We start from the raw sequence: 57,671 nt of genomic DNA, 5'->3' as shown, positions 1-57,671 counted from the left end.
CCTGGGCGACGGGCACTTCCGCGGCGGGGCGTGCCCTGATCAGTGAGGGGGACACGGCCGACGCCCTGTACCGGGAGGCGATCGCCCGGCTGGAGAGCACCCCGGTGCGAACGGCGCTCGCACGCACCCGGCTGCTGTACGGCGAGTGGCTGAGCCGCGAGAACCGCCGCGCCGAGGCCCGGGATCAGCTGGCCCGCGCCCACGAGATCCTCGACCGGGCTGGCGCGGAGGCCTTCGCCGAGCGCGCCCGCCGGGAGCTGGAGGCCGCCGGGCAGACGGTGCGCAGGCGCGACACCGGCACCGACGAGGCGCTCACGCCCCAGGAGGCCCAGATCGCCCGGCTGGCCGGCGAAGGGCTGACCAACCTCGAGATCGGCGCGCAGCTGTTCCTCAGCCCGCACACCATCGAGTGGCATTTGCGGAAGGTGTTCACGAAGCTCGGGATCCGGTCCCGCAAACAGCTGGGCGCCGTGCTGCCGGGCGGGGCGGCGGCCCCCGCCTGACCCCCGGGGGCGGCGCCGTCGGCGGGGGTGCGATCCGCGTGCCGCGCCGCGCCCAGTCGGGAGCCCGCGCGGGCCGCACAGGCGGCCTCCCCGCCTCGCGGTGCGCCCACGAACTCCTCTCTCCTCTGACCATGGCCCGTGGCTCCGGGCCGTCCGGGGCCGGTCCTGTCGAGGTCCGGTCCCGGCCAGGAGCCGAGGCGTGGGGGCCGAGGGGCGGGCCCCGGGGGCGTCCGGGGCCAGGGGGTGGCGGGCCCCGGGGGCCTGCGCGCCAGGGGGTGGGAGGCCCTGGCCACGTGGCGGCCACGGTACGACCACGGGGTGCCCCACGGTCTATCAGGGGCGCGGCAGTGCCCTTGTCGGCGCGAAGTTGGTGTCGGTGGCGAGGGAAGCCGCCGATCCCCAGCCAACAGAGGAGCCGATCGTGGACACTTCTGTGATCGCAACCCGGCAGAGTCCGCAGTCGGTGATGGTGACCACCACTGCCGCGCCCGTGGAACTCAACGACGCAGTCTTCGTGTTCGGCCGCGTCCGGCCAGGACTGCTCAAGATCGCCAACCGGATCCTCCGAGATCCCGGCGAAGCCGAGGACGTCATCCAGGAGGCGTGGCTGCGCTGGCAGGGCACGGACCGCACCGTCGTCGCCGACCCCGGTGCGCTGCTCCGCACGACGACCGTCCGGCTCGCCATCAACGTGCTGCAGTCGGCACGCAGACGCCGCGAGTCCAGTGCCACCCCCTGGCTGCCGGAGTCCACGGACACCGGGATGACACCGGAGACCCTGGCCGAACGCCAGGACTCGGTGGAGCATGCCGTCCTGCTGCTTCTGCAGACCCTGACCCCCAACCAGCGCGCGGCGTACGTGCTACGCGAGGCGTTCGGCTATTCCTACGACCAGATCGGCGACCTGCTCCACCTGTCCGTGGCAAACGCACGGCAGCAGGTCTCCCGCGCGCAGGACAGACTGAACAACCGGCGGCACCGGCAGCACGTGGACGCGGCCACCCATCGGCGGCTCGTTCAGGCGATCTTCACCGCCGCCCGCACAGGAGACCTCGACCGCCTGGAGCACGTGCTGACCGGCCAGGACGCGCCGTACTCCGGCGAGGGGACGGCCGCACGCGACGGCGCGCCTTCCTACCGGGCCACCGCATGACCGGCACGTCGCACGGGGACGTGGTGCGCGAGGTGCGCACCGGCCCTGCCGACGATCGCACGCAGTCCTGCGCGACCGACCGATGGGACGCCCTCGACCGCCTCCACCGCCGGTTCCAGGGGACGGTGGAGCGGCGGCTGCGCGAGGAGACCGGGTTCGGGTTGAGTGAAGTACAGGCCCTGCGTTACGTGGGAAGGAGCTCCGCCGCGGACGCCGGCGCCGAACCCATGCGGCTCGGGGATGTGGCCAACGGGCTCGGCCTGAGTCAGTCCGCCACAAGCAGGCTGATGGCACGCCTGCGCCGACTGGGCCTGATCATCTCGAGCGCCGTCGACCACGACCGGCGCGGCGTGCAGGTGCTGCTGACCCCGGCGGGGCACGCCGCGCTGCGCCGTACCGCGTCCCGCTACGAACAGGTCGTCCGGGACGCGGTCCGCGATCTCGGCTCCCAGGACGTGGATCCCCTCCTGTGGCGTTTCCTCATCGGCGAGAGCGACGCCCGCACGGTCATCCGTTGAGGAAGTCGCGCACGGCCGCCGTGAACTTCTCGGGACGCTCGATGTGCCCGAGATGGCCGGTCTCCTGCAGGATCAACAGCCGGGCGTCGGGAAGGAGCTGGTGCATCATGTGCGCCCAGCGCGGCCCGCAGATGAAGTCGTCCCCGCCGACCAGGACCAGGGTCGGGACGGTGAGCCGGGGCAGTTCCTCGCGGACGTCGAACGGGGGCTCCACCCCCCAGGCCGGTGCCGCGAACATCCGCAGAGATGCCCGCCCCGCGGCGAACTCCTCCTCGCGGCCCCAGTAGTCGTGGAAGTAGGCGGGCGAGATGGTGCGCAGCACCTTCGTCGCGCCCTCGTCGTCGGACCGGTCGAGTCGCGTGGTGAGACCCGCGACGTAGGTCGCCACTTCCGGCCGCTCGTCGGCGTGCCGCTGGACGAAGCTCTCCATGTTGGCCACGGCGGCCGCCCAGAACTCCTCTCCCGTCATCGGTGAGGTGTCGTACAGGACGAGGGATGCCAGGCGCTCGGGGTGGTCGAGGGCGTAGCACTGCGCGACGAAGCCGCCGTGGGAGTGGCCCAGCAGGGCCACCTCGGCGAGGCCCAGGTGCTCGATCACCGCGTGCAGGAAGTGGGTGTAGGTGGCGAGGGTGTAGTCGCGTGGGTCGGCCAGCCGGCCGGACTCGCCCGTGCCGACCGGCTCGAGGTAGACGACGGTCATGCTGCGCTCCAGCCCGGGCATGCGCAGGTATTCCCAGCCGATGCCCGGCCCTCCGGAGTGGGCGACGCACACCGGGCCGGTTCCGGCGACGTGGTAGCGCTGGTCGAAGGCGGCCGTGCCGTACTGGACGACGAGGGTGTGGGTGCCCGGGGAGAGGGGGTCCCGGGGATCGACGGCTGGGCTGGGTAGGGGCCTCGGGCCCTGTGTGGCGTTCACAACTCACAGATGGTGCGACGACCCGGAGCCCCGCTCAAGACATTGAGTCTGTTGTCACACTGTATTTCACACCGTTGCTCTCCGGCATGGAATGTCACAGGAACTCCCTTCGGATGGTCAGATACATGAGAGGCATCCGCGACGAGTAAGGAGGCGCTGCCATGAGTTGGCGCGAGAGAGCGGCCTGCCGGGATGTCGACCCCGACCTGTTCTTCCCCATCGGCACCGCGGGTCTGACGCTGGTCCAGATCGACGAGGCAAAGGCCGTGTGCGCCCGGTGCCCCGTGCGGGAGCGGTGTCTGCAGTGGGCGCTGGGCGTCGGGCAGGTCGAGGGCATCTGGGGCGGCACGACGGAGAGCGAGCGCCGCGCGACGCGACGACGCTCGGCACGTAAGGACGTCGAGCGGATCGGTGCGAAGGCGTCCTGACCCGGACACCCCCGGCATGATCCGGTCTTACGGTCATGTCACACCTTCACCACTTTCTCGGTCCCTTCTGGTGAGGGCAACGAAACCCGGTGCGGCAGCTCGTCGCCATGCACCGTGTCGTTGCGCAGACCCGGCCGCAAGGCGCTCCCGGTGATGTGTTGATGGTGGTAATGACATGAGTGACGCAATCGAACCGGTCACCACGGCGGGCAGCCGCAGCGGTGACAAAATCGCCGACTGGGCGAGAACACGGATGGGTATCGGGCCTACCAACACGACCGGCACACGCAGGGCCCGTCCGGAGCACTGGTCGTTCCTGCTGGGCGAGATCTGTCTCTACAGCTTCGTCGTCCTGCTCATCACCGGCGTGTATCTGACGTTCTACTTCCACCCGTCGTCGAACGAGGTCGTCTACGACGGCAGTTACGCTCCGCTACGCGGCCAGTTCGTGTCCGAGGCGTTCGACTCGACGATGCACATCTCCTTCGACGTACGCGGCGGCCTGCTCATCCGTCAGGCCCACCACTGGGCGGCACTGATCTTCGTCGCCTCCCTGCTGGCCCACCTGATGCGCGTGTTCTTCACCGGCGCCTTCCGCAAGCCTCGCGAGCTGAACTGGGTGGCCGGTTTCGCCCTGCTCGTCCTCGGCATGTTCGGTGGTCTGACCGGCTACGACCTCCCCGGCGACCTCCTGTCGGGAACCGGGCTCGCCGTGGTGAACGGGACACTTCTGTCGGTACCGATCGTCGGCACCTACCTGTCGATGTTCCTGTTCGGCGGCGAGTTCCCCGGGCACGACCTGGTGCCCCGCTTCCACGTAATCCACGTCCTGGTCATTCCGGCGCTGATGCTGGCGCTCGTCGCCTTCCGCGCCTTCCTCGGGCACCGGCACCGACACACCCAGTACCCGGGACCCGGCCGTACGGAGCGAAACGTGGTCGGCCCGTCGGTGCAGGTGTACGTGGTCAAGGCGGGTGGCTATTTCTGCATGGTCGCCGGGATCGTCTTCACCATCGCCGCGATCGCCCAGATCAACCCCGTCTGGGAGTTCGGCCCCTATCGCGCCGATCAGGTCTCCGCGGGATCCCAGCCCGACTGGTACATGGGCATCGCAGACGGGCTGCTGCGTGCCATGCCCGGGTGGGAGGTGAACTTCTGGGGCCACACCCTGGCCCTGGACAATCTGATCCCTCTCCTCGCCGGCCTCGGCTTCTTCCTCGTCATGGGCGCCTACCCGTTCATCGAAGCCTGGGTCACCGACGACGACCGCGAACACCACCTGCTCGAGCGGCCACGCAACCGGCCCGTGCGCACGGCGTTCGGCGTGGCATGGCTCGGCGTCTACCTGGTGGCACTGCTCGGAGCCGCGAACGACATCATCGCCGTGACCTTCCACATGTCGGTCAACACGGTCACCTGGACGGTCCGCATCGCCCTGTTCGTCGTACCGGTCGTCCTCTTCCTCGTGACCAAGCGCATCGCCCTGGGTCTGCAACGCCGCGATCGCGACAAGGTCCTGCACGGCCGCGAGACAGGCATCATCAAGCGCCTGCCGCACGGCGAGTACGTAGAGGTGCACCAGCCCCTCGCCCCCTACGAACTCCATGCCCTCACGGCGCACGAGCAGTACCGGCCCCTCGACCCGGGACAACGCGACGGAGACGGCCACGCGAGCGGCAGGGTGCGGCGGTTGCGCGCGCGGCTCAGCCGCGGCTTCTACGGCGAGGGGACACAGATCCGCAAGCCCACCGTCCAGGAGTACAGGGGAATCACCGGTGAACATCACTTCACCAGCAAAAAGGAATAAAAGGCCACAAAGTGTCACACCTGTGACACGCACACGGTCTTGAAGGTGACAGCACACCGTTTCCCGAAAGGGCCTCTCATGAACCGCAGTTCCATCTACCAGCGGGTCCGCACCCCGCTTTCCCTCCTGGCCACCGCCTCCGTCGCCGCCGCCCTCATCGCCACGGCGGTCGCCCCCGCCCACGCGGACAGGACCACGTCCGCACCGGACAGCGAGAAGAAGCCCACGGTGGTGCTCGTGCACGGCGCGTTCGCCGATTCCACCAGCTGGAACGGCGTCATCAGGAGGCTGAGGCACGAGGGCTACCCCGTCGTCGCCGCGGCCAACCCTCTGCGCGGGCTGAACAACGACGCCTCCTACCTCAAAGAGGTCCTGGCCGGCATCGACGGCCCGGTGGTCCTGGCCGGACACTCCTATGGCGGATCGGTGATCAGCGACGCCGCCCACGACGCCGACAACGTCAAGGCCCTGGTGTTCGTCGCCGCCTTCATCCCCGAAAAGGGAGAGAGCGCCGTCGAGTTGTCGGGCAAGTTCCCCGGCAGCACCCTCGGCGACGCTCTGCGCTCCGTGCCGGTCACTCTCCCGGACGGCTCCCGCGATGCGGACCTGACGATCGAACCGAGCAAGTTCCACCAGCAGTTCGCCGCTGACGTCCCCCGCAACACCACGGACCTCATGTCCGTCACGCAGCGCCCGATCACCAATGCCGCCCTGGCGGACGACGCCTCCGAGCCCGGCTGGAAGAACATCCCGTCCTGGGCCGTGGTCGCCACCCAGGACCGCAACATCCCGGCGCAGGCCCAGATCTTCATGGCACAGCGCGCACACGCCCACATCACGCGCGTACGGGCATCGCACGCCGTGAGTGTCTCCCACCCCGCCGACGTCGCCGGGGTGATCGAGGCAGCCGCTCGGACCGTGCGCTGACCCACCGGTGCCGCGGGTCAGGGGGGCGTGCAGGCTCCGCCCCCCTGACCCGCACCAACGTCGTGGCCCCCTGGACCGACGGTCCAGGGGGCCACCATGTGTGCGGGAGTCAGCCGCGATCTTCCGGAGCGACGTAGTCGAAGGTCGGGCCCGCGGTCAGGCCCTCGCCGTCGGGCATCGACATCAGGCTCTGCGCCTGCCCCTTGAGCGCATACATCGTGCCCACCGACACCCCGAGCATCGCGGGATTGCCGTTGAACGCCTGCTCCAGGAGCTGCAGCAGCTTGCCGTACGCGATGTTGAACGCCTCCTGCGCCGTGCGGATCGCACTGCCCTCCGGATGGTCCTCCAGCCGCGGGTTGGGCCGCATCGGGCGCACCCCGGCGGGGTCGACGGTGAGCGTCTCGCCGGTGGGCCCTGTCTCCGGTGTGTCCCCCGGCTGGTAGCGCCGGCCCTGTGCGAGCTCCTGGAAGCGGTAGTAGTGCGAGACCGCCTTGGTCTGCGGGTGGAACATGTCCATGTCCCCGTCCCACACATCGACGCGTGCCGCGCCCTCGCCCTGCTCCACGATCTCCTCCAGGGCGGAGAACGCCGAGGCGAGATCGGTGACCGGGCTCAGCCGCCCGCCGGTGTGCCCGAAGGGTCCTGCGGCCACCTGACGGGCGGGATCACCGGTGAAGACCTGTTCCTCGCCGAGCTCGGCGCACAGGTGTCGCAGGCCCTTCTCGATCGCGTCGTAGAACTGGCCGATCGTCATGTAGGCGTCGCCCTCGGCCGGGTCGCCCGGGTGGGCGGGTTGTTCGAGGCGGAGGAACATGGTGACCGCCTCCTGACCGAACGGCAGCAGGGACAGCTGCATGGAGGGGTCGGCGTGCGGCATGGGCCGCGGATGCGGCGACAGTATCTGCGGGGTGTCGACGCGAGGTTGCCCGCCGACCGCGTTCAGGAGGTTCGCCACCAGCGCGAGGTGGATCATCTCCTCCACGAACACGCTGCTGACCACTTCGACGGCGTGGGCGTTCCGCTCGGGGTCGAGCGAGTAGAGGGCTGTGAGGTAGGGCGGCAGCGTGGCGTGTTCCAGCTCGATGGCCCACTGCAGGTGCTCTCGCAGGTCCTCCATCGTCGTGATGGAGCGGAACCGGGTCTGGACGGTGGGGACTTGATGATTCATGGAGGGTCTCACCTGGGTTTCGTGCGTACGGTTCGGCCGCGGCTGCGGACCGACCTGTGGTCACCGGCATCGCTGCCGGCGGGGACCGCGCGGGGCGGTCGGTGTTGTAGCGCGGGGTTGGTCATGCGGCATACGAGCGGGAGAGGCGGACGGCGGAGACGTCGAAGGTGAGCCTGACCTTGTCGCTGATGAGGACGCCGCCGGTTTCGTCGGGCGTGTTCCAGCCGAGCCCTCAGTCGGAGCGGCGCACCAGGGCGGTGCCGGAGAAGCCGACACGGTGGTCTCCGCTCTCGTCCTGCGTGGCCCCGTCGAAGGCGAGGTGGATGTGGAGGGGGAGTTCGACGTCCTTGATCCTGAGGTGGCCCATCAGACGGAACTGGCCGTCTCCGCGGTCGGCGAGGCTGGCGGAGCGGAAGAGCATCAGCGGATAGGTGGCGGCGTCGAGGAAGTCCGGACCCGCGAGATGGGTGTCCCGGTCAGGGCTGCTGGTGTCGATACTGCCGGTCTGGACGCTCAAGTAGGCCTCGGAGCGGCTGAGTTGGTAGCCGTCCAGCTTGACCAGCCCCTCGAACGCGCCGAAGCGTCCGCGCACGTTCGCGATCACGGCGCGCCGGACGGAGAAGCCGATGGTGCTGTGTGCCGGGTCGATGGTGTAGACACCTGTCAGCGCTGTGTACGGGACGACGGTCGACATATGTGGGTCCTTGCGGTCGCTGGTCACGACGATCAGTCGTTGCGAGCCGTCGCCGTGTGCCTGCCGGTGGTGGAGCGGACCGCGGCCGAGGAGGGCCGGGCAAGGTCCGCAGAAGGACAGACAGGCGAGGGCCCGCGCGTGTGACACTGGGACCGCCGCCGGGACGGCGTTCTGTGTGTCACAGCGTGTCGAGGGGTCAACGGGTCGCCGTTACGCGCGTCGTACGGTCAGCACCGCGGGATCGCCCGCGTCGGGCACCGCGGTGAATCCGTGCTGGGCCAGCTCAGCGGCGATGTCGTCCCGGGAAGCCAGCCACATCCAGAAGGTCTCGGTGTGCTCGCGCAGGACACCGGTCACGTCCCGCACCCGGTTGTCGAAACGGGTCCGGAGGCGGCCGGCGTCGGCCGACAGCACCATGCGCCCGCCGTACTCGTGCCGCCCTAGTGGCTGGGCGGGCAGGGGGTGGACGGTGCGCACCCGCGGAAGGCGTGCCGCCGGCGGAAGCTGCAGCAGGAAGACGCCGCCGGGACAGAGCGCTTCGGTGACGGCGGGGTGGAGCCGTCGGCGCGAGGAAGGATCGAGGCACGCCAAGGTGTTGTGGCAGACGGCGACCCGCGACACCGCGCAGGCCGGTCTCCGGGAGGGTGCAGGGGTGGACGGTGATCCGTTCGCGCGCGTCGGCGGGAAGAACGCGAGCCGGGTCATCAGAGTGGCGCTGCATGGACCGCGCGGGTTCGACGGCGTGCACGCTGACCCGGCGAGGCCCAGCGGGGTGACACGGCCGGTGCCCGTGCCGATGTCCAGCACACCGACCGCGGGTTGCCCACCGCTTCTCCGTACAGCTGCCGCACGTGCGCGGCATCGGCCTCCCTTTGCAGCACGTCGTAGAACTCGGCACTAACGGCGTAGGCCTCTCCGGAGGGCGCGCTCGTCGGATGCGCGGGCGAACGGGACGAAAGCGAGTACATCCCCCACGTCACAGGTCCAGCGCCCCACCTGTGACGGGAGGTGGGTCCCGAACCGGTAACCCGTGACACTGTGTGCCACTATGTTGGGTGCATCCGGCGCAGCACATGATGCTCGTCGTCCCGGCCCGCCGCGGCCACACAGCCTCCCCGGATCCCGGCCGCGGCCCCTATCACGAGGGATGTACCGACCATGCCCGCCATCCTCATCCACGGCGTTCCCGACACCCACCGCGTGTGGAACGGCGTACGCCGACACCTGACCCGCTCCGACGTCGAGGCCTGGGACCTGCCCGGATTCGGCACCCCCCGCCCCACCGGCTTCGGCTCCAGCAAGGAGGAGTACGTCGACTGGCTCGTCGAACGCCTCGAGCGCGTCGGCGAGCCCGTGGACCTGGTCGGTCACGACTGGGGCTGCATCCTCACCGCCCGCGTCGCCTCCCTCCGCCCCGACCTGGTGCGCACCTGGGCCGGTGGCAACGGACCCATCAGTTCCCGCTACGTCTGGCACCCGCTGGCCGAGACCTGGCAGGACCCCGTCGCCGGCGAGCGGTTCATGGCCGAACTGGACCCTGAGTCCTTTGCGAAGGACCTGGTGAACGGCTTCGACGCGCCCGCCGAACCGGTGGAGGAGATGGTCCGGCACGTCGACGGCACGATGAAGGACAGCATCCTGCGGCTGTACCGGTCCGCCGTGACCATGGGGACGGAGTGGGAACCGGCCCTGTCGAACGTCACAGCACCCGCGCTGGTGTTCTGGGGCGAGCGCGACCCGGCCTGCCAGATCGAGTTCGGCGACGAACTCGGCGCCGCCCTGCGCGCCACCCGCGTCCTCCATCTCGACTGCAACCATTGGACGGTGCTGGAGCGGCCCGCGGAGGTGGCCGCCGCCCTCGAGACGCACTGGGCGCAGGGCACCAAACGCTAGCCCGCGCCGGCGGCGACGAGGGGCGCGGAGCTGCGGACCGCCTCGGCCACGGTCGTGGAACACGGACGTCGTCCGCGTCCTCGTCGCGCTGCTCCGCTCTGCCCTCGCAGGCCCGCACGCTGCCTCCGCGGCGCGGGCCGGTGTCACAACCTGCGGGTTCTCACGGTCTTTCCGCACGAGGGCACACCAGTGTCCGGTGCGCGCGAGCGGAGACGGGAACATCATGTCGCGAGAAAACGGGTTCGTGATCGTCGGGGGCGGTCTCGCCGCGGGCAAGGCCGCCGAGGAACTCCGGCAACAGGGCTACGACGGCCCGCTCGTCCTCATCGGGGACGAAGCGGAGCGCCCCTACATCCGACCGCCGCTGTCCAAGGGGTACCTGCTCGGCAAGGAGGACCGCGAGTCCATATTCGTGCATTCCGAGAACTGGTACCGCGAGCACGATGTCGACCTGATGACGGGAACGCGCGTGACGGCCGTCGACGCACATACCCGCCAGGTCGAACTCACCGGCGGACGCCAGATGTCCTATACCAAGCTGCTCCTGGCGACCGGATCGTCCCCCCGCCGGCTGACGGTGCCCGGGGCGGACCTGGACAACGTGCTGTACCTGCGCCGCGTGGGAGACAGCGAGCGGCTCAAGGCCGCCTTCACCCCCGGGGCCCGGATCGTGGTCGTTGGCGGCGGCTGGATCGGTCTGGAGACCGCCGCGGCGGCCCGGACGGCCGGGGCGCTGGTGACCGTCCTTGAGCACTCCGAGCTGCCGTTGCTGAAGGTGCTCGGCCGGGAGGCGGCCGAGGTCTTCGCCGACCTGCACCGGGATCACGGGGTCGTCCTGCGGCCCCACGCCGCCGTCGAGCGCATCACCGGTGACGGCGCCCGCGCCGACGGCGTCCAGCTCGCCGACGGAACCCGACTGCCTGCCGACGCCGTGGTGGTGGGCATCGGCATCACCCCCAACGTCCAGCTCGCCGAGGCGGCGGGACTGGAGGTGCGCAACGGCATCGTCACCGACGAGCGTCTGCGCACCTCGGCCCGGGACGTGCACGCCGCAGGGGATGTCGCCAACGCCTACCATCCCCGGCTCGGCCGGCATCTGCGGGTGGAGCACTGGGCCAACGCCCTGCATCAGCCCCGCACGGCGGCACTGGCCATGCTCGGCAAGGAGGCGGCTTACAACCGGCTGCCGTACTTCTACACCGACCAGTACGACCTTGGGATGGAGTACACGGGGTACACCGAGCCCGGCGGCTACGACCGCGTCGTCTTCCGCGGGAACCCGGCCGAGCGGCGGTTCATCGCCTTCTGGTTGTCCGGGGACCGGGTCCTGGCGGGCATGAGTGTGAACGTGTGGAACGTCATCGACTCCGTCCGCGCCCTCGTCGAGTCCGGTGCCTCCGTGGCGGACGCGGCCCTGTCCGATCCCGAGACGCCCCTGGACAGCCTTCTGCCCTGACGACCGCCGCGAAGGTGACCGCGGCCCGCCGGCGCACGGACGGACGCCGCTGCGTACGACCGGGAAACCGTGTCACACGATCTGTCCCTGTCTGGTCAGCAGTGCATCGGTTGGACCCGCCGGACGAAAGCGGACTGCCCCATTCTCGGCCGCCGCGGCGGACATCGGCCGGAATCAGGGGTGGCACCGCCTTGTCGGGTGCTGTGCGAAGGGGTGATGCCAGATGGACCGGGTACAGGACGACGAGACGGTGCCGATCGCGGAGCTGCTCGACGAGCGACGCCGACTGCTCAACGTGGCCTACTGGATGCTGGGCCGGAGCCAGGACGCCGACGACGTCGTGGCGGAGGCCTACCGGCGCTGGTACGGCCTGTCCGACGACCACAGGATCCGTATCGCCGAACCCCGGTCCTGGCTGGTGACGACCGTCGGCGGCATTTGTCTGGAGCGCTTGGCGCCGACCGGGCGGTCGCATCCGGGCCCGGTCGGCGCGGCGCCCCCTCAGGACCTGGACGAAGAGGTGAGCCAGGCCCTCCTCAAGGCGCTGGACACGCTGCCACCGGCCGAGCGGGCCGCATTCGTCCTCAACGACGTGTTCGGGATGGCTCCGGGGACGGTCGCCGCCATCGTCGGACAGACGGAACAGGAATGCGGCGAACTCGCCGCCCGGGCCCGGCACAGCCTTGGGACCAGGTGGGCGCACCCCACGACACCACAGCAGCACGACCGTGTGGTGCGAGCGGTCCGACAGGCTTGCGTGGCGGAGAACCCCGCCCGCCTGATGTCCCTCCTGGCACCGGACGCCACGGTGTTTTTCGACGGAGGCGGCAAGGTCAGAACACTGACCCGGCCCGTCCACGGCGCACTGCGCGTCACCCGCAGCCTGCTGACCCTCCTAGCTGGCCGCCCCCGAACCACACTGCACTGCCGGTCCGTCAACGGCCGCACCGGAATAGTGGTGCGCTACGGCGACGAGGTCGCCGCGGTCATCAGCCTGGACGTCGCGGGCGACCGCGTCGTGCAGATCTGGGCGGTCCTCAACCCTGACAAGCTCCGCCACTGGAACCGGGCGGCCACGCAGGAGAAATGAGGACAAAGCGTGGGCCGGGACTTCGATTCGCGTGCCGCCGGTGTCTCACTGGCCGCGGAAGTGGCCGTGCTCGAGGCGCGGATCCGCATCCTTCAAGAAGCTCTTGACGACGTCGGCACCCGCATCCAACGATCGGCGGATCGACTGCGCCACCTTCGCGAGCAGTCCCGACGGGAACCCGGCCGAACTCCCGAGGAACACCCGCCGACCACGGCCGATTCCGCCCTATCCGACCCGGAGTCCGGTCACCCACGACCCGACCGGTCCGCACCGTGTCCACACCGCTGAGGTGCCGCTCACGAAAGGGTGAAAGGACAGTGGTAGTCACCTGACTCGACGGGACCTCGCATCACCACCTTGCATCTTCCGGGTCCAAACCTCGTACGCTGTGACATACGATGCACCTAAACACATCTCCCCGGGCCCGAGCCGAGCGGCACCGCAGCTGACTTCAGCGAGGCGCGGCACGGAGGGTTGAGGATGAGAGGAAGACATGGTCTCGGCAACTCGCGCAGCGCATGAGATTGAGGTCACTGCGGAGAGCCTCCAGGAGGACCTCGCCCGCCTGGAGATTCAGAAGCAGGCACTGGAGAGGGAACTGGCCGCCGTGGCCGCCCACCTCGACTCCGTCCAGCGCGCCCTGAGCGCCCTGACGGTCCTCATGGCCGAGCCATCCGGCCGCCGCGCCGCCGAGCAGCCCGAACAGGCGGAGGCCGACACTCCGGTCGTCGCGCCCGCCGCCCGCCCGGCGCGAAAGCAGTCCGCGCCGCGACAGGCGGAGCCCACGCAGAAGGAGAAGCCGGCGGCCTCCTCGCATGCGGAGGCCGACGAACCGCGCAGCTACGGCGCGCTCACCGAACAGATCCTGGAGTACTTCGCGGGCGTCGGTGATGCGGAGGTCCGCGCGCGCGACGTGGCCGCGGCGCTCGGCCGCGACACCGACTCCGGGAGCATCAATGCGGTGCGCAGCACGCTCGACCGTCTGGTCGGCACCTCCCGCGTACGCCGGGCCGGCCGCGGTCTCTACCGCGCCCAGAAGTCCTGACCGGAGCCCTCTCGGCTCCGTGCACTGAAAGTCACAAAGATGCCTCGGGCACCTGCTCGCGGGGGATCGCACAGGCGCCCGAGGCACCCACCCGCTGACGGACGGTCCGCGGGTTGGCGAGCCCTCCCATACCGGCGACTAAGCGTGTCACACGGTGCCGGATTCGCTGTGAAGAGTGTATAGCAATCCACATCGTCTTTGAATCCGACGCCCCGTTTCCGGGCGCACTCCTCCCCGGATGCCTAGGATCACGCCTTCGCGGCGGCCTCTCCCCACCTGAGCTTTCCGGAAGCGGTCCACCCAGTCCACCGCGTAATTGGCGTCTTGCGCCATCGGGTCAGGCTTCAAGGCGGCCACGGACAGCACCGCACGTGACGCGCCCGCGGCGAGCCGCATCGCCTTGATCGCCTCGCGGATGTCCGCCAGGGACAACCGGCGCTGCCCGTCGGCGACCTGGCGGGCGACCCAGTCCGCTCCGGCGTGCATGGACTCCTCGTCGAACCGCAATCCCGCGGCGAACATCGTCATCTGCAAGTGCTCGTGCAGGTGCTGCACGTCCCGCGCCAGGTCGAAGCGCAGCACCTTCAACAGCTCCAGCAACTGCTCTTCGCTCAGGCCGGACCCCTCGGCCCAACGCGTGCGCGCCTGCCCCGCCTGGGAGCGCGGGCCCTGCCGGGCCGCCTTCGGCAGGAGAAGCTGGCTGCGGGAATCGCGGAGGGCAATCAAGGGATCGCCCGCGTCCGGAGACCGGTTGCTGAGCAGCGCGAGGTCGACCGGGGTTTCGTCCCGGGCCAGCTGCTCCCAAGACCGCGCCAGTTTCCGCAGGATCGACGGCCCGCCCCGGTCGCTGGACTTGAGCAGGTACTCCTCGTTGACCGGCGTGCTGCTGTCCGCCGCGTACTTGACCTGCATATAGGTATGCGGAGGCTGTTTGCGGTACAAGACGACATCGTCGACATTGCCCACACCGTCGACCTCAACGCCGACCGCCACGACCGGACTCGCCACATGAAGAGCCGCGTCCCTTACCGCTGTGACGCAGCCCTGCCAGGCGATCAACCACTGGTAACGGTCGCCTGCGATGCGGACACCCGTCGAGCTCGGAGCAGGCAGATCGGGCACCGGACTTGTTCTCCTTCGTGATCGGTCCGCCACACAGCGGACCACTACTCCCCCAGTAGACCACCACGCACGCCCATCACGACCCCAAGATCATCGCGGCCCCAACGCCTCAATGGGCGGCAGCCGTTGATCACGAACGGCTCCCACAAGGCCGTACTGATCATTAGGAACTTGCGCACAACGGCGTCTGCACAGGCCCAGCCGTGCAGTAACACGTCCGGCAGTACTTGAGTTGATGTCCGGAACTACTTGCGGCGCACCAGGCCAACCCGGCACCAAGGCAAGAAATTGCAGGTCACCTGCCTCTAAAAAACGTCCGGCTCTAATTGAAGCGTCCCAGGTCAAAGACCATGCCACCCTTGGAGATCACATCATCTCCTGCTGGACGTGACAGACCTTGCGCATGCCGCCCTGGTGCAGGCGGCGCCACTCCAGGTACATGGAGTCCACCGCGCGGGCGGTGGCGATGAGGTCGTCGGCCTGGTCGTCGGCGCCGCAGGCCGCGCACCAGGTGCGGATGTCCGTGTCGGAGGGCGGGGCGTCGCCCTTTTGGATGCGGGTGGTCTTCGCGGGGTGCCAGCCGCACCGGGCGGAGAGTTCCATCCCGGTGAGGCCGGCGTCCTTGCGCAGGTGCTGCAAGCGCACGGGGTTCGCCGGGGTGCGGGTCGTACAGGGCGCGGCCTCCGGGGAACCGCCCGAGCTCGGTGGTCAGGGCCACCCTGTCGTCGACTTCCACGGTCCGCCGCCCGTGGATGTCCAGCAGCAGGCCGTCCAGCGGCCCGCCGACCAGTCGGCGTAGGTCCGGTGCGGAAGCGAGCCGGGGTTGGGGTCGTCGTGCTCCGCGCCGTAGACACGGCCGTTCAGCAGCTGCTCGTCACCGTTCATCCGACAAGCCTTCCAGCCCCCCACCGACAACGCGGGACCCCAAGGCGACGTCGGGCCCGGCCTGGGTGGCCGGACCCGACGCGGGAGCGGTGCGGTGCTACTGGGTCTGGAGGGCGCCGCGGTCGATGAGTCCCTGGATGTAGGGCGGCCAGTCCCGCTCCAGGCTCGTGGTGATCGCAGTGTGGACGTCGGCGCGGACCTGCGGGGTGACGTGCGCGACTTCGCCGCTGGTGTAGTACAGGCGCAGGCCCTCACGGCTCGCGTCGCACAGGATGGCGTGGGCCTTCTGCTTCAGCGTCATGTAGAGCTGCGGGACCGGGGCCTTGGTGAGTTCGTCGATGACGGCCTCGTAGTCGATCCCGAGGTCGCCCCAGTCCTTGCCCTGCTTGTCGAGCCAGAGGGTGACGTCGGAGAAGAAGACGGCCTTGCCGGGCCCGTCGCCCGGGTCGCGGGCCAGGCCGGTCGCGAGGTCGAGCGCGATGCCGGCCTCTTTGCTGACGAGGCTGCGGGGGATCATCTGCGGGGCGATGGCCAGGGCGCACTCGCCCCAGCCGTCTTGGGTCTGCTCCGGCCAGGGCAGCCCCAGCACGAGCCAGCCGTCCGGATGCAGCAGCGTGTTGCTCACCGTGTACTTCCCCCTCGGTGGTGACGTCCATGATCTGTGTCGATCTTTCCGCCCGGTGGTGTCGGCGGGCAAGACGCCCTCCGGCCAGTAGAGCGGCCCGGGTCAGATGACCTTGCGGTCGCCCTGCGAGGCTTCGCGGCCGGCGCCTCGGCCGCCGCGCGTTCGGCTTCCTCCGCCTGGCGGCGCGCGACGCGCTCAGCCTCCGCGCGGTTGGCGGCTGGCTGCGGCACCAACGGAGGCCTGCAACCAGACGCCCTGGCCGAGAGCGACCGGCTGCAGCTCAAGGCCGTGCTGGTCAACTGCCCGAACTGGACGCACTTGCCGGACACGTGCGCTCCTTCGCCCGCATGCTCACCCAGCTGCAAGGCCACCAACTGCCGGCATGGATCGAAGCCGCCACCGCTGCCGATCTGCCCAGCCTCCAGCGATTCGCCCGGCACCTGGAACGCGACCTGGACGCTGTCATCGCCGGACTCTCGCAGCCGTGGAACTCCGGAGTCGTCGAGGGCCATGTCAACAGGATCAAGATGCTGAAACGCCAGATGTTCGGCCGCGCAGGCTTTGAACTCCTGCGCAAGCGCATCCTGCTCTACTCCTGAAGAGGCTGTTCAGGACTCATCCTCGATCAGCCCGAAGCCTTCCGGGAACCCTTCCAGGAACTCGCGTCGAGCCGGGTCGGACTCGGCTGCTGCCATCGCCCCGACCAGATCGATCAACTCCTGTCGCTGATCACTCGACAGCGTGCTGACCAAGTGGGCGACGCCCTCCAGAACCTTGACGGCGTCGTCCGGATCCATCTGTTCGTCATCGCTGTCCTCGATGAACCACAAGACATCGACCAAAGCCTCGGCCAAAGCATGAGTCAGGGAGGGGTACAAGGACGTCATGATGGCCTCTCAGCAGATCAACAGCAGAGTCCGGCCATCCGACCACACACCACTGACATCACTTTCCGTGAGCCTCCACGGAAAGTGGACCAGAGCCCCAGTTCTGACAGCGGTTGTTCACGGGTTTGGGAGGCACCCCGATCCACGGTCGGGTGATGTTCGCCGCGTGGTGTTCCACGTCTTCGCCGCGGTCGCGGAGTTCATCCGCGCCCTGATCGTGCAGGGCACCTACAAGAGCCTCGGGTCAGGTGCCCTGGCGGCGGCACCCCTGGTCGTGCTCCACGGCGGACCGCCCCAACCCGTATGGCGGCCCGTCCAAGGCCCCGGCAGCACAGTCAGCTGGAGCCAGTCCCAGAGTCTGTAGACGCCCCGCGCAGCCGCTGCTCCACCGCGGTCCGGCGGCTGCGCTCCACCCCGACCACAGGCCCGACCACAGCAGGTCACAGCGGTTGAGCCGTGCAGTGCCGGTCAGTGGCCCAGGCGGCAGGTGTTCCAGCCCCGGCCATCGCGTATCAGCGCGCCGAACCGTTCCAGGTTGGCCAGGTGGTAGGCAACCGATGCCGTGCTACGCATCCCGACGGCGTGGGCGAGCTGCCGCACCGACGGCCCCTCACCCTTGTCTTCGATCCACCGCCGAATACAGCGCAGGATCTCCTCCTCCCGCTCGGTCAGGTGCTCCGGGGGATCGGGCCCGGTCGTTCAGTTCCGCCCGGCTCGCACCGTGCGGTCCGGCTCCCGCCGGCACTCCGCTTCGGGAGCCCGGCCGCCCGAGTGTGTCGAAACGGTCCATGCGGGCGCCGTCGTCGAACAGCCCACCGTGAATGGCCGTGCGGACCTCAACAGTCACCTGTCGGTACAGCGAGGCGAAGTACCCGAGCCGGTCACCGGCGCGGGTCGCCTCCCGCACGATCCCGGCAAGCCTGTCCACGACATCGTCGATGTTTCCTGCCGACATGCCCAACTCCCCTCTCGCGGTCCCCTCGTTCGGCCTCGCAGTCTGGCTGCTGTCCGCAGTGCTGATGACAGCCCTGTCCTACCACCGCACACCGGGAACGGACCCCGCCCCCAGGAAACGGACGGGAGCCCCGACCCTGCACGTCGCCATCCCCGGGACGGGCGCCTGAACCGTTCAACAGCCCAGGCGATGATGTCTCCCGAGCAAGGCCGCACACGGCCGTGTCACCGATCGGGTATCGGTGACACGGCCGCGCCGGATGTCGGATCAGGACCCGTGCACCGGGCGGGGCCGCCGCGTATGCGACGGAGCGATCCGGTGCCCGGAATTACGGGCCTGCCGACGTCGGATACCGAACGGTGACCCGGTTCGCTAGAGAGCGTTCTCCCTGCGCGAGGCGAGCGAGTCGTGGCTGCGCACCGCCCCGTAACCGCCGTCGGCAGCAAGATGGTTGGACACGTTCGGTGTCGCCTTGGCGCCCGCGCCCGTCACCGTGATCGCGCCGCTGAGCTTCAGCTGCGCGCCCTGCCCGTCCTGTGGAGTTGCCGTCAGCTCCCAGGTGTACGGCCCGTTTGGTGAGAGTTTCCCGTTCGAGCGCCTGCCGTCCCACGCCGCCGTGAGCGCCGCGCCGCGCTGTACGGCGTCCAGTGTCCGGACGACTTTGCCGCCCGCGTCCTTGATCACGACCTGCGCGCCCGGAGCCGCCGGCTTGGACAACTGCCAGGAGCCGTCCCAGCGGGCGTCCGTGGCCGACTGCAGGTCGACGGACGTCTCGGGGTGGGCCTCGATCTCGGCGAGCGGAGAGGTGGGCACGCCGGAGCTGGCGGCGCGCATGGCGCCGGGCTTGCCGCGCCCGGGGACGTAGGCCACTCCGCCGCCGAAGCGGTCGACGGCGTAGTAGCCGCGGGCCAGGTGACCGGTGATGTCAGCCAGCGAACGGGTCGTCACACTGTCGACGGTGTGGAAGTCGACGAGCTGGAGCTTGCCCGCGGCGTCGTCGTGCACAACGACATAGCCGTCACCGAGTTCGCCGCCCCTAGGGACATCGATCATGCGCTGCGTGGTGCGATCCCAGACGCCGGACGCAGGGAGGTCTCCGTAGGCCTCGCATGTCCAGTACACCCAGCGGCCCACGGCCTGAAGGTCCGTCGGCGTGCATTCCTTGCCGAGCGAGAAGGACTCGGTCCTACCCGACTTCAGGTCGGTGGCCTTGACGGTGCCCTTGGTGTCGCCGGGTGTCCAGAACGTCGTACCCCAGACGGCGGCCGCCGAGGCCGCGCGTGTCAGCAGCACCTTGTCGTCGCCGGACTTCTCCCGGTCGATGACGTACTGCTGGTACTGCCCGAAGCCGGACATGTATCCGTAGCCGAAGACGACGTACCGGCCGGAGGCGTCGACGACCTCCCCGCCGCCCGGCGCGGCAAGGACCGCGGCGTCGTCGGGATTCGAACGGACCTCGATCCCTGAGCCTCCCGGGTAGGCGAAGGTGCCGTCGCCCAGCGCGTAAGCGCCGTTGCCCGCGGAGCCACCCGTGCCGTCCGTGCTCAGCGGCGGCTCGGCCACCAGGCTGCGCGTACCGGCCGACGGGGTGTCACCCAGCTCGATGTGCCGCTCGTACAGCGACGGCAGGTAGTTGGTGTCCGTCTCCTGCACCGCCAGGTCCCCGGCCGCCAGCGTCACCGTTCCGTACGTACCCGGCTTCGGCGCCACGGCCCGCACCGCGCTCACGCCCAGGCTGCCATCGGCCCGCACACTCACCTTGCGCACGGCCCAGTCGCCCGCCGAACTGCCGCCCGCGACCAGGACGCCGCCGTCGGGCGTCGGGTTCAGCCCGTACGTACCACCCAGGCGGGCGTGCGGCAGCAGCGTCTTCGTCCTGCCCCCGCCGATCGGCGCAGCGAGCAGCGGCTCGCCGCGGTCCTTCGGCGCGTCGCTGTTACGGAACGACTCGGTCTGCCGCAGCGAGACGACCCAGTCGCCCACCAGCGCGACGAACGACCGCTGCTCGTACGTCGACGCCACGCCGACCGTGGTCTCCGCGCCGCCCAGGGCGTCCCGGCGCAGCAGGTGCACCTCCTGGTCGCCGTACGCCGGATCGAACCACCCGACGTACGTCTCGGAGAGCACCACCTGGGTGAAGCCGCTGACCCACGAGCCCTTGAGTACGCCGGTGATCTCCCCGGTCGCCAGGTCGACCAGCCCGACCTGGCCCGTCGGGTCACCGGAGACGAGGATCGCCAGCTGGCCCGCATCCGCGCCGAGCACCTTGTACGACGCCGCGCGCACACCGTTCTCGCCGATCACCGGGGTGTCGGTGAGCTGTCCGTCGCGCAGGCGCAGCAGATGCAGCGAGTCGACGTCACCGCCAGCCGTCCAGGTCGCCGTCACCACGGTCTCGCCGAAGGTGCCGTGGTACGTCTGTCCCTCGGGGAGCGTGAACCGGGCCGACGTACCGGCCTTCATGTCCTTCAGCTCGACCGACCGGTCCGCCACGGTGTAGACCCCGACCACGTCGGAGGCGTGGCCGCCGATGCGCTCGGCGAAGGTGTCGGCCGGGTCCTTGCCCACGGTCTGCGGGTCGCCGCCGACGGGGCTCCAGCGGTACGGCGTGAAAGCGTCGCTGCCGTCCAGCTGTGTCTGGTTGAGGTCGCCGACGGTGCCTGCCGACTCCAGGTTGTAGGGGCGGGGCAGGTAGCGGTCCGGGGCGTCGATCGTCAGGGTCGGGGGCGCCGTCGTCGCGGCATGGGCGCTGGTGAGGAGGAAGGGCAGGGTTCCGCCGGCGGCCGCGAGGGCCATGGTCGTGGCGAGCGCGCCTCGGACGATTAATTGTGTTCGGTTCTGTCGGTGGCGTATGGGCACGTGACACCTCCAAGTGATCTTCGAAAGGCGCGTCAGGCTAGCACGGGAGACGCAATGCGTTCGAACGTATTTACGAATCCCAATGGGGCGAGCTGCGATATGTCGGCTTCGCGTCAGTGTCAGTGCCCGGCAGTCGCTGCCGGCCGTCTTCCTGCTGACCGCGGTGGGGGCGCGTGACGGTCCGTCGCTGACACCGGGGTGGCCCAGCCCGTTCGTAGGAACGGCGCGGCGGCCCTGGTGCTTCGGCGTAAGGGCTGCCGCGCCGCTACCCCCGGCCTGGACGCCACCGGTCCCAGCAGGTGTGGGCTAGCGTCTGACGCGGCTGCGGATGGCGAGGGCGGCCAGACCTAGAAGGACGGGTTCGGCGAGCCGGGAGGCCATCTCGGTGTATGTGCCGGCGGTGGTCAGGTCCTGGCCGGAGGAACGGAAGATCACCGAGTTGATCACCACCCGCAGGGACTTCTCGAACCGCTCGACCGACAGGCGCCCGCGGTACGGCCCGTTGGGGTTGACCGGGTCGGGTGTGACGGTGGTTATCGTGATGCTGCGGGTGCCGGTGGGGGTCCCCGTGATGGTCGGCTTGGGGTCATACCGCGGCAGGCCCCACAGCATCATCGCCAGCACGGTGGCGGTCATGGCTGTCAGCAGCCAGACAAGGGCGCGGGAGGCACGCAGCCCGTAGCCGGAGATCGCCCAGTACGCAGTGAGCAGGCTGCGCTCGGCCAAGGGGATGTCGTCGGCGTGGCGGCGCATCTCCATTTCGCCGTAATAGAAGTCGGCGGCTCCGGGTTCGTGTTTGCCGTCTTCGAAGCTCTTGCGCAGTTGCCGGTACACGGGCGCCAGTGCGGCCGGTTCCAGCACTTCTTCCCCTTCTAGCGGAGGGGTCCAGCCGTCTGCGCCCGCGGAGCGGGTGGCACGCCAGTGATGCTCTTCGGCCAGGGTCCGGCGCGGTGTCCAGCGCACTGGCCGTATCCCGTGGCGCCACACACCGGAGGGAGCGACAGCCAGGGTGTATCGCCCTTCCAGCCGTAGCTGGTCAAGGTGGATGGTCCCGGCGAAACGGCAGTCGGTGAGGTCGAGGTCGGTGAGCACCAGGTGCGCCGCATCCACACCTCGCAGCGATACGACACGCACGCGGGGACCCGTCAAGTCGAGTTCCGCCATTTCCGCGCCGTCCGCGGTGAAGGGTCGGGAGCGCGCAGCGACACTAACTGGATGCTCCAGGACCGCGTCACTCAAATCCACGACGGCGTGGCGCAGCCGCAGCGCAGCAGTGGAAGCCCACCGCGTCCGCCGGCAGTGCACGGCAGCCGCTGCCGCCTCGATGGTCACGGCGGCTCCGAATGCTGCTCCAGACAGATCGAGCGCCCCTGTGCACACCAACCGCCCCACCGCTGCGGCGCGTTCGAACGCCGCCTGCAGGAACACAGCGTCGCCGCGGAACTCCGCCCCGCCGAACCAGATGGCGCCGTGGAACTCCGCCCCGCCGAACCAGGCGCCTCCGCTGAACTTCGACCTGAGGAACGAAGCATCGCCGTTGAACTTCACTCCGCCGAAATCGGCTTCGTTGCCGATCTCCGCTCTACGGAACCAGGCTCCACCGAGCTGCGCCCCTACGAACTGGGCATCGCCGCCGAACTTCACCCCCTCGAACTGGGCATCGCCGTCGATCTTCACTTTGTTGAACTGGGCGTTGCCACCGATCTCCGCTCCCTTGAACCAGGCGTCGCCTTCGAACTCCGCCCCGTCGAACACGGCGTCACCACTGAACCTCGCCTGCTCAAAGTTGGCTTGGCCAAAGCAGAGACGGCCTGTAGCGGGGTGCGTGAGTGCGGTGAGTAGTTCGCTCAACAGCTCGTCGGTGAAGGGGGTGCCGCGGTGGTCGATGTCGGCGCCAAGTCGCTGACGGGCCAGGTGGGCCAGGTAGGTGGCGCGATCAGGCTCCTCCAGGTGGGCTAGGCACGCGGTGTGTCGGAGGACCTGGATGCCGCGGCAGCCGACCGGATCATCCGAGGTAGCACCGTGGCCACAGTGTGGCCAGTCTGGTGGAGTCGTGGGCGATGGTTCGGGCGTTGAGGACGTCACACCACGAAAGACGATCCAGCACCTCCAGCCAGTTTCACCACCACTCACCGCGGGAGCTGCACCCTCCACGGTGAGGCGCTTCGGCAGCCTGCGGGCGCCCAGCACGTGCGTGGCAGCACATGGGCGCCCAGGAAGAAGGCCGGACCCATCATGTGTCCGGCCTTCGCCGACGCGGCAACCGCGTAGCGGCTTGGCCTGGTGGCCCGGCGGCGGCCGTGGTGCCCTCTGGGGGTCCGTCCGAGGGGGGAGTGCGCCCCGACCCACCCACCAGTCCCCACCCACTCACCGCAGGATCACGCGCTTCCCCCTGCCCCCTTCGAGAGAGGGCCGGGGTGTGGGGCAGAGCCCCACATGTTCTCGATCCGGCTGTGACCTGGCCTGTTCAAGCCTTTCTTGATCACCGCACGTGGTGCCGCCCTGACTCGCTGTCAGTGCTTGCTGTCACCATGGGCTGTTGCGCGGGGGATGTTGCTACGAGGGGGAGGGGCTTGCATGCCTTGGGTTCGGCCGTACGTGCGCTCTGATGGGACTCCGGTTCGCGGACATTCGCGATGGGCTCCGGGCGCACGACGAGAAATGACGATCTTCGGTGTGGTCGCGTTAGCCGTTGTGGGGTTAGGCAACGGGGACATATCAGCGGGCGACGGACCGATACCGCGGCCGCAGCCCACGGTGTCGTACCCGATCCGGTTCGACGACGTCCCGGCGGTGCGGGTCAAGAAGCCCGAGCCCACGGTGTCCTACCCCATCCGGTTCTCCTCGCCCGAAGGGAAGCGGTGACCCGGCGGCGTAGGCGGCGGCCCAGCAGGAAGCAGCAGCAGAGGGATGCCCAGCTGATTGCCTTCGCTGTGGTGGCGACAGCTGTGATTGGCCTGGTGGTGATGGTGGTCAACTGGCTACTGGCCCACTGGTGGGTGCTCGTCGTCGCCGCGGTACTCGCCGTGCTGGCGGGTTTCGGCTGGCTCTACAACCGGCAGCAACAGGCCCGGTGGGAGGCGGTGCGGGCGCAGGGCCTGCGCTACGGGCTGCCCCAACTGGACGCGCTGCACCACACCCGGTTCGAAGACGCGGTGCGGGACCTGATGCATCGGGACGGCTGCCGGGACGCTCAGCGGGTCGGCGGGCGTGGGGACCTGGGCGCGGACGTGAAGGCCACGGACCCGTTCGGGCGGCGCTGGGTGATCCAGTGCAAGCACCGCCGCAACGGCGCCCACGGCACCGCAGTGGGCACGCCGGATCTGCAGGTGCTCAACGGCACGGCCCGGCCGGTGCACGGCGCGGACGTCGCGGTGATCGTGACAAACGGCAGGGTGAGTGCACCGGCTGTGACGTTCGCCAAGCAGCAGCGGCTGCACGTCGTGGACCGACAGACGCTCGGCGTGTGGGCGTCGAGCTCGCGTCCGCTGTGGGAGCTGCTACGGGCGGTTCCGCCTCCGCGCAGGTCAACGCCTTTGACTTGAATAGTGCAGCTCGTCCTCCTAAGGGCTGTCCCGTAAACGATCTTCGTGCTGTTTCGGGTGTAACTGGCCTGGGGGGTAGGCCGCTCGTTATCCGGCGAGGGCGAGGTTGTGGAGGCGGGCGATGCCGAGCATGGCGTGCGCGAGCAAGGGTGCGAGGTGGTCGATGATGCGGCCGGCCGCCGACTTCGACACACCGAACAGCGGGGCGAGTTGGCGCAGGGTGAGGTTGGTCCGCCAGCACGCGGCAACGAGCAGCACCCGATCATCCAATGGCAGGCTCCACGGCCGACCCTTGCGGATCGGGTCCGTGCGCGGCGCAAGGCAGTGGTCAGCTTGCCGAACTGCCGTGGGCTCAGTCCGGTGAACGGGGCTATCCACGAGGGCTCCAAAGCCGTGATGACGCCAGCCATACCAAGATCATGACAGGCGGTGGGCACTCCTTTTCCCAGTTCAGGACACCTCAAGGGCTGGGGGAAGGTTTGCGCTCGTGTGCGCTTCCGCAATGCTGAACACGCTGGCGCAAGCCGGGCACTCGGCATGGCCAAAGACGTGCCTGATCCCCTCGGCGAGTCGTTGCTGCTCGTCCCGGACGGCTGTGGCGTGCATCCATCGGCCCGGGCCACGAAGCTCCTCGGCCGTGGCGGGCCGCAGCGCCCGCCGCTCGATGTCGCCCCGATCCCAGTCGCGGATGGCCGAGTAGCAGCCGTAGTCGCCGACAGCGATGGTCAACTCCGATCCACAGTGCGGACAGGACACGCTGTAAAAGTCGTCTGTGAAGTCCCCCAGAGAGGCGCTCCAGTGGTACTGCCCTTCAAGCGCGAGCAGATCGCCGAAGGTCCGGTTGTAGTCCGCCGGACGCGTCCGGAGCTGCTGATCCACAAGTTCCCGCAGCCAGGCGATCTCATCCGAGCAGATCGCCAGTAGAACTTCGCCGTCAGGATGCTGCAACGTGCCACGCACGATGGCGCCGGCCAGTTCAAGCGCCTGGGCACATGTAGGAGCCAGGACTGCCAAGCGCGGAAGCGCGGTGAAGCTCGCCGGGGAGACCGTCTCACCTTGCAGGCAAAGACGGTCCCAAAGCTCCTCCCACGCCTCCGGGGCTTCTTCTCGCTCTACCTGATCCAGGAGCACTGGCACTCGCCCAATCGCCCCATGAGCATCGACCACCTGCGTCCAGTCCGTCACCAGGGCATTCAACTGTCCCCAGAGCCTCGCTGCCACCTCCCGTCTCCATGGAGTCGTTGCTGGTAGTAGACGCACGGCCCGGTTCCGGGCGGTATCCCGGCAGTGATGGTGGCGCTGCCTGCGGTGGTGGCCACGTAGACCCCTCTCGATGGACAACGGCCTTCGGGAACATCAGGGCAGCGGTTATCGATGAGATCGATCTTGGGCTTGGGAGTCTCGGCGTCCGAAGCTCAACACCTTCGATTCGGTGGCAAGTGCGGAATGCGTCATATCTATTTAGGGAGGGGAAACATGCGAGCAGTCCACCGCGCGAAGTTGGCGGCGCTGGCGGTAGGGGTACTTGCCGGGTCGGCAGGTCTGATCGGGGCTACGCGGGAACGGCGTCGGCCGCCGAGGTCGCGTGCAACAGCTACACGATGGTGAGTGTTGGTGGCGGGTGGTACCTCCATGTGCCGTCAACGGGCCCGAACTCAGGAAACTACAACTGCGTCGTGGTCCGGGGGTTCAACAACATCGACGTGAAGGTCGTGCAGGAGAGCTTGTACGCCTGCTACCAACAGAACATCGCGAGGGACGGGGACTTCGGCCCCGCCACCGAGCAGGCGGTAAAGAACGCCCAGACGAAGATCAACCAGACCTTCGGCAAGGTGTTGAGCGTGGACGGCCGTTTCGGTCCCATCACCAGCTCCTACTTCAAGTTCCAGGCATACGACCACAATCCCGGCCAAAACGGCCGCCACACGGGCATCTGCTACTACCGATAGTCCATGACGTGTCCGCACGGCGGCCCGCCGTGCGGACACCTGGAGGGCCAGGAGAATGCCGAGCTCGTGGCCGTCCTGCACGGAATGACGAAGGGCTCGCAGAGCGCGAGCCCTTCGTTTTGTTTCGCACCCGGGCGAGGACGTCAACGAAGATCAGGAGCCCGTGGCTCTCTGCGGCGGTTCCATGAGGTCATGCGGCGGTGTCGCCGAGGTGGGCGTGGCCCTCGCCCAGGTCAGCCCTCGGCCTTGATCGTTTTCATGGTGAGGTGGGATTCGAGGCGCTGCACAGCGGGGTGGCCGGTGAGCCTGTCCATGACGAAGGTCTCGTAGGCGGCGTTGTCGGCGACGGCGACGCGGACGAAGTAGTGAGGGCTGCCGTACAGGCGGCGGAACTCGACGACTTCGTCGTAGGACGCAATGGTGGCCTCGAACTCCTCGATGGTCGTGCGGTCCTGGGCGTAGATCTCGATGTCGACGAGGACTTCCATGCCGCGGCCCATCGCGTCGGGGTCGATGACGGCCCGGTAGCCGGCGATGATGCCGGCCTCCTCCAGGCGCTTGACCCGGCGCAGGCACGACGGCGGCGTGAGGCCGACCCGCTTCGCGACCTCGACGTTCGTCAGCCGACCGTCCCGACGGAGATGCAACAAAATTTGACGGTCGATCGCATCCATCTTCACTTCATTGCGCATAGCTGCATCTTAGGCCAATGATCGGCAACCAAATTAGAGACGACACTTACTAAAATTGCAGATATGGCAATACCTCCGGTCGCCGTGGCCGATCAGCTTCGGCCTGCCCGCGCACCCCAGCGGCTGCGCTCCGAGATGCTCGCCGGGCTCAGGGACTCCGCCTCGGTCGGGCTCGGCCTGGTCCCGATGGGACTCGCCTTCGGGATGCTGGTCACCCACTCCGGGCTGCCCTGGTGGTCGGCGCCCATGTACTCCGCCGTCATGTACACCGGCACGCTGGAGTTCCTGCTTGTCCCGATGCTGCTGGCCGTCACGCCGTTGGTCACGGTCGGGCTGACCACGCTGCTGGTCAACGGCCGCCACGCGTTCTACGCACTGTCTTTCCCGCTGCACCGCGTCAACGGCCGCTGGGCCAAGCTCTACAGCAGCTTCGCGCTCAGCGACGAGGCGTACGCCATGACCACCGGAGGACAGGCCCGGAACTGGTCGAGTGCGCGCATCGTGTCCTTCCAGGCGTTCAATCACCTGTACTGCGTGGCTGGCTCACTCACCGGGGCCCTGGTTGGCTCGCTGATCCCGCCGCGCATCACCGGCCTCGACTTCGCCATGACCGCCCTGCTCGTCGTCCTGGCCCTGGACGCCATCCGCGACCGCCGCGACGACCTGCCCACCCCGCTCATGGCCCTGCTCGCCGCACTCATCGCCCGCCTGCTCGTCCCCGGACAGATGTTGCTGACCGCGTTCTGCCTGTTCACCGCAGCCCTGCTGGCCCGCCACTTCACCATCCGCACGAGGCCCGCCGATGCCTGAGACCCGCTACCTGATTGCCGTCGCCGCCGTCTGCTGCGCGATCACCTGGGCGCTGCGCGCCCTGCCCTTCACCGCCCTGGAGCCTCTGCGCTCCAGCAAGGCCATCCAGTACCTCAGCACCCGCATGCCCGCCGGCGTGATGGTGATCCTCAGCCTTTACACCCTTCGCACCCTGCCCCTGACACAGGTGCGCGTCCTCGCGCCGCTGGCCGGGCTGGCGGTCACGGTCGGCCTGCACCTGTGGCGCCGCAACGCCCTGCTCAGCGTCTTCGCCGGGACCGCCGTCTGCGTTGCCCTCTCCAGCACCCTCTTCGCCCCCTGACCAGCGCGCGGTCCGCTTCGGCGGGCTTGTTACGTTGCATGAGCCCCACAGCCAACGCGGGCACCGCAGTGCTCGCGCCCTGAAACAGGAGAGATTCCCCGTCCAGAACGTCGCGGTCAAGGTCGTGGTCACCCCGCTGCTGATCGGTGGTGCCAGCCTGGCCGGGCGCCGCTGGGGCCACCAGTGGGCGGCTGGCTCGTCGCCCTGCCGCTGACCTCCGGACCCGTCGCGTTCTTCCTCGCCACCGACCACGGAAACGACTTCGCCGGACACGCCGCCATCGGCATGCTCGCCGGCACCATCTCCCAACTCGCCTTCGCCCTCGCCTACCGCGCCCTCGCGCACCGCGGCATACCCGCCGCCTTCACCGCCGGCTGCGTGGCGTTCGCCGCAGCCACCACCGTCCTGGCCCACCTGAACTGGCCCGCCATCCCCACGTTCCTGCTCGTCCTCGCGGCCCTGATCACCGGGTTCGCGCTCACCCGCCGCACCGGCCGCACCACCGACAAGCCCGCCGATGCGGCGAACCCGCCCGGCTGGGACCTCCCCCTGCGCATGATCGTGGCCACCGGCGTGGTGATGGGCATCGTCGCCCTCGCCCCGATCATCGGCCCACACCTCGCCGGCCTCCTTTCCCCGTTCCCCGTGTTCGGCGTCGTGACGGCCGTCTTCACCCACCGCGCTCACGGCCCGAACGCGGCCATCGCCGTCCTCAACGGCCTGATCATGGGGCTGGCCGCACCCGCCGTTTTCTTCCTCGCCCTGGCCCTCGCGCTGCCCTCGCTCTGAGGTTCCCCCGAGATGCGGGGAGGTCTGACAGCAGGTCATATGGGGCTCATGAGAGGAGTCCAGAGGATGCCTGCCCCGAGGAAGTACCCGCTGGAGTTGCGTGAGCGTGCGGTCCGGATGTACCGGACTGCCGAGCCGAAGCCCGTGATCCGCCGCATGGCTGAGGACCTCGGGGTGCATCACGAGGCCCTGCGCAACTGGATCCGCCAGGCCGAGGCCGACGCCGGCGAGCGGAATGACCTGCTGACCAGCGAGGAGAAGGAAGAGCTGGCCCAGCTGCGGCGCGAGGTGCGGGAACTGCGCCGGGCGAACGAGGTCCTGCGGACGGCATCGGCTTTTTTCGCGGCTCAGCTCGACCCGACCCGGCCCAGGTGACCACGCTCGTCGACGAGCATCCACACCTGGGGGTCGAGCCCGTACTGCGGGAACTGCACATCCCTTCCTCCACCTACTACCGCTGGCGCCGTGCCGAGACCGAGCCGTGCGAACGACGCCGCCAGGACGCCGCACTGACTGGGAAGATCCGACAGGTCCACGAGGACTCCGGCGGGATCTATGGCTCACCCCGCGTGCACGCCGTCCTCAAGCGCGACGGCGTCCACGTCGGCCGCAAACGGGTGGAACGGCTCATGCGGGAGGCCGGCCTGGCCGGGATCAGCCCCCGCGGAGCCAAGGGCTTCACCCGCCGGGACCCGGCCGCCGACCTCGCTCCCGACCTGGTGCAACGCGACTTCACGGCGAGGGAGCCGAACCGACTGTGGGTCACCGACCTGACCATGATTCCCACCTCGCAGGGGCCGCTGTGGCTCTCGGCCATCCGGGACGCGTTCTCCCGCCGGGTCGTGGCCTGGGAGACTTCCGCCCACGCGGACGCCGACCTGGTCCTCACCTCGCTGGAGTATGCCCTCGCCTCCCGCGAGGTCGAACCCGGAAAGCTCGTCCACCATGCCGACCACGGCTGTCAGTACACGGCGATCAAGCTCACGACACGCCTGGTCAGAGCAGGGATCCAGGCGTCCATGGGATCCGTCGGCGACTCGTTCGACAATGCCCTGGCGGAGAACCTGTGGATACTGATCAAGACCGAGTGCATCCGCGGCCGCGTCTTCGCGACCAGGGCCGAGGCGAACCTCGCGCTCTTCGAATACATCGACGGCTTCTACAATCCCCGCCGCATCCAGAAACGGCTCGGCTACCTCAGCCCGATCGAGTTCGAGGAGAAACACTACGCCGACCAGGCAGCGGCCGAACCAGTGAACCTGAAACCACGTCAACCCGCCCTGACCAGCTAGTCAGCCACTCCCACACACCGGGGGAACCTCACTCGGCCTGCTGCAATCGGCCAGTCCCATCCTCGTGGAGGACCGCTTCGGCCACTCCCCGGCCGCCGCCGGCGCACTCTGGTCCATCGCCGCGGCCGCCACCTTGATCGCGGCCGCCTGCTGCCGGGCCGGCCTTGACCGGCTCGGTCTGTGGGGGGTCGGCGTCATCAGCGCAACCATCGCGGCCGCCGCCTGCCTCGCCGTACCCCAGGCCCCCACCTACACCGGCTACGTGGCCCTCATCGCCCTCTTCATGGCCGCCGACGGAGGACTCACCATCGTCCTGCGCACCCTCCGCTCACAGGTCATCCCACCCGCCGCCTTCGGCACGACCCTCTCCCTGACCATCCTGCTCCTGCTGCTGCCCTTCCCCCTCGCGGGCATCCTCCTCGCCCTCACCCCAGCGCCCTACCTGACCGACGTCATCCGGCTGTGCGCCCTGCTGCAGGCACTCACCCTCCTCATCACCTTCCCACAACTACGCAACGACCCAGCCCTCCGAGCCAGAACATCGCCACCCCGCCACGAGGCCTGACCCGTCCATTCAGCCATCGAAGCACCAGTTCGACGACACGTACGCCGGTCCTTTCCGGCCCGTATAGCGGCCTCCAGGACCCCGGCAGCACCGTCGTCTGGAGCCAAGCCCAGCTATATATGCCCGTGCGCCCACTGCTCACCCTCCGCGGAGCGGCCGGACCCACTGGTGGACCGAATCGAACCAGGAGGACTTCGACCCCGAGTTCGACACCCACACGCGCCTCTACGCCGATCGGCGTCCTTGGCGACACGGCTGCGCCGACAGCCTGCTGCGCGCCGTCGGCGACGAGACGCTCGTCGAGGTGTTCATCACCGACACGGTACTTCGACGCATCCACCATCCGTACGACGGCGGCGCCGACGTCGTCCTCGCTGGCTCTCCAGTCACCCGACTGGACTTTGAGCAGTGGCGGTTGCTCTTGCCGTTCGGCTGCGGGCCCGTGTGGGCGCTTCGGGGCTGCCTGAGCGGTGACACCGAGTGAGCATTCCCACCCCAGGCGACTGGCTCTTCGTCAATACGCTCTCGTGTCGCTCCGTTCAGGCTGCCGAGTTACTTCCCGGTCCCCCCAACACCGCACGTCGTTCCCGATCGCAACTTTCCCATCTATTCCTCTAGTTTTGATCAAGCAATTACAAAGGATGCTGGTCGAAAAGGTGCGGCTCCCGCCCACCCGGCGACGTCACGAATGCCAAGTCGTTTCATGTTCCATCAACATTCAACTCCCGATCCCTGTGAGCGGCATGGGCAATCCCTATGGTCCTTGAGGCTGTTGAAGGAAGGGACCCATGGAACAACTCCCCGCAATCCGGGCTCACGACATCACGAAGAGTTTCGGTGACGTCGTCGCCCTCGACGGCATAGACCTCGATGTGACGCAGGGTCAGATCCATGGCCTGGTCGGACCGAACGGCGCCGGGAAGACGACCCTGCTCGGCCTCCTGCTGGGGCTCTCGGTCGCCGACAGCGGTCGCCTCGAGGTCCTGGGTACGCCGGCCGGGCGGGCACTCAACGCTCCCGACGGTGTAGCGGGCTTCGTGGACGGTCCCGCTCTCTACCCCTCGCTCACCCCACGGCAGAACCTCGCCGCGCTGGCCGCACTCCGCGGCCACGACGCGCGCACGGCAGGAATCGACGACGTACTCGCCGAGGTCGGCCTCACCGGCGTCGCCGACGACCGCACCCGCGGCTTCTCCCTCGGCATGCGCCAGCGGCTCGGACTCGCCGCCGCCCTGCTGTCCAAGCCCCGGCTGCTCGTGCTCGACGAACCCTCCAACGGCCTCGATCCGGCGGGCAAGAAGCACGTGCACGGTGTCCTCAACCGGCTCACGGCCGACGGGACCGCCGTCGTGCTCTCGAGCCACAACATGGATGACCTAGAGGCGCTGTGCTCCGAGGTCACCATCCTCGCCACCGGACGCGTCGTCTTCTCCGGCCCGCTGAGCAAACTGGCCACCGACAACCGTGAACTCGACTACCAGCTGCTCACCTCCGACCCGCAGACCGCCCGCCGGGTGGCCGACGAGGCGCCCGGGGTCCGGGTCGTCGACGACGCCGGGGTACGGCAGGACGCCGAACTGCTCGTCGTCCGCGCCCTGGTGCCCGCCCTGGACGACCTCGTGGTGCGGCTCGTGAAGGAGGGCGTCGCGCTGCGCGAGCTCACTCCCGTGCTGTCGCCACTCGAAGCCGCCTTTCTCGCCCTCACCAAGGAGCAGGAGGCCGGCCGATGACCGCGACCCTCACCCAGAGCCCAGAACAGGAACACGAGCCGGTGACCCGGGGCCGTCGCGTCCCCGTCACCCGCGCCTGTCGCTTCGAACTCGTCAAGCTCATCTCCCAGTGGCGGATCCGCCTGCTGGTCCTCGCCTGCTGGATCGTTCCTGCACTCTTCGTCGCCGGCGTGAGCCAGCAGGCCACGCTCCCCGTGGACACCCTCTTCGGGCGCTGGATGCACGCCTCCGGGTGGGCCGGGCCGCTGGTGATGCTCGGTTTCGCGGGGGCCTGGGCGCTCCCGCTGCTGACCTCGGTCGTGGCCGGTGACGTGTTCGCCTCCGAGGACCGCCTCGGTACCTGGCGCCAGCTGCTCGTGGCGGTCCGCTCGCCTCGGCGGATCTTCGTGGCGAAGGTGGTCGCCAGCCTCACCGTCCTGCTGCTGCTCGTGGCCGGGCTCGCGGTCTCCAGCACGGTCGGCGGCCTCCTCGCGGTCGGCGACCAGCCGCTGGTCGGCCTCGACGGCCACCTCCTGACTCCGTCGGACGCCGCCGTTCAGGTCCTGCTCTCCTGGATCTGCGTCCTCGCTCCGACCCTGGCGCTCGCCGCACTCGGCTTCCTCGGGTCGGTCACCCTGGGACGGTCCCCGATGGGGCTGCTGGTGCCCGTACTCGTCTCGCTCGCGATGGCGGTCGCCCAGATGCTGCCGCTCCCCGTGGCCGTCCGCGTCGCCCTGCCCAGCTACGCCCTCATCTCCTGGAACGGACTGTTCACCAGCCCGCAACAACTCGGCCCGCTGCTGATCGGCATCATCGTCAGCCTCGTGTGGGCCGTGACCGCGACGGCGCTGGCCTATGTGCTCTTCATGCGGCGTGAATTCACCAACCCGACCCACGACGGTTCGGGCCGCCGGGCCATCACCGTCGGAGTCCTGCCGCTCGTCGGGGTGGCCGCCGTGTCGTTCGCGGTCGTCGCCGCGACGACGTCGGCGACGGGCTCCGGGATCGAGCAGGACAAGGTGCAGCGCTCGGTCGCCACGGCGTTCGCGCACCTGTACCGCATGCAGACCGACCAACTCAACCGACCCGCCGTCACCGAGGCCCAGTTGAAGGCCACGGCGACGTGCAACAAGGGAAACTCCAGGGTCGCAGCGCAAGGCCCGGGCAACGACTGGCGCTGCGTCGTGACCTGGCATCTTCCCGGCGTCGAGGCCACAGGACAGGCCATCTACCAACTCGACGTCACTCCGGACGGGCGGTTCATGGCCGATGGCGATGGACCGAAGGAAGTGAACGGCTACTTCCTGGTGCGGACCCCCGAAGGGGACGCACCGAACCCGCTGTGGCAGTTCGACGGCAACGTCGAACTGCTCGACACCACCCCGAAGGGATAAAACCCAATGCAGGTAACTCGCCGCCGCAAGCTCGTCGAGGAATCTCGGATCAACCTCCTCGGTAGACGCATCGGGCGCCGGATACCGCTGTTGACGGCGGGCACCACCGCTGTCGCCCTCGTGGCCGCCGGCACGGCGTTCGCGCAGACCCACCAGTTCGGCACGGACCAGGTCGGTCAGGTCACTGCCGACGGCCAGGTCGTCTCCGGCAACCAGTACATCGCCCCGTACGGCGACCGTCTTGTCATCAACCAGGGCAAGATCATGTCGTCCTCGGTCAGCCCTGACGGCACGCACATGGCCGCCTCGGTCACCGACGGTGGCGCGGCCCTGGCCATCGTGGACCTGAAGAACTGGAAGACGCAGCAGCTCGTCAGCAACGCCGCGTCGTCCAACCCCCGCATCAGCAGCAACAACGTGGGCCAGGAAGGCCCGACGTACTCGCCCGACGGCAAGCAGCTGTGGCTGGGCCAGCTGGACGGCTACACCGTGTTCACCGTGGACGCGGACGGCAGCGTTTCCAGCCCGAGGACCGTCGCCATCCCGGCGCAGGGGTCCAAGCGCGCCCTGGTGGGCGAGGCGGTGTTCTCGGCCGACGGCAAGACCGTGTACTCCGCGGTCAACGGCCAGAACCGGGTCGTCGCCATCGACGCGGCGACCGGGACCATCACGCAGAGCTGGGCCGTGGGCAACGCCCCGCGTGACGTGATCGTCGTCGGCAACAAGCTCTACGTCAGCAACGAGGGTGGCCGCCCGGCCAATCCCGGCGAGCCCACGATCAACTCGTACGGCACGCAGGTACTCGCCGACCAGAAGACCGCTGCCACCACCACCGGCACGGTCAGCGTCATCGACCTGGCGAACCAGGACGCCGCCGTCTCGAGCATCGACGTCGGTCTGCACCCGACCGCCCTGTACGCCAAGAACGGGGCGCTGTTCGTCACCAACACCGCGACCAACGACGTGTCGGTCATCGACACGGCGAAGGACAAGGTCGTCCAGACCATCGCCACCCGGCCGTGGGCCGAGGCCTCGGTGGGTTACGAGCCCGACGCGGTGACGCTCACCGACGACGGTCACCTGCTGGTGACCCTCGGCCGTGCCAACGCGGTCGCCGTCTACCGGTACACCTCCGCGCAGGAGCCGGTGAGCTACGTCGGCCTGCTCCCGACGGACTACTTCCCCTCGGAGATCACCACCGTCGGCGACCAGGTCTACGTCTCCAACACCCGTGGTATCGACGCCCGCCGTAAGGCCAGCGGTCACGGCACCCACGACACGACGTCGAGCGTGCAGAAGTTCACGCTGCCCGACGACAGCGTGATCAAGTCCTACACCGGCAAGGTCTTCAAGCAGAACGGCTGGAACGGCGAGTCGCTCAAGAAGTCCGACGGCTCCCCGGCCAAGCCGGTGCCGGTCCCGGTCAAGCTCGGCGACCCCTCGACGATCAAGCACGTCTTCCTGCTCGTCAAGGAGAACCGGACCTACGACCAGGTCTTCGGTGACATGCCGCAGGGCAACGGCGACCCGTCGCTGACGCAGTACGGCGAGAACGTCACGCCGAACCAGCACGCCCTGGCCAGGCAGTTCGGCCTGTTCGATAACACGTACGACATCGGCACGAACTCCGCCGAGGGCCACAACTGGCTGATGCAGTCCGACAACCCGGAGTACACCGAGTCCTCCGCCGGTGAGTACAAGCGCAGCTACGACACCGAGGACGACGCCCTCGGCCACCAGCGGACCGGCTTCATCTGGACTGGTGCGCAGGACGCCGGCAAGTCCGTGCGGAACTTCGGCGAGTTCCAGCAGTTCCTGACCAAGCCGTCGGGCGCGAGTTGGCAGAACCTGTACTGCGACAGCAAGAACATGGCGGCGACCGGTCAGGACACCGCCTACCCGCTGAACTCGACCTCGCCGATCCCGTCGCTCAACGACGTGTCGGTGCACGGCTTCCCGAAGTTCGACACCAGTGTTCCGGACGTCTACCGCGCCGAGATCTGGAAGAAGGACTTCGAGAAGAACGGTCCGGCGAACCTGAACATGTTCTGGCTCTCCAGCGACCACACGGGTGGCCCGGTGAGCGGTGCCGCCCAGGTCGCGGACAACGACCTTGCTGTCGGCAAGATCGTTGACGAGATCTCGCACAGCAAGTACTGGAAGGACTCGGCGATCTTCGTCGTCGAGGACGACTCCCAGGCCGGCCTCGACCACGTCGACGGCCACCGTGCCCCGGTCCAGATCATCAGCCCCTGGGCCAAGCACGGAGTGGTGGACAGCCACTACTACTCGCAGATCAACATGATGCGGACCATCGAGCAGATCCTCGGGATCCAGCCGATGAACCAGAAGGACACCGCGGCCAGCCCGATGGCCTCGGCGTTCACCCAGAGCCCGGACTTCACGCCGTTCAAGGCGCTGCCCAACCGGGTCTCGCTGACCGACGGTGCGAAGACCGCGCCGTCCTGCGGTCTGGACACCCCCGCGGCGCAGAACCCGCAGGCGGCGGCCGTGCCGGCGGCCTCGGTGCCTGCGGACATGAAGAACGTCGCCGCCGAGTGGGACCAGTGGAAGTCGAAGCAGCGGCTGACCGGTCCCCAGGCCGTGCCGGACTACGCTCCCCCCGCGCAGATGAACCACTTCGCCTGGTACGAGTCGCACAACTGGAAGAAGCCGTACCCGGGTGAGAAGAAGATCTACGCTCCTCAGGACGTGCCGGGTGCGTACATCCCGTCGGCCGAGAACGACGGCTGACGCAGTAGGCCGGTCGACATAGCCTGACTGTCGTCACAGGGCCCCTGGCCGGCATCCGCCGGTCAGGGGCCAGCTGCGTTTTCCACAGAGGTGCGGACGGGTCGCGGGTGTCGGCCACAGTAGCGACCAAAACCGCTGATGACCAGCACGTTAGCGGATAGCGGCCCGTCTGGGCAGACCCCGGATTTGGCCTGCTGAGCCCGTTCGGCGGGGCGCCGGCCGGGTCACTATCGGGCCGAGGCGGGCCGCCTGATCGCCGCTTGTCGCTTGTCGTCCTCCTGAGTACATGACCCACTTCTCAGCCCGCGGGTGCCCGGAAACCGGCTCTGACCTGGGATGCGACAAGCCAAGACAAGCGACAAGCCGGACGACAAGGACTCGGTGTTGAGCGAGGGCTTCGCCAACGGTGTGGTGTGCGTCGTGCTGGCCGGGCAGTAGGGCCCGGGCGGCGGCGAGTTGCTGCTCGGCACGGCGTACGGACCCAAGTCCGTGCACGACGCCGGATGGGCACAGTTCGTCAGCATGCTGGAGTACAAGGCCGCCAAGCACGGGCGGACCTTCGCCAAGGTCGACCGGTCCTTCCCGTCCTCGCAGCTCTGCTCGGCCTGCGGGTTCCGGGACGGGCCCAAGCCCCTCCACGTCCGCGCATGGACGTGCCAGAACTGCGGCACCATCCACGACCGGGACCACAACGCAGCGAAGAACGTCCTGTTCGAAGGACGTCGGGTCGTCGCCGCCGGACGGGCGGAGACGCTAAACGCCTCGCCGAGCGCAGGTAAGACCAGGACTTTGGTCCCGGCACAGCGCGTTGAAGCAGGAACCCACCGAGACGGTCAGCCGGCCGTGGCAGGAATCCCCGTCCTTCAGGGCGGGGAGGACGTCAAACCCAAGACGGCTCCTTCCGAGCTGTCGGCTATGAGGCTCGGCCTTGATCAGTACGGTCAATAGCGTTGGCTCAGGCGATGGTGCGCCTGGGAGTCGCCACCCACGCTCCGGGATTTCGTCCAGTCGTCGGTGTGCCAGGGCGCCGGCGTCAGAGTCCCGTCCGTGGACATGCTTGCCGGCGGTTGGGGATTGTCCTCGATGCCGTCCTGGAGGACATCCGGACCCGGACTGATGTCACACACACCGTTGGACGAGCAGCCTTCCGAGGTGGGTGCCGTACCCGCCGTCGCGGGTGCGAGCCTGCCGGAGACGACGACGGCTACGCCGACGGGCCGGCACGCATCTCGGAGGCGGCGTCAGATCCGGCCTCCGGGCGTACGACGTCAGCGGGAGTGGCCGAGTTGGGCGAGGGCGTGGTCCAGCATGTCGACGAAGAAGTCCACCGCGGTGGCGTCGATGCACAACGGCGGCTTGATCTTCAGGATGTTGAGGTGGTCACCGGTGGGCTGGACGATTACGCCGAGGTCGAGCATGCGGTCGCAGAGCTCGGCGGTCTCTTCCGTGGCGGGTTCCAAGGTGACGCAGTCCCGGACGAGTTCGAGGCCGAGGTAGAGGCCCGAGCCGTGGACAGCGCCGATGATGCCGTAGCGGTCGGCCAATGCCTCAAGCCGGCTCTTCAGACGGCCACCGACGCGCACCGCATTGCCCTGGAGATCCTCATCGCGCAGGGTGTCCAGGACGGTGAGGCCCACGACGCTGGAGACCGGGCTGCCGCCGGTGGAGGAGAAGAAGTAACCCTGGTCGCGGTACCGGTCCGCAACCGACTTGGACGTGATGACGGCGCCGAGGGGGTGCCCATTGCCCATGGCCTTGGCGACACAGACGACGTCAGGGACGACCTGCTGCTGCTCGAAGCCCCAGAACCAGTGACCCAGGCGGCCGTAGCCGACCTGGACCTCATCGGCGACGGCCAGACCGCCGTGGCGGCGGACCGCCGCGTACACCTCGGCGAGGTAGCCGTCGGGCAGGGCCACTCCACCGGCGTTGCCGTAGAAGGTCTCGCTGAGGAAGGCTCCTGCCGGGCGACCGGAGGCGGCCAGCTCGTCGATCACCGCGGCGGCTTCGGGCCCGTAGCACACCGCATCTGCCCCGCGGTGCAGGCCGCGATAGGAATTGGGCGAGTCCACGGTGTGGACCCAACTCGGCCGGGTTGCCAGGGCGTTCGGGTTGTCCTGGAGGGAGGTGGAGATGGCGTCGGAGGCGTAGGTCCAGCCGTGGTATGCCTCTCGCAGTGCGACGACGTCGTGCTGTCCGGAGGCACCGATGGCCAGCCGCAGGCCCAGATCCACTGCCTCGGAACCGGAGTTGACCAGGAACACCGTGTCCAGGGACTCGGGCAGCAGGGCGGCGAGGCGTTCGGTGAACTCCACCACCGAGGCGTAGTGGAATCGCGAGTTGGTGTTGAGCCGTCGCAACTGCCGGGAGACCGCCTGCTCGACGCGGGGGTGCGCGTGGCCCAGCGGGGTGACGTTGTTGACGATGTCGAGGTAGGAGCGGCCGTCGGTGGAGAGCAGATGGTGACGCCAGCCACGCTCGATGCGGGGAGGTTCGGCGTAGTAGTGCTCCTGCACGGTCGCGAACACGGCGTCACGTCGGTCGAGCAGGTCCCTGTCCTGCGCACGGCCGGCGGCCCGGAGACCGATGAGCGGGGCGGGGTCTGCGGTGAGCGCGAGCCAGCCAGCGGCGTATTCGGGGCGCACTGACGGAGGGACGGAAGGGCTGTCGGCGTTGCGCAGCGCGAGGTGGAGCGAGGTTCCGGTGGGGAGATGGGCGAGGTCGTCGCCCGCCTGGACCGTCGAGCCGGTGGAAACCACTGGGTGAACCGTGCGGGAGAAGGTCAACGTCAGTGCCTGCGGGCCGTAGGTGATTTCCACACGGCCCGGTGCTGTGGCGAGGACCTTCCCCGCGGCGGGGGCCTGCGCCACGACCGGCCGGCCGAGCCACAGGTCGATGCCGGTGGGCACCGTGGGAGCGGAAGCGGCTGACAATGCCGGAGCCTGAGTGAGCCGTGGATGCGCGTACCGGGTGGCCACCGCGGCTGCTCCGTCCACGAGCGCGGCGGCCGAGAGCCGGTCCTCGGTGCCGGCTTCGAGCCAGGCTCCGTGGTCCATGGAGTCGGCGCCGGTGGACAGGTCGAGGAGGGTGATGTCGTCGGCGGCGAGGCCGCGCAGCAGGAAGTGCGCCGGTGAATCGGAGTGGGCAGACACGTCGGCCAGGCCGATCGCGTCCTTGATGAGGTGGACCATCACTGGAAGGGGCAGGCGGGTGGCCTGCTCGAATATGTGCCACTCGCGGTCGAGCGCGGCCTTGGCGTAGGTGTTGTCCTCGTCGACGGCGGCCTGGTGCCGCCCGCTGGCGACCAGGCCGGCCGCGCGCAGGACCACGAGCGGCCACAACGCCTCCGCCTCCTCCGGGGAGAGCGGCCGAACGGCGTGGAAGGCCCGGACGGCGGGCAGCACGTGATGGGGCTCGACCCCGTCGTGGTGGAGCATCGAGGAGAGCGACACGGCGAGTTCGCCGACCGCCCAACTCGTGGTCACGTCACCGAAGTCGATGACTCCGTCGGGCATGGGCAGGCGGCTGTCGGGAGAGCAGATGAGATTGTCGTCGGTGAGGTCAAGGTGCACCGCCTGCGACGGCAGCGCGGCGGCAAGCTTCTGGACCCGCGCCCAGGCGTCGGCGGTCGCGGCCTGAACGGCGGCGCGCCGTTCGGGCTCGTCGATGTGCTCTGCGAGCTTGGCGACGACGCGGTCGGCGTGCCGCAGGTCCCACTGGAGAACGCGCTTGAGGCCCGGGTGGTGGAAGTCGCGCAGGGCGGTGCTGACCTTTCCGGCGATCGTGCCCATGGCCGCCACCGTGCTCGGGGACAGGTGCCGTGGTCCCGAGAGCGGACCGCCGGGCAGGTATCGCATCAGCCGCGCGATGGCCGGTCCGCTCTCGGTGTCCACCGTCGTGCACTGCGGTGAGCCGTCGGGGCGACGCAGGACGGTGGCGACGCGCAGTTCTGGGTGAGCCGCAGAGATCACGTCGGCGGCGGTGTCCTGGGCTTCGATCTCCGTAGGGCCGAAGGCGGGGTTGGCGATCTTCAGAATGGCCAAGGCCGTGCCATCGTCGCCGTGCAGCAGGAAGTTGGCGTCCTGCTGGCTTCCCAGCGCCTGCGCACGCACGCCGATGCCAAGGTGTCGGGTGCCGATGTGCTCCGCCTGAGCCAGTGTCACCTGGGGTGCGGGGAGAGCGCCTTGAGCGAAGAAGTCGATGGTGCGGTACTCGTCGTGCGGCATGCGGGATTCCTCGGCTGGTGGGTGGAGCGTGGTGTGGGCAGGCCCGGCGCGGATGCTCGGATGCCTCTAGTCGACTTCCCACAAGAAGCGGTGGGTGTGAATCGCGAAGTAGGGGAAGGCCTCCACCGATGTGACGCCCTCGATGGCCCGTACGACGTCGTTGATGAAGTCCAGAAGATCACTAGGGCGGCCGCGTACGACCTCGGCGAACAGGTCATAGCGGCCAGAGGTCAGGACCGTGTACACGACTTCGTCATGCCGGGACAGTTCATCGGCCACCGCGCGGGAATCGCTTTCGACGCGCAGGCCGAGGAGCGCCACCGTCTGCTGGCCCATGGTCATCGGGTCGGTCACCCCGACGATCTGGACCGTCTTGGTGTCGATCAATCGCTGCAGCCGGTGCCTTGCGGCCGAGGGCGACAGTCCCACCTTCGGCCCCAGCTCGGCGTAGGGGATGCGACCGTCGACCTGCAGCTCCCGCAGGATGGCGCGGTCGATGTCGTCCATGAAGGACCCCCCACGTCAGGTGCATGAACGGCAAGTCGTGTAGTCGTTTCAAGCACGATGACGGATTATCCCGCTCGAATCAAGTGTGCTGACGACAGAATCGAGCGGATCCTGGCTCGCAGGCTCTTGTGGGCGCGTCGAAGCCCTGTCAGGTTCCCGGCCATGCCGACTGGCCAAGCCGACGCCGGCGGGCGCCGGGAGTGCCGAGCGCATGGACGCCCATGCGGCCGGCGAGCAGCAGTCGGTCGCGGTCATCGAGTTCGGCGATCATCGTGTCTGGGGTGACGTCATCGCGCCGACGTCCGACTCCAGCGCTGAAGTCCGCCGCATCACAACCCCACCAGATCGAGGGGGGAAGAGGGGTCAAGCTTCACGTGACCCTTTCCGGGGTGGCGGCTCCCTGGATTGAGGCTTCGCGGTCCCCTGTGGCACTTGTTGATTGATCATGACGGTCGGCTCTGTCCGCCGTTCTCCTCTCTCTCGCCCTGGGCGCCGGGAAGCGCTGGCGGGCCGCCAGTGTCTGGCGCGGTTTTCGCTACCATCTCGGCGAGCCTCTTGCAGGCCTGTTCGATCTTTGCCTGGGTCTGGTTTCGCTCGGTGATGGCCGCGGCGAGCAGCAGTGCGGTCAGCGCGGCGGCGCCGTTGAAGGCCTGCAGTGAAATCATGTTGGTGATCAGCGTGTGACCGGCGAACGGGCCTGTCCTGCGGGTGACGGCGAGGATGGCGAAGGTGGATACGGCCAGCGCGCAGGGCGTGGCTCCGGCGCGCTGGAAGCGGAAGGCTGCCCAGGTCAGCAGCGGGAAACCAAGGAAGAGCAGCGGCGCGCGGGAGGTTTGGAGGAGGCCGACGACGATGGTGGCCGCGACGAGCAGCGATGCCTCCGCCCATCTGGATGGTGGTGTGTCCTTGGGCCAGTGGCCCGAGCGGAGGACGAGCAGCAGCGGCGCGACCAGCAGGACGCCCATGGCGTCGCCGGTCCACCAGATCCACCAGGTGAGCCAGAATCCGCCGGGGGGCAGCGCGTGAGCGTGGTGCAGGGTGCTGCTGCCCACGGTCGCGCTGATGAGCATGCCGGTGAAGGCGCCGAGGAAGACCAGTGCGAGGGCGTCCTGGAGGCGGTTCATCTGGGTGCGGAAGCCGGTGCGGCGAAGGAGCGCGTAGGAGATGAGGGGTGCGAGTGTGTTGCCTGTCGTGATGGCGAGCACGGCGGGGGTTGACGGTCCCAGTGGGATGTTGATCAGGAGGGCGCCGAGCGCGATCCCGGGCCAGACCCGCAGGCCGATCAGGAGCAGGCCGGCCAGGGCGATGCCGGTCGGCGGCCACAGCGGCGTGACCTGGCCACGCACGAGCTGCTGGAGGAGTCCCAGCCTGCCGGAGGCGTAGTACAGCGCAGCAACGGCGACGATCTGCAGGGCCCGCAGGCCACCGCGCCGGAGCCTGTCGCGGCTCGCAACAGTCATCGGGAAGTCTTCCCCTCGGCCTTGCTCCGTTGTCCATCGTCCGCTGGCCCTGCCGGATCCACCACACCAGGCGAGCCGCCGGGCCAGTGTGCATCCTTCGGGGGAGCGACCTGGCCGCCATCGTCGGCAGGTCGCGTTGCTGGTGGCGTCACGCTTCGGCTGGGTCGGAAGCCACCCCTGCCACACCATCGGACCGCGCACCGCACGCCGGCGGAGGCAAGAGACCGACGAAGCCATGAGCGAGCCCGGCCCGTGGGCGGTCTGATCGCAGCGGTCTTCGGTCGGGGAAGCGGAACGGGAGGGAAGCCCGCGCGGCACCGGTCAGGTTCGTGCCGCACGGGCGGTCAGCGGGAACGCTCCCCGGATACGGTGATGCGGGTGATCGCTTCGAGCGTCAGGGCGCGGTCGTGCGGCTGGCGCGAGAGCGCTCGGTGCAGAGTCAGCCCTTCGATGAGCGCGTCGAGTTGGCGGGCGGTGTCCGCGTCGAAGTGCTTCTCCAGATGGACGCGACTGCGGCGCATCCACTCATGCGTGAGTTCCCGATAGGCGGGCTGGCGAGCGGCGAGCGTGTACAGCTCCTGCGTGAGTACCAGGTCGCGCCCGTCGCCTTCGGACAGCGAGTGGACGAGGTCGGCCACCGCCTGCCGGGCCTGGCCGGGGTCGGCCGGAACGGAGAGGTGGTCGTCGAACACGGCGACGATGTGGTCGGTGAACCGACCGAAGGCTTCACGCAGCACCTCGTCCATGCCGCTGAAGTGGTAGGTCATGGATCCCAGGGGGACACCGGCGCGCGCGGCGACCTTCCGGTGGGAGACGCGGGCGATGCCTTCCTCGGCGATGAGGTCGAGGGTGGCGTCGAGGATACGTGCGCGGCGCTGGGGGTCGGTGTATCCGGTGGCCATGGCGGCAGGCTCACAGGCTCCGCACCACGCGGGCGGGGTTGCCGACGGCAACAACGTTCGCGGGCACGTCCCTGGTGACGACGGCGCCGGCGCCGATGACGGAGTTGTCTCCGATGGTGACTCCGGGCAGGACGATGGCGCCGCCGCCGATCCACACGTTGTCGCCGATGGTGATCGGCTGGGCGGCTTCGAGCTTGTCGCGCCGCGGCTGCGGCTCCAGCGGATGGGTCGGGGTCAGCAACTGGACGCCGGGGCCGATCTGGCAGTCCTCGCCGATCGTGATGGCCGCGACGTCCAGCGCCGTGAGGTTGTAGTTGACGAAGGTGCGCGCTCCGACGGTGATGTTGCTGCCGTAGTCGACGTGCAGCGGCGGACGCAGATGGGCCTGCTCACCCAGGAAACCGAGCAGTTCGCGCAGCAGCGGCTGTGCGGCGTCGGAGTCCTCGGCGTAGGCGGCCTGGTAGCGGGCGGCCAGGCGGACGGCTCGCTGCTGGCGGCGGGCGATCTCGGGATCGTCGGCGATGTAGAGATCGCCCGCCTGCATGCGCTCCAGGTTCGTGCGCGGATCCTGTGCCGAGTGGTCCATCTGCATGCGCGTCACCCTACCTCTACGAGTGTACGAACGTACACTCCCGCCCGGTCAGGCAGATGGGGCGACTTGCTCGGTGCGCAGACGCGCTCCGACCGCCCGGAGGAGATCCTGCTCACGCGGGGGTATGACGCCGTCCGCCCGGGGGCCCACGTTGAGCAGCAGATTGCTGCCGGCAGCCCAGGCCCGTCGTACGGTCGACTCCAGCTCATCCACCGTCTTGTACGCGTCGTCGTCGGGTACGTAGCCCCAGGTCCTATTCATGGTCAAGCATGTTTCCTTGGGCCCGTCGAGCACGGTTGCAGTGTTGAACCCAGCGGTGTTCTCGCCAGGCAGGTCGTTCTCGAATCCTTGGACATCCTCCCCAGGTGGCAGTGGGACGGACTTGCGGTTGTTGAGGACCACGGCATCGGGCTGGAGCCGGTGGACGATGTCATACAGTTCGGGATAGCCGTACTGGCCCCCGGGAGCAAACCAGTCTCGGTGGTCCGTGTGCCAAGACGATCCGGGCCAGTCACCGTCGAACCAGACCTGGGCGAGTTCGCCGTACTGAGTGCACACCTCCTCGACCTGGCCGTGGAGGAACACCAGATAGTCCTCCCACGCCATCCTCGACTCAGTGCGGAAGCGGAACGCTGGATGGTGCCAGTCGATCAGTGACACGTAGGCGCCAAGCTTCAGACCTCGTTCTGCACAGGCCTGGGCCAGTTCGGCCAGCGCGTCACGGCCGAACGGTGTCCTGGTGATCTTGTAGTCGGACAGTGCCGTGTCGTAGAGGGAGAAGCCGTCATGGTGCCGCGTCGTGACCGTGATGTAGCGCTGCCCCGCCTCCTCGGCCAGGTTCACCCAGGCCTTCGCATCGAAGCCTGGCGCTGTGAAGTCATCCGCGAGGCGGGAGTACTCCTCCCGGGATGTGCGGGCCTCGAACATGTTCCACTCGCCCAGTCCGTGCAGTGTGTACAGTCCCCAGTGGACGAACATGCCGAACCGTGCTTCGCGGTACCACTTGAGGCCACCTGCAGAGGCCTGGAGTGCTGCCATGTGATCCTCCTCAGTCCTGGGCCCAATTCCGTTGGTGATCTGCCCGTAGTTCGCGCCGTTGACCCGTCGGGCTGTTGGCCGTGACAGCGAGCCGCTTCCAACTTGGCTGAGAGTCTGGCCAGTTGGCGCCGGGGTGGTGTCCAGGGAGAGATGAAGCTCCTGGGAGATGGGTTTGTCGACCAAGATCAACCTGCGGCCGCGTGAAGAGGGCTGACGCCGCCGGCTCACGCACCGCCCGGGTCGTACGTGGCCGCCCCGAGCGGGACGGCCGCGTACCGGACCTGGGTCCGAAATCCGGAGGTGCCGGAAGGCGAGCCGAGGATGGTCGTCCGGTGCGTGATTGTGCGCGGATCCCGCGACTTTACGTCATCTTCACGCACCGACCCTCTTGTAGCAGCCACACCCCACGACTACCTTCGTCCAATCAATCTGCCCCAGGAGGCGGCTGTGCGCCGAATATCGGTCATTCTTGCGCTGGTCCTCGCGGTAGTCATCGGATCTCTGGGCGGGCAACCCGCGCTTGCAGACGGGTCGGCAGCCGATCCGCCGCCTGTTGTCCCGAGACCGACGGCCTGGAGCGGTCTGGGCGGCTCCGTCTCCCTCACCGCCGACTCGCGGATCGTCGTGGACCCGCGGGCGCGCTCGCGCACGCGGACCCAGGCGGGCAGCGCGGAGCTGCCGGGACCGGCCCGGCAGACGGTGCAGGAACTCGCCATGACGCTGCGTGCCGAGATCCAGCAGGTCACAGGGCTGCGGCTACGCGTCACGAGCGATGAGCGCGATCCGGCCGACGGCGACATCCTGCTCGGGCTGGCCGACGACACCGCGCTCGGCGCCGAGGGCTACCGGTTCGCCAGCTCCGGCGCGATCCGTGTCGAAGCAGCTTCCACCCACGGACTGTTCTACGGAACGAGGACGCTGCTCCAGATGCTGCGGGCCGACCCGCAGCACCGGGCCGTACCGCGCGGCCGCGGCCTCGACCGGCCCGCCCAGCAGGTGCGCATGGTCATGCTCGACGCCGGTCGCAAGTACTGGCAGCCGGACTACCTCGAGAATCTCATCCGCAGGATGGGCTACCTCAAGCTCAACACCCTGTTCCTGCAGTTCTCGGACGCGGAGGGCTTCCGGCTGTTCAGCCGCAAGTTCCCGGGGCTCGCCGATCCCGCGCACAGCTACGACCGCGCCGACATCGAGCGGCTGAAGGCGGTGGCCGCCCAGCAGCACGTGCAGTTGATGCCGGGCATCGACGTCCCGGGACACGCGACGGTGATCAGCAACGCGTTCGGGATCGGTTTCGGCGACGGGCCCGACCCGTGCACCGGGGCGCACACGCACTCCCACCTCACGCCGGACTGGATCCTCGACCTCACCAACCCGCGCACGCTCCAGGTGACCCGGAGCATCGTGGACGAGTTCGCGGGCTGGTTCGACGCGCCGCTGTTCAGCATCGGCGCGGACGAGCTGCCCGGCCAACTCGCCAACTGCCCCCGGCTGAAGCGGTACCTGGACGCCGATCCGACGGTCACCACGATGGGCGACGCGCTGAACGCGTACATCAACGCCCTCGACGACGTCGTGACCCGCCACGGCAAACGCACCGCGGTCTACAACGGCTCCGAGCACCTCGCCGCACCGCAGCAGTCGGTGCACTCCTCGGTGGTCTTCCTCACCTGGGAGGGGACAGGGACCGCACCTGTGATCCCGAACCACGACGAGATCGCCATCGGACCCTTCTACGTGACGCCGAACAACTACCACAACCTCTATCCGAACGAGTCCTGGATGTACGGCGGTTGGACGCCGAGCACCGCCTCGGACATGCTCGGCTCCGGGCTGATGAACTGGGCCGACTACAACTTCTGGGCCGCCGACGGCTACTTCGAGCAGAACATGGCCGCGGGCCGCGCCATCCTGGCCGACCGGGCATGGAACGCCTCGGCCCCCACCGACACTCTGAGCGACTTCCGTGCCCACGTGGCCGAGATCGGCGACCCGCCCGGCGTGACGACCGCGCCCGAGCCGCCCAGGACCGGCGACGGCCGCCCCAGCCACCACTGGACCTTCGACTCCGCGCCCTACCCGAGTGGCTGGACCTACGCCAGCCGTCCGCCGAACACGATCATGGCTGAGGACCTCGCTGGTGACCTGCCCGGTACCTCGTACATCATCAACAACCCGACGCTGATCAACGACGGAGTACGCGGCCAGGCCTTCCGGTTCGACAGCGACCGCGACGGCGTGGGATTCGGCGGTTTGGACGTGGCTGAGCCGTGGACCGTGTCGACCTGGGTCCGGCTCTCTGGACGCACCAGCGACCAGGTGCTGCTCAGCTCGCGCACCGGCGCGCTCAAGCTCCAGCAGTACGGCACCGGCAAGGTCGGCTTCACCCGCTACGGAGTAGCCGACTACAGCTTCGACTACACCCTGCCCCTCGGGAAGTGGGTCCAGTTGACCTGGGTGACCGAACCCGGGCACACCACGCTGTACGCGGACGGCACGCGCGTGGGTACCGTCGACGCCTCCGTGCCGCTGCCGCTGCGCTCGATCGGCACCCCGCAGGCAAGCCTTCGCGGAGACCTCGACGAGCTCTTCACCTGGGACGAAGCACTTGATCCCGGTCAGGTCCAGGCCCATTACGCCGACTACCGCCCTTGACCGCGAACGTTGACGAACAAGGAGGAACCATAGTGATCCGGCAACATGACAGACGCCGTGGACGCCGCACAAGACGCACCGTCGCCAGTTGCGCGGCCGCGCTGGCTGCCATCGCCGCCACCATCGGGGCCTCGCCCACGGCGAGCAGGCCCGGACAGCAGGCGGTGACGCAGCCGCAGCCCGACTACGAGCCCACGGTCGCCTCGCTCAACAGCCACCCCACGCCCCGGTGGTTCAACGACGACAAGTTCGGCATCTTCATCCACTGGGGCGCCTACTCGGTGCCCGCCTGGGGCCCACGCGGCAGCTACGCCGAGTGGTACTGGAACTACATGAACTCTCAGGGCAGCCCCACGAACGCCCACCACCGCGACACCTATGGGGCCGACACCCCCTATGACAGCTTCATCAACCAGTGGAAGGCCGAGAAGTTCGACCCGGACGCCTGGGTCAAGCTGTTCGACGATGCGGGCGCCAAGTACTTCGTGCTGACCTCCAAGCACCACGAGGGTGTCGCCCTCTTCGACAGCAAGGTCAGCGGCCGCGACACCGTGGACCTGGGACCCGGGCGCGACCTGGCCGGCGATCTGTTCAAGGCCGCGCGCAAGGACGGCAAGCTCAAGACGGGCTTCTACTACTCGTTGTACGAGTGGTACAACCCCTCGTACACGGGCAAGCCGGTGCGCAATCCCTACACCGGGGCCACCGTGCCCTACACCGGAGCGCCGCAGGTCGCCGACTACGTCGACGACTACATGGCGCCGCAGATGCGCGAGCTCATCGACAACTACGACCCCGACATCCTCTGGTGCGACGGACAGTGGGAGAAGCCCGCCTCGTACTGGAAGACGGCGCCCGTCATCGCCCACTTCTACAACCAGGCGAAGGACCGCGCGCAGCCAAAAGACGTCGCCGTGGCCAACCGCTGCAAGATCCAGACCGGTGAGCTGGACAGCACGGAACTGGACTTCCAGACGCCCGAGTACACGGTCAAGCCCGACATCGACCCGGTCAAGTGGGAAGCCAGCCGCGGCATCGCGCACTCCTACGGCTACAACCAGAACGAGACCGAAGCCGACTACTTGACCTCTGATCAGCTGGTGGACTCGCTGGTCGACATCGTCAGCAAGAACGGCAACCTGCTGCTCGACATCGGACCGCGCGCCGACGGCACCATCCCCGAACTCCAGCAGCAGCGGCTCCGGGACATCGGCGCCTGGCTGAAGACCAACGGCGAGGCCATCTACGGCACGACGTACTGGAACCACGCCGAGGAACCCGCCGGCGGTGACAACGTCCGCTACACGGTCAAGGACGGCGCCCTCTATGCGACCGCGCTCAGCTGGCCGGGCGACCACCTCACCCTCGGTCCGGACGTCCCGGCCGACCACAGCACCCGCATCACGCTGCTCGGCTCGGACGGAGCGGAACTCCCCTGGCACCGGGACTCCGCCGGACGCGTCGTTGTCGACACCCCGGCCGCCGGTCCCGCGGCCACCAGCAGCAAGTACGCCTACGTCTTCAAGATCAGCACGCCAGGCGTCCACACCCTGCTGCGTACGCGCGCCGATCTGCCGAAGGAGGTGCATCCGGGCCAGACCGTCCAGGGGACGCTCGATGTGACCAACACGTCCCGCAGCCGGGCACCGCAGACGGACATCACCCTCGACGCACCGGCAGGCTGGGCCGTCACCCCCGGCACGATCCGCGTCGCCCCGCTTCAGGGGGCGGGCGAGAGCCGGATCCCGCTCACGGTGACGGCACCCTCCGACAGCGCACCGGGGACGTACCCGATCAAGGTCACGCTGCGCAACGGGCGCCTGACGACGACCGCAACCCTCCAGGTGACGGTGGCGTTGGAGAACCTCGCCCTGGGCCGGCCCGCGACGCAGAAGTCGACGGCCTGGGACGCACCCGCCTCACGGGCCGTGGACGGCAACACCGACGGCAACTTCTCCGCCAGGTCCGTGACGCACACGGCGGAACCTTCCGACCAGGCCTGGTGGCAGGTGGACCTCGGCACCGCATCCCGCCTGTCCACGGTCGACATCTGGAACCGCACCGACTGCTGCGCCAACCGGCTCCGGGACTTCTGGGTCATGACATCGGACCAGCCCATCACGGCGGACCGCCTGGACGCGGCCCGGTCCACGCCCGGCGTGACGGCGGTCCACGTCACCGGGCAGGGCGGACGCCCCACGTCCGTGCAGCTCCCGGAGGGCACCACCGGCAGGTACGTCCGCGTCCAACTCGCCTCCTCGACCGACCCGTTGTCGCTCGCCGAGGTCCAGGTGCGCGGACGGCCGGCAAGCTGACGAAGGAGGGATGACCCAGGCGCCGTGTCCTCATCGCTCGTCGGCGATGAGGACACGGCGCGCGGTGACAGCGCCGAACGGACCGAGGCCTCGCTCCCGCTGCCAGATGTTCGGCCGCGCGGGATTCGAACTTCTACGCAAACGAATCCTGTTGGCGTGACCGAACATCACGGCCCCGTGTGAACGCCAATCCGCCCGCCTGTGTCTGCCGCCTTGCCCTGACGTACACCGGACCCCCATGTTGAACGCGTTCAAAAAGTAGGGCTACGCTGATGCCGAGCGGAGCCGAGGGGGTTCGATGAAGGTAGTGCTGCCCGGGGGAACCGGACAGGTGGGCACGATTCTCGACCGTGCACTGACGGCGGCCGGCCACGAGGTCACGGTGGTTACCCGGCGTCCCGTGCGGGCGCACGACATCGCATGGGACGGGGCTACGCTCGGCCGCTGGGCCGCGGCGATCGACGGCTGCGATGTCGTGATCAACCTGGCTGGGCGCAGCGTCTCCTGCCGTTACACCGCCGAGAACCTGCGAGCCATGATGGACTCCCGGGTGGATTCGGCGCGCGTGGTCGGCGAGGCGATCGCCGCCGCGTCGCGGCCACCGCGCGTCTGGCTGCAGATGAGTACGGCGACGGTCTACGCCCACCGCTTCGACGCGGCACACGACGAGGCGACCGGGGTGGTCGGAGGCTCGGAGGCCGGAGTGCCGGACTACTGGGCGTACAGCGTCGAGATCGCGGAGAATTGGGAGCGGGCGCAGGCCGAGGCACCGACTCCCGCGACCCGCAAGGTGGCGCTGCGCTCGGCGATGGTCATGAGCCCGGATCGGGGCGGTGTGTTCGACGTACTGTCGCGGCTGACGCGACTCGGGCTGGGCGGGCCGGTGGCCGGCGGCGCGCAGTACGTCTCCTGGATCCAAGACGAGGACTTCGTGCGAGCGGTGGAGTTCCTGATCTCCCGGGACGACCTCGAGGGGCCGGTGAACCTCGCCTCGCCCGGCCCCCTCCCGCACCGCGACTTCATGCGGGCGCTGCGCACGGCCTGGGGCATCCCGGTGGGGCTGCCGGCGACGCGCTGGATGGCCGAGCTGGGGGCTTTCGCGCTGCGCTCGGACACGGAACTGCTGCTCAAGAGCCGTCGAGTGGTGCCGGGTCGGCTGCGTGAGGCCGGGTTCCCCTTCGCGTATTCCGAGTGGGAGAGGGCCGCTACGTCCCTCGTACGGCGGGCCAGGCTGGTTCGTGCGGCCTCGAGTCGGGCCCGTGAATCCAGCCACGCCGGGTAGACGACCACAAGAAGTGGACCAGAACCTGACAGGACTCAAGCCGGGCCCCATGAGTCCCCAGAGGGTCCGGGACCCGAAGCAAGACCGGGAAACGCCGACGACTCCTACCGCGGCGCGTCGGTACGCCTACCGCCTTTTCGTTGGGTGCTTGATTCGGCCAGCCTGCGGCAGCGGGCCAGGAGCGTCGCCGTCCTGCCGCAACTCGGCGTCCGCAGATGGGGGATCACGCGAGCGAGTCTGTCCCAACCCTGAGCTAGGACGGTCCGCTTGAACAGCGAGGGCTTGAACACCCGCCGTCCGGCGGGAACACACGCGTGGTGGAGCAGATCTCCTGGGTGAGAGAGCCGCCGCCGCGCCGCCTCCACATGGCACGGGACGACGAGCAGGGCGGTGGCGAGCGCGGAGGTGAACGCCTGCCTTGCCTGTTCCGGGGTGACCTTCGCCAGGGCGTCCAGCCGTGTCGGCGCGTCCTGATAGTCGACCCCGAGCAGCAGACACGCGGCCGCTTCGCCGAGTTCGGAGGACGCCGACCGCGGGTCGAGCCAGACCTCGCGGAACCTGGCCAGCTCCTCCGCGAGTTCCTCCTCGGTGACTCCGGCGCTCGCCATCCGCAGGGCCTTGGGTCATCGAGATCGCCGTGGAAGGCCAGACCGGGACCGGGTGCGTCGGCCGGGAACCAGGCCGGGCCCGCCTTGAGTACCGGGCCGTCCAGCGGCAGCGCGGACAGGGCCTCGCAGACCCGGGTGAGGAACTCCGCCACCTGCGCTGTGCTCCCCGAAGCGGTGAAGTCCGTGAGGGAGAGCGTGACCGACGCGTTGTGCTCGTGATGCAGCCGCGGCAGCGTACTCATCGCCAGGTGCTCGACGAGATGAGTTACTCGCGAGCCGGCGGCAGCAACGGCCTCGCTGTCTCCCACAGTCCGTCCGGAACGATCCATCCCCACCGTCCGCTCCCCATGGCCGGCACAACTGCCAACTGACCATGTAGGACGCGGCCTTGAGCCCGCGATTTCCGACGCATCACACTGGCCGCCGGGCGACGCCCGTTCCGTCCGACCTGCCCGACCCGTCGTACTCCCAGAGTCGGCGGGCCGGCTGTCGCCGTTGCGACATGTCCCACCTGTGCCACAGGAATCTCGTTGCTGCCCGAATCGCTCGCGCTAGAACAGGTGGAACCCCCGAAGCGAATCGGAAGGTCTCACCTTGTCTCACATATCCCGTCGAAGACTGGCCGCGATCGCGGCCGGCGCGATCGTCCCAGCCGCGCTGGCGCTGCCACCTGGGGAAGCATCGGCGGCCCCCTCAGGTCGCCAGGTCAAGGTGATTGTCGAGTTCGACGGCCCGACTGCCACAGGCGTCGTCGGCCCAGCCGCGGTGGCGCGCTCACACGGCAACCTGACGCAGGCGGCGAGGCGTAACTTCCACGCCGAGTACGCGGGCGCCAAGGCCACCGTCGAGCGTCAGCAGGATGCCGTCATCAGCCGGCTGAGCGCGGCCGGCGTCAAGCTCAACAGGCATCATCGCGTCACCGGAGTGCTCGACGCCGTCGTGGCCGAGGTCGACCCCGCAGCGCTGTCGAAGCTGCGAAGCACCCCCGGCATCTCGCGGGTCACCGTCGACGCCACCGCGCACATCCTCAACGAAGCGAACATCCCCGCGACCGGAGCGCCCCAGGTCTGGGAGAAGACCGACGCCAAGGGCGCCCACGTCAAGGGCGACGGCGTGACCGTGGCCGTGATCGACACCGGCATCGACTACAGCCTCCCCGACCTGGGTGGAGGCTTCGGACCCGGACACCGTGTCGTGGACGGCTACGACTTCGTCAACAACGACAACGACCCCATGGACGACAACCTCCACGGCACCCACGTGGCCGGTACCATCGGCGCGGGCGGCGCGAACCTCACCGGGATGGCGCCCGGCGTGACCCTCACCGCATGGAAGGCGATGGACCGCGGCGGCAGCGGCACGATCGCCAACCTGCTGCTGGCCCTGGACGCCGCCACCGACCCGCTCAGCGCCCACCCGGCCGACGTGGTCAACATGAGCCTGGGTATGCCTGGCGACGGCGCGGACCCGGTCGGGCGCGCCACGACCGCGGCCGTGCAGCAGGGCACCATCGTCGTCGCGGCCGCGGGCAACGCCGGCCCCAACAGCCAGACCATCAGTACGCCGGCCGCCGCGCCCGGCGTGATCGCGGTCGGTGCCGATATCACCGGCGTCAGCGTCCCGACCCTCACCCTCGACGGTGACACCCCGCGCAAGCTCGACGTCACGCGATTCCCGCTCTCGGCAAACGCGCCATCAGGTGGCATCAGTGCCAAGTTGGTTGACGTGGGTGACGGCTCCGAGGCGGGGTATGCCGCCGCGGGAGATGTCACCGGAGACATCGTCGTCATGCGGAGCTACCCGGTGACGTCTCTCGGCGATGTGCTCGGCTACCACCTCGCCCAAGCCACGATCGCCGAGCAGCACGGCGCCGCCGGAGTACTGCTGTACGGCACGAGTCCGACCGACCCCGGCCAGGGCGGCGGTATCTTCGGGCAGACCCGCGTGCTCGACAACGGCGGATTCGACCTGCGGCGCAAGAGCCTGGTGATGATGAACATCTCCTCGGGGCTCTACCAGACGTTCAAGAAACAGGTGCTCGCCGGCACCGCCAAGGCCACCATCGGGTCAACCGACCAGACAGACAAGCTGGCGGGCTTCAGCTCACGGGGCCCCAGCGATGCGATGACGCTCAAGCCGGAGATCGTCGCCCCGGGCTTCGAGATCATGTCCGACATCCCGTCGTCGTTCGACGTCGACGGCAATCAGTACCGCAGTTCTGGCACCTCGATGGCCTCGCCCCACGTCGCCGGCGCGGCGGCACTGATGGTCCAGGCGCATCCTGAGGAGACGGCCACACAGGTCCGCGCGGCGCTGATCGGCAGCGCCCAGCCCCTGGCGTCCAGCGACGCCAAGGCCTCGCCGTCGGCTCAGGGCGCAGGCAAGCTCGACGTCGCCGCAGCGGTCGACCAGCACGTCACCGCCGCCCCCGACGCCGTCTCGTTCGGCCTGGCCGACATGTCCGGCAGGGGCAACCCCACCGAGACAGTGGTCCTGCACAACAGCGCAGCCACCGCTGTCACCATCGACCTGGCCGTTCAGGCATCCGACGCCAGCACTGGGAAGGCGACCCTGTCGAAGTCCAAGGTGACCGTCGCTGCGGGCCGCGACACGTCGGTGGAGCTCACCGTCAACCCCACCATCGACACCACCGACGGCGAGACCTCCGGCGTGCTGGTCGGCACCGTCTCGGACGGCACGACCGTCCGGGTGCCGTATGCCGCATACGTGCGTCCGCTCCAGATCCAGGCGACTCCTTCGCCCGCCACCGGGCAGAGCCAGGTCTTCGTCTACTCCCCGATGGCGCCCGACGGAGCGATGACGCTCACCACAACCGCGCCGTCCGGCGCCGCGTCCACGACCTCGCTCACGGCCGTGGGTGACAACCCGGGCTGGTTCCGCGGAGCCGTGCCGCTCGGCGAGGTCGGCACCTACCGCCTGCACGCCAAGACGACCGTCGGCGGCCGCACGCTCACCGGCGACGCGGTCATCCAGTCCGAGCGGAAAGACCAGCCCGGCGACTGGGAGCAGGTCGGCCTTCTCGGCACCGGCGAGTCCGTCGCGATGTCGCCCGGCGCTCCGGGGACGGCGCTCGCGACGGCGCCGACCGGGGTCAACCCCTTCGTGACCACCGACTACGGCAAGACCTGGACCCGCGTCCGGAGCATGCCGGTCGCCGACGGATGGGGGATCCCGGTGGCCGACACGTCGAAGCCGGGCGGCTTCTTCGTGGCGCTCAACAGCGCTGCGGGAAGGGCGGTGTTGGACCCGAGCTATCACGGACGCATCGTGCACACGCCCGACGCCGGGAAGACGTGGACCGTGCTGCCGTTCCCCGACGTCGCGATCAGCAAGCTGGTCGGCCACCGGTCGGCCCTCGCGGCGATCGTCGACGACGGGGCCTACCTGAGCACCGACGCCGGGCAGACATGGCGCCACATCCCCGCCAGCTGGGCCGGTAACGTCACAGGCGCCGCCTTCTCCGGCAGTGACCTGCTCGTGTCGACCTCCAACGGCATCTACCGCGTGGCGGACGCGGCGGGCGGCGGTACCGAGGTCGTCCGGACCTTCACACCGAAGGGTTCCTCCCAGTTCGTCAGGACCATGGCTGCCGACGACAACGCAGCAGTCGGGGTCGCTTTCAATGGCAACGCGATCGTCTCGTCCGACCACGGGGCGACGTGGACCGACAAGGGCCCCAGCGGACAGGGCTACGTCACGTCCATGGCTGCCGTCGATGGCTCCATCTACCTCAACGGGCTGAGCTCGTTCAGCACGAGCACGGACGGTGGCGAAACCTGGACGTCGCACCCACTGCCGGTGCGTGGCCCGGTCGCCATGGACGTCGACCACTGGCCGGGCCGCCCCGCCAGCGATGTGCTGATGACGATGGAGGGCGCCGGGCTCTACCACACCCAGGACGCCACCACGTGGACCAAGTCGGGCATTTCCGCAACCACTGTGACCGGTGTCTCGGTCGGCACCGCCGGTGACGGCAGTCCAGTGCTGCGCGCGGTGGACGGCGAGGGCATGCACGTGCGGGCGCTGAGCGCCCTCTCCGCTGACGCCCAGGACTGGGGGTCCATCGGCCACGAGGGCCTGATCGGCGCGCAGTTGAGGCAGGTCGCGCAGTCGCCCGTTGGTGACCGCAAGGTGTGGGCGATCGGCAACAACGCCACCGGTGGCGCCGTGATCAAGACCGGCGGACTCGACGCGACCGACGCCAACCTCACCAAGGTAGGACCGAAGGCCGAGTTCACTCCGTTTGCGCTCGCAGTGTCGCCCATCAAGCCGCAGACCGTCGCGGTTTCCTACGGCACCATCAGCGACGCCGGGTTCATGGTCTCCCACGACGGCTTCGCCACCTGGCGCACCCACGCCGACGGGCGGCGGATCAACCAGATCCTGTTCGACCCCACCAACGTCGACCGGATCTGGCTGGCAACGGATGACGGCCTCTACCGCACCGACGACGACGGCGAAACCGAGAAGCAGCTCACCACCACGCCGGTCAAGTCGGTGTACGTCGACCCCGCTGACCCCAGCCACGTGGTCGTTGGCAAGCAACCAGGCGTCGCCGTCAGCTTCGACGGAGGGGCGACCTTCGCCGACGCCACGATTCCGGACTCGTACGCCAACATGGTCGCTCTCGTCGGCGTGACGGTACCGGACGGGCCGAAGGCCGGTGCGCCGCTGCTGGTCGCCGGCAGTGCGGCGTGGCGACCGCACGGGCTCACGGCGAACGGGTCAGGAGCATTCGTGAGCGCCGACGGAGGTCGGACCTGGACGCCGGCCGGCGCCGGTCTCAACGCCATGTCGATCCGCTCGCTCACGGTCAGCCCGGATGGGAAGGCCGTCTACGCCGGCACCGACACCGGTGGCGTCCACCGCACCAGCACCAGCGCGTTGGTGCCGCCGGATGTCGTCGTGACGCGCACCACCCTCACGACGCCGGCGCCCATCAAGGTGGGTGACAAGCCGAAGATCTCGGTCCAGGTCACCTCCGCCGGCAGCGGGCCGGTGAACGGCACCGTTGTCGTCCACATCGTCCGGCAGGGCGGCGGGGCCTCGTACTCCGGCATCGTCAAGCTCGGCGGCGGCAAGGCCGACTACCGTATGCCGGCCATCGCCACGGCGGGCACGTACGACGTCGTCGCGACCTACCAGCCGACCGGCTCCTACGCGACGTCGACCGGGACCACGACCTTCGTGGTCAGCTAGCGCGCCACGCCCTCCCAGGCCGATCCGGTGCTGGGAGGGACGCGACCCGTGGCCCCCCGGCCCGGCCCCCGGCCGGGGGGGGGGGCCCGCGGCGGGAGTGGGATCAGGATG

General features: G+C 68.9%; 50 protein-coding genes and 4 pseudogenes (1 of these 54 running past the window's edge). 30 read left to right on the top strand and 24 right to left on the bottom strand.

Annotated elements, in window-relative coordinates:
- From ABZ818_RS21735 to ABZ818_RS21725, 3 genes are all read left to right on the top strand, one after another.
- Window positions 1-503: the 3' portion of an AAA family ATPase gene (locus tag ABZ818_RS21735; RefSeq protein WP_361416871.1), read on the top strand. Its footprint begins 2,263 nt before the window's first position; only the last 503 of its 2,766 coding nucleotides appear in the window; its start codon lies beyond the left edge, outside the window; the stop codon is at window positions 501-503.
- A 421-nt stretch (window positions 504-924) separates the two neighbouring features.
- Entirely contained in the window at window positions 925-1,656 is a 732-nt protein-coding gene (locus tag ABZ818_RS21730; protein WP_361416868.1) for a sigma-70 family RNA polymerase sigma factor, read from the top strand.
- On the top strand, window positions 1,653-2,174 hold the full coding sequence (locus ABZ818_RS21725; protein WP_361416865.1) for a MarR family winged helix-turn-helix transcriptional regulator: 522 nt from the start codon (window positions 1,653-1,655) through the stop codon (window positions 2,172-2,174). The genes ABZ818_RS21730 and ABZ818_RS21725 overlap by 4 nt, the downstream gene beginning before the upstream one ends.
- Here ABZ818_RS21725 and ABZ818_RS21720 read toward each other — a convergent pair.
- On the bottom strand, window positions 2,164-3,090 hold the full coding sequence (locus ABZ818_RS21720) for an alpha/beta hydrolase (RefSeq protein ID WP_361416862.1): 927 nt from the start codon (window positions 3,088-3,090) through the stop codon (window positions 2,164-2,166). The genes ABZ818_RS21725 and ABZ818_RS21720 overlap by 11 nt on opposite strands.
- Before the next feature lie 161 nt (window positions 3,091-3,251).
- Between ABZ818_RS21720 and ABZ818_RS21715 the strand changes: the two genes are divergently transcribed.
- The 3 genes from ABZ818_RS21715 to ABZ818_RS21705 all read left to right on the top strand — a co-directional run bounded on the left by ABZ818_RS21715 (window position 3,252) and on the right by ABZ818_RS21705 (window position 6,252).
- Entirely contained in the window at window positions 3,252-3,518 is a 267-nt protein-coding gene (locus ABZ818_RS21715) for a WhiB family transcriptional regulator (RefSeq protein WP_361416859.1), read from the top strand.
- Window positions 3,519-3,693: 175 nt separating this feature from the next.
- Window positions 3,694-5,325 carry a ubiquinol-cytochrome c reductase cytochrome b subunit gene (locus tag ABZ818_RS21710; protein WP_361416856.1) on the top strand — a complete coding sequence of 544 codons (1,632 nt, stop codon included), beginning with the start codon at window positions 3,694-3,696 and terminating at the stop codon, window positions 5,323-5,325.
- 78 nt (window positions 5,326-5,403) lie between these two features.
- Window positions 5,404-6,252 (top strand): alpha/beta hydrolase, encoded by an 849-nt coding sequence (locus ABZ818_RS21705; protein WP_361416853.1) that lies wholly within the window; start codon window positions 5,404-5,406, stop codon window positions 6,250-6,252.
- A gap of 109 nt (window positions 6,253-6,361) precedes the next feature.
- On the opposite strand, the gene ABZ818_RS21700 is transcribed toward ABZ818_RS21705, so the two are convergent.
- From ABZ818_RS21700 to ABZ818_RS21690, 3 genes are all read right to left on the bottom strand, one after another.
- The gene (locus ABZ818_RS21700) at window positions 6,362-7,423 is read right to left on the bottom strand and encodes a ferritin-like protein (RefSeq protein ID WP_361416850.1); all 1,062 of its coding nucleotides are present in this window, start codon (window positions 7,421-7,423) and stop codon (window positions 6,362-6,364) included.
- Window positions 7,424-7,655: 232 nt separating this feature from the next.
- Window positions 7,656-8,117, bottom strand: a complete 462-nt coding sequence (locus tag ABZ818_RS21695) for a YceI family protein (protein ID WP_361416846.1) — start codon at window positions 8,115-8,117, stop codon at window positions 7,656-7,658.
- Window positions 8,118-8,327: 210 nt separating this feature from the next.
- The gene (locus tag ABZ818_RS21690; protein WP_361416843.1) at window positions 8,328-8,594 is read right to left on the bottom strand and encodes a hypothetical protein; all 267 of its coding nucleotides are present in this window, start codon (window positions 8,592-8,594) and stop codon (window positions 8,328-8,330) included.
- 681 nt (window positions 8,595-9,275) lie between these two features.
- On the opposite strand from ABZ818_RS21690, the gene ABZ818_RS21685 reads away from it, so the two are divergent.
- The 4 genes from ABZ818_RS21685 (at window position 9,276) to ABZ818_RS21670 (ending at window position 13,601) form a co-directional block, all read left to right on the top strand.
- Entirely contained in the window at window positions 9,276-10,010 is a 735-nt protein-coding gene (locus ABZ818_RS21685) for an alpha/beta hydrolase (RefSeq protein WP_361416840.1), read from the top strand.
- A gap of 223 nt (window positions 10,011-10,233) precedes the next feature.
- Complete coding sequence (locus ABZ818_RS21680; RefSeq protein ID WP_361416837.1) at window positions 10,234-11,466, top strand: FAD-dependent oxidoreductase; 1,233 nt, start codon at window positions 10,234-10,236, stop codon at window positions 11,464-11,466.
- Window positions 11,467-11,689: 223 nt separating this feature from the next.
- On the top strand, window positions 11,690-12,556 hold the full coding sequence (locus ABZ818_RS21675; RefSeq protein WP_361416834.1) for a sigma factor: 867 nt from the start codon (window positions 11,690-11,692) through the stop codon (window positions 12,554-12,556).
- A 493-nt stretch (window positions 12,557-13,049) separates the two neighbouring features.
- Window positions 13,050-13,601, top strand: a complete 552-nt coding sequence (locus ABZ818_RS21670; RefSeq protein ID WP_361416831.1) for a hypothetical protein — start codon at window positions 13,050-13,052, stop codon at window positions 13,599-13,601.
- A gap of 147 nt (window positions 13,602-13,748) precedes the next feature.
- Here the strand turns inward: ABZ818_RS21670 and ABZ818_RS21665 are convergent, their stop codons facing one another.
- The 4 genes and pseudogenes from ABZ818_RS21665 to ABZ818_RS21650 all read right to left on the bottom strand — a co-directional run bounded on the left by ABZ818_RS21665 (window position 13,749) and on the right by ABZ818_RS21650 (window position 16,233).
- Window positions 13,749-14,723: a hypothetical protein gene (locus ABZ818_RS21665; RefSeq protein WP_361416828.1), complete on the bottom strand. Its 975-nt coding sequence runs from the start codon at window positions 14,721-14,723 to the stop codon at window positions 13,749-13,751.
- 393 nt (window positions 14,724-15,116) lie between these two features.
- Window positions 15,117-15,368, bottom strand: a pseudogene (locus tag ABZ818_RS21660) (helix-turn-helix transcriptional regulator); the annotation flags it as partial.
- Window positions 15,367-15,608, bottom strand: a pseudogene (locus ABZ818_RS21655) (hypothetical protein); the annotation flags it as partial. The pseudogenes ABZ818_RS21660 and ABZ818_RS21655, both read right to left, overlap by 2 nt.
- Window positions 15,609-15,705: 97 nt before the next feature.
- Window positions 15,706-16,233: a hypothetical protein gene (locus ABZ818_RS21650; protein WP_361416825.1), complete on the bottom strand. Its 528-nt coding sequence runs from the start codon at window positions 16,231-16,233 to the stop codon at window positions 15,706-15,708.
- Window positions 16,234-16,655: 422 nt separating this feature from the next.
- Between ABZ818_RS21650 and ABZ818_RS21645 the strand changes: the two are divergent.
- Window positions 16,656-16,832 (top strand): annotated as a pseudogene (locus ABZ818_RS21645) (transposase); the annotation flags it as partial.
- 9 nt (window positions 16,833-16,841) lie between these two features.
- Here ABZ818_RS21645 and ABZ818_RS21640 read toward each other — a convergent pair.
- The gene (locus ABZ818_RS21640) at window positions 16,842-17,120 is read right to left on the bottom strand and encodes a hypothetical protein (RefSeq protein ID WP_361416822.1); all 279 of its coding nucleotides are present in this window, start codon (window positions 17,118-17,120) and stop codon (window positions 16,842-16,844) included.
- A gap of 166 nt (window positions 17,121-17,286) precedes the next feature.
- On the opposite strand from ABZ818_RS21640, the gene ABZ818_RS21635 reads away from it, so the two are divergent.
- Window positions 17,287-17,484, top strand: a complete 198-nt coding sequence (locus tag ABZ818_RS21635; protein WP_361416819.1) for a hypothetical protein — start codon at window positions 17,287-17,289, stop codon at window positions 17,482-17,484.
- 104 nt (window positions 17,485-17,588) lie between these two features.
- Here the strand turns inward: ABZ818_RS21635 and ABZ818_RS21630 are convergent, their stop codons facing one another.
- Entirely contained in the window at window positions 17,589-17,792 is a 204-nt protein-coding gene (locus ABZ818_RS21630; RefSeq protein ID WP_361417007.1) for a hypothetical protein, read from the bottom strand.
- Complete coding sequence (locus ABZ818_RS21625) at window positions 17,731-18,075, bottom strand: DUF5995 family protein (RefSeq protein ID WP_361416816.1); 345 nt, start codon at window positions 18,073-18,075, stop codon at window positions 17,731-17,733. The genes ABZ818_RS21630 and ABZ818_RS21625 overlap by 62 nt, the downstream gene beginning before the upstream one ends.
- Here ABZ818_RS21625 and ABZ818_RS21620 point away from each other — a divergent pair.
- On the top strand, window positions 18,074-18,244 hold the full coding sequence (locus tag ABZ818_RS21620) for a hypothetical protein (protein WP_361416813.1): 171 nt from the start codon (window positions 18,074-18,076) through the stop codon (window positions 18,242-18,244). The two genes, ABZ818_RS21625 and ABZ818_RS21620, sit on opposite strands and share 2 nt — an antisense overlap.
- A 203-nt stretch (window positions 18,245-18,447) precedes the next feature.
- On the opposite strand, the gene ABZ818_RS21615 is transcribed toward ABZ818_RS21620, so the two are convergent.
- Both ABZ818_RS21615 and ABZ818_RS21610 read right to left on the bottom strand, forming a co-directional pair.
- A complete protein-coding gene (locus ABZ818_RS21615; protein WP_361416810.1) occupies window positions 18,448-20,871 on the bottom strand; it encodes a FlgD immunoglobulin-like domain containing protein in 2,424 nt (807 codons plus the stop codon).
- Window positions 20,872-21,240: 369 nt separating this feature from the next.
- Window positions 21,241-23,019 (bottom strand): pentapeptide repeat-containing protein, encoded by a 1,779-nt coding sequence (locus ABZ818_RS21610; protein ID WP_361416807.1) that lies wholly within the window; start codon window positions 23,017-23,019, stop codon window positions 21,241-21,243.
- Window positions 23,020-23,870: 851 nt separating this feature from the next.
- On the opposite strand from ABZ818_RS21610, the gene ABZ818_RS21605 reads away from it, so the two are divergent.
- A complete protein-coding gene (locus tag ABZ818_RS21605) occupies window positions 23,871-24,479 on the top strand; it encodes a restriction endonuclease (protein ID WP_361416804.1) in 609 nt (202 codons plus the stop codon).
- A gap of 141 nt (window positions 24,480-24,620) precedes the next feature.
- On the opposite strand, the pseudogene ABZ818_RS21600 reads toward ABZ818_RS21605, so the two are convergent.
- A pseudogene (locus tag ABZ818_RS21600) lies at window positions 24,621-24,889 on the bottom strand (transposase family protein); the annotation flags it as partial.
- A 40-nt stretch (window positions 24,890-24,929) separates the two neighbouring features.
- The gene (locus tag ABZ818_RS21595) at window positions 24,930-25,664 is read right to left on the bottom strand and encodes a hypothetical protein (protein ID WP_361416801.1); all 735 of its coding nucleotides are present in this window, start codon (window positions 25,662-25,664) and stop codon (window positions 24,930-24,932) included.
- Window positions 25,665-26,155: 491 nt separating this feature from the next.
- On the opposite strand from ABZ818_RS21595, the gene ABZ818_RS21590 reads away from it, so the two are divergent.
- Window positions 26,156-26,428, top strand: coding sequence for a peptidoglycan-binding domain-containing protein (locus ABZ818_RS21590; RefSeq protein WP_361416798.1), 273 nt, complete (start codon window positions 26,156-26,158; stop codon window positions 26,426-26,428).
- 233 nt (window positions 26,429-26,661) lie between these two features.
- Here ABZ818_RS21590 and ABZ818_RS21585 read toward each other — a convergent pair whose 3' ends face one another.
- Window positions 26,662-27,120: an Lrp/AsnC family transcriptional regulator gene (locus tag ABZ818_RS21585; RefSeq protein ID WP_361416795.1), complete on the bottom strand. Its 459-nt coding sequence runs from the start codon at window positions 27,118-27,120 to the stop codon at window positions 26,662-26,664.
- A gap of 63 nt (window positions 27,121-27,183) precedes the next feature.
- On the opposite strand from ABZ818_RS21585, the gene ABZ818_RS21580 reads away from it, so the two are divergent.
- The 11 genes from ABZ818_RS21580 (at window position 27,184) to ABZ818_RS21530 (ending at window position 37,703) form a co-directional block, all read left to right on the top strand.
- Window positions 27,184-27,930 (top strand): AzlC family ABC transporter permease, encoded by a 747-nt coding sequence (locus ABZ818_RS21580; RefSeq protein ID WP_361416792.1) that lies wholly within the window; start codon window positions 27,184-27,186, stop codon window positions 27,928-27,930.
- Entirely contained in the window at window positions 27,923-28,252 is a 330-nt protein-coding gene (locus ABZ818_RS21575; RefSeq protein ID WP_361416789.1) for an AzlD domain-containing protein, read from the top strand. The genes ABZ818_RS21580 and ABZ818_RS21575 overlap by 8 nt, the downstream gene beginning before the upstream one ends.
- Before the next feature lie 183 nt (window positions 28,253-28,435).
- Window positions 28,436-29,041, top strand: a complete 606-nt coding sequence (locus tag ABZ818_RS21570; protein WP_361416786.1) for a hypothetical protein — start codon at window positions 28,436-28,438, stop codon at window positions 29,039-29,041.
- Between the two features lie 66 nt (window positions 29,042-29,107).
- Complete coding sequence (locus tag ABZ818_RS21565) at window positions 29,108-29,416, top strand: transposase (protein ID WP_361416783.1); 309 nt, start codon at window positions 29,108-29,110, stop codon at window positions 29,414-29,416.
- The gene (locus ABZ818_RS21560; protein WP_361416780.1) at window positions 29,413-30,333 is read left to right on the top strand and encodes an IS3 family transposase; all 921 of its coding nucleotides are present in this window, start codon (window positions 29,413-29,415) and stop codon (window positions 30,331-30,333) included. Before ABZ818_RS21565 ends, ABZ818_RS21560 begins: the two co-directional genes overlap by 4 nt.
- Window positions 30,334-30,397: 64 nt before the next feature.
- Window positions 30,398-30,898 carry a hypothetical protein gene (locus ABZ818_RS21555; RefSeq protein ID WP_361416777.1) on the top strand — a complete coding sequence of 167 codons (501 nt, stop codon included), beginning with the start codon at window positions 30,398-30,400 and terminating at the stop codon, window positions 30,896-30,898.
- A gap of 304 nt (window positions 30,899-31,202) precedes the next feature.
- Window positions 31,203-31,382 carry a hypothetical protein gene (locus ABZ818_RS21550; protein WP_361416774.1) on the top strand — a complete coding sequence of 60 codons (180 nt, stop codon included), beginning with the start codon at window positions 31,203-31,205 and terminating at the stop codon, window positions 31,380-31,382.
- Between the two features lie 304 nt (window positions 31,383-31,686).
- On the top strand, window positions 31,687-32,628 hold the full coding sequence (locus ABZ818_RS21545) for an ABC transporter ATP-binding protein (RefSeq protein WP_361416771.1): 942 nt from the start codon (window positions 31,687-31,689) through the stop codon (window positions 32,626-32,628).
- Entirely contained in the window at window positions 32,625-34,001 is a 1,377-nt protein-coding gene (locus tag ABZ818_RS21540; protein WP_361416768.1) for an ABC transporter permease, read from the top strand. The genes ABZ818_RS21545 and ABZ818_RS21540 overlap by 4 nt, the downstream gene beginning before the upstream one ends.
- A gap of 6 nt (window positions 34,002-34,007) precedes the next feature.
- Window positions 34,008-36,755 (top strand): bifunctional YncE family protein/alkaline phosphatase family protein, encoded by a 2,748-nt coding sequence (locus ABZ818_RS21535; RefSeq protein ID WP_361416765.1) that lies wholly within the window; start codon window positions 34,008-34,010, stop codon window positions 36,753-36,755.
- A gap of 489 nt (window positions 36,756-37,244) precedes the next feature.
- On the top strand, window positions 37,245-37,703 hold the full coding sequence (locus tag ABZ818_RS21530; protein ID WP_361416762.1) for a zinc ribbon domain-containing protein: 459 nt from the start codon (window positions 37,245-37,247) through the stop codon (window positions 37,701-37,703).
- Between the two features lie 320 nt (window positions 37,704-38,023).
- Here the strand turns inward: ABZ818_RS21530 and ABZ818_RS21525 are convergent, their stop codons facing one another.
- The 7 genes from ABZ818_RS21525 to ABZ818_RS21495 all read right to left on the bottom strand — a co-directional run bounded on the left by ABZ818_RS21525 (window position 38,024) and on the right by ABZ818_RS21495 (window position 45,480).
- The gene (locus ABZ818_RS21525) at window positions 38,024-40,981 is read right to left on the bottom strand and encodes an aminotransferase (protein ID WP_361416759.1); all 2,958 of its coding nucleotides are present in this window, start codon (window positions 40,979-40,981) and stop codon (window positions 38,024-38,026) included.
- A 66-nt stretch (window positions 40,982-41,047) separates the two neighbouring features.
- Window positions 41,048-41,488, bottom strand: coding sequence for an Lrp/AsnC family transcriptional regulator (locus ABZ818_RS21520; RefSeq protein ID WP_361416756.1), 441 nt, complete (start codon window positions 41,486-41,488; stop codon window positions 41,048-41,050).
- Window positions 41,489-41,636: 148 nt separating this feature from the next.
- On the bottom strand, window positions 41,637-41,759 hold the full coding sequence (locus ABZ818_RS21515) for a hypothetical protein (protein WP_361416753.1): 123 nt from the start codon (window positions 41,757-41,759) through the stop codon (window positions 41,637-41,639).
- A gap of 172 nt (window positions 41,760-41,931) precedes the next feature.
- Window positions 41,932-42,948 carry an MASE1 domain-containing protein gene (locus ABZ818_RS21510; protein WP_361416750.1) on the bottom strand — a complete coding sequence of 339 codons (1,017 nt, stop codon included), beginning with the start codon at window positions 42,946-42,948 and terminating at the stop codon, window positions 41,932-41,934.
- Window positions 42,949-43,292: 344 nt separating this feature from the next.
- On the bottom strand, window positions 43,293-43,850 hold the full coding sequence (locus ABZ818_RS21505) for a TetR family transcriptional regulator (RefSeq protein WP_361416747.1): 558 nt from the start codon (window positions 43,848-43,850) through the stop codon (window positions 43,293-43,295).
- Between the two features lie 10 nt (window positions 43,851-43,860).
- Window positions 43,861-44,442 (bottom strand): sugar O-acetyltransferase, encoded by a 582-nt coding sequence (locus ABZ818_RS21500; RefSeq protein ID WP_361416744.1) that lies wholly within the window; start codon window positions 44,440-44,442, stop codon window positions 43,861-43,863.
- 48 nt (window positions 44,443-44,490) lie between these two features.
- Window positions 44,491-45,480, bottom strand: coding sequence for an alpha-L-fucosidase (locus ABZ818_RS21495; protein ID WP_361416741.1), 990 nt, complete (start codon window positions 45,478-45,480; stop codon window positions 44,491-44,493).
- Between the two features lie 447 nt (window positions 45,481-45,927).
- On the opposite strand from ABZ818_RS21495, the gene ABZ818_RS21490 reads away from it, so the two are divergent.
- The 3 genes from ABZ818_RS21490 to ABZ818_RS21480 all read left to right on the top strand — a co-directional run bounded on the left by ABZ818_RS21490 (window position 45,928) and on the right by ABZ818_RS21480 (window position 51,732).
- On the top strand, window positions 45,928-48,135 hold the full coding sequence (locus ABZ818_RS21490; protein WP_361416738.1) for a family 20 glycosylhydrolase: 2,208 nt from the start codon (window positions 45,928-45,930) through the stop codon (window positions 48,133-48,135).
- Between the two features lie 32 nt (window positions 48,136-48,167).
- Window positions 48,168-50,450 carry an alpha-L-fucosidase gene (locus ABZ818_RS21485; RefSeq protein ID WP_361416735.1) on the top strand — a complete coding sequence of 761 codons (2,283 nt, stop codon included), beginning with the start codon at window positions 48,168-48,170 and terminating at the stop codon, window positions 50,448-50,450.
- A 298-nt stretch (window positions 50,451-50,748) separates the two neighbouring features.
- Window positions 50,749-51,732 carry a TIGR01777 family oxidoreductase gene (locus ABZ818_RS21480; protein ID WP_361416732.1) on the top strand — a complete coding sequence of 328 codons (984 nt, stop codon included), beginning with the start codon at window positions 50,749-50,751 and terminating at the stop codon, window positions 51,730-51,732.
- Window positions 51,733-51,836: 104 nt separating this feature from the next.
- Here ABZ818_RS21480 and ABZ818_RS21475 read toward each other — a convergent pair whose 3' ends face one another.
- Entirely contained in the window at window positions 51,837-52,340 is a 504-nt protein-coding gene (locus tag ABZ818_RS21475; protein ID WP_361416729.1) for a hypothetical protein, read from the bottom strand.
- Window positions 52,341-52,934: 594 nt separating this feature from the next.
- On the opposite strand from ABZ818_RS21475, the gene ABZ818_RS21470 reads away from it, so the two are divergent.
- On the top strand, window positions 52,935-57,560 hold the full coding sequence (locus tag ABZ818_RS21470; RefSeq protein WP_361416726.1) for a S8 family serine peptidase: 4,626 nt from the start codon (window positions 52,935-52,937) through the stop codon (window positions 57,558-57,560).
- Window positions 57,561-57,671 lie beyond the last annotated feature (111 nt).

It is taken from the genome of Streptomyces sp. NPDC047453 (assembly GCF_040643155.1).
Lineage (GTDB): Bacteria > Actinomycetota > Actinomycetes > Streptomycetales > Streptomycetaceae > Streptomyces.
The sequence above is the reverse complement of the archived record's forward strand: the minus strand, read 5'-3'. Positions and strand labels throughout refer to the sequence as shown.

Coding starts and splice junctions, on each gene's coding strand:
- ABZ818_RS21725 (WP_361416865.1), top strand. CDS start 1,653: ATGACCGGCACGTCGCACGGGGACGTGGTGCGCGAGGTGCGCACCGGC.
- ABZ818_RS21715 (WP_361416859.1), top strand. CDS start 3,252: ATGAGTTGGCGCGAGAGAGCGGCCTGCCGGGATGTCGACCCCGACCTG.
- ABZ818_RS21710 (WP_361416856.1), top strand. CDS start 3,694: ATGAGTGACGCAATCGAACCGGTCACCACGGCGGGCAGCCGCAGCGGT.
- ABZ818_RS21705 (WP_361416853.1), top strand. CDS start 5,404: ATGAACCGCAGTTCCATCTACCAGCGGGTCCGCACCCCGCTTTCCCTC.
- ABZ818_RS21700 (WP_361416850.1), bottom strand. CDS start 7,423: ATGAATCATCAAGTCCCCACCGTCCAGACCCGGTTCCGCTCCATCACG.
- ABZ818_RS21695 (WP_361416846.1), bottom strand. CDS start 8,117: ATGTCGACCGTCGTCCCGTACACAGCGCTGACAGGTGTCTACACCATC.
- ABZ818_RS21685 (WP_361416840.1), top strand. CDS start 9,276: ATGCCCGCCATCCTCATCCACGGCGTTCCCGACACCCACCGCGTGTGG.
- ABZ818_RS21680 (WP_361416837.1), top strand. CDS start 10,234: ATGTCGCGAGAAAACGGGTTCGTGATCGTCGGGGGCGGTCTCGCCGCG.
- ABZ818_RS21675 (WP_361416834.1), top strand. CDS start 11,690: ATGGACCGGGTACAGGACGACGAGACGGTGCCGATCGCGGAGCTGCTC.
- ABZ818_RS21670 (WP_361416831.1), top strand. CDS start 13,050: ATGGTCTCGGCAACTCGCGCAGCGCATGAGATTGAGGTCACTGCGGAG.
- ABZ818_RS21640 (WP_361416822.1), bottom strand. CDS start 17,120: ATGACGTCCTTGTACCCCTCCCTGACTCATGCTTTGGCCGAGGCTTTG.
- ABZ818_RS21620 (WP_361416813.1), top strand. CDS start 18,074: ATGCCCAACTCCCCTCTCGCGGTCCCCTCGTTCGGCCTCGCAGTCTGG.
- ABZ818_RS21625 (WP_361416816.1), bottom strand. CDS start 18,075: ATGTCGGCAGGAAACATCGACGATGTCGTGGACAGGCTTGCCGGGATC.
- ABZ818_RS21615 (WP_361416810.1), bottom strand. CDS start 20,871: ATGGCCCTCGCGGCCGCCGGCGGAACCCTGCCCTTCCTCCTCACCAGC.
- ABZ818_RS21585 (WP_361416795.1), bottom strand. CDS start 27,120: ATGCGCAATGAAGTGAAGATGGATGCGATCGACCGTCAAATTTTGTTG.
- ABZ818_RS21580 (WP_361416792.1), top strand. CDS start 27,184: ATGGCAATACCTCCGGTCGCCGTGGCCGATCAGCTTCGGCCTGCCCGC.
- ABZ818_RS21575 (WP_361416789.1), top strand. CDS start 27,923: ATGCCTGAGACCCGCTACCTGATTGCCGTCGCCGCCGTCTGCTGCGCG.
- ABZ818_RS21565 (WP_361416783.1), top strand. CDS start 29,108: ATGCCTGCCCCGAGGAAGTACCCGCTGGAGTTGCGTGAGCGTGCGGTC.
- ABZ818_RS21545 (WP_361416771.1), top strand. CDS start 31,687: ATGGAACAACTCCCCGCAATCCGGGCTCACGACATCACGAAGAGTTTC.
- ABZ818_RS21540 (WP_361416768.1), top strand. CDS start 32,625: ATGACCGCGACCCTCACCCAGAGCCCAGAACAGGAACACGAGCCGGTG.
- ABZ818_RS21535 (WP_361416765.1), top strand. CDS start 34,008: ATGCAGGTAACTCGCCGCCGCAAGCTCGTCGAGGAATCTCGGATCAAC.
- ABZ818_RS21525 (WP_361416759.1), bottom strand. CDS start 40,981: ATGCCGCACGACGAGTACCGCACCATCGACTTCTTCGCTCAAGGCGCT.
- ABZ818_RS21520 (WP_361416756.1), bottom strand. CDS start 41,488: ATGGACGACATCGACCGCGCCATCCTGCGGGAGCTGCAGGTCGACGGT.
- ABZ818_RS21515 (WP_361416753.1), bottom strand. CDS start 41,759: ATGATCGCCGAACTCGATGACCGCGACCGACTGCTGCTCGCCGGCCGC.
- ABZ818_RS21510 (WP_361416750.1), bottom strand. CDS start 42,948: ATGACTGTTGCGAGCCGCGACAGGCTCCGGCGCGGTGGCCTGCGGGCC.
- ABZ818_RS21505 (WP_361416747.1), bottom strand. CDS start 43,850: ATGGCCACCGGATACACCGACCCCCAGCGCCGCGCACGTATCCTCGAC.
- ABZ818_RS21500 (WP_361416744.1), bottom strand. CDS start 44,442: ATGCAGATGGACCACTCGGCACAGGATCCGCGCACGAACCTGGAGCGC.
- ABZ818_RS21495 (WP_361416741.1), bottom strand. CDS start 45,480: ATGGCAGCACTCCAGGCCTCTGCAGGTGGCCTCAAGTGGTACCGCGAA.
- ABZ818_RS21480 (WP_361416732.1), top strand. CDS start 50,749: ATGAAGGTAGTGCTGCCCGGGGGAACCGGACAGGTGGGCACGATTCTC.
- ABZ818_RS21475 (WP_361416729.1), bottom strand. CDS start 52,340: ATGGCGAGCGCCGGAGTCACCGAGGAGGAACTCGCGGAGGAGCTGGCC.